Genomic DNA, 57,671 nt, shown 5'->3' with positions numbered 1-57,671 from the left:
TGGCGTCGTAAGACGGGTGTAAAGTCAAACTTAGAGCGTCGCCATAACACCTTGGACGGTAAATAAGATTGCATCGCCTCTCGCATGAGATAACGCGTATGGCCGTTGTGCAGCTTCAGGTCGTCAGGAACGGCTAGACAAAATTCGACTAATCGCTGATCGAAAAAAGGAAACAAAGGTTGCAGACCATGTCGGCTCGCCACTACATCATATAGTTCAAAGCTTTCGCAGAGAAGGCCGTTTTGTATGCTCTGAACATGGCGCTCGAGAGCCGTTTTGCCTATAGGTTCTTTTGCCGGCAGATTCCCTGCAAATTTCTCTTTCACCAAACGCCCTGGATCGGTCAGCTTGCCTTTACCGAGGCTCAAAAGTGTACGTCTGAGCCGGTAAGTGCCTGGCAGAGTTGAAAACCGCAAAAAGAAACGTGCGAAATCCAACAGTTGAGACGTACCAAACAGGCCCGACCATGCTGGCATTTGTTTCCAAAGTTCGAGCCACTTTTTCTGCCGTCCGAGCTCGATCAACTTATCGAACCCGTAGGATATAACCTCGTCGCCGCCATGCCCATCGAGGTAGTGCATCGCGCCAGATTTCGATATGTGCGGCAAAAGTGAGTCCAGGACAGCTATACCCGGAGCATTGAAAGGCCGCCCCATTGCGGCAATTATCGATTGCATTGCCTTAATGGGCGAGACCTCATCAAGTGGAACTTTGAGCACATCCAAACCGAGGTGATTTCCCACGGCCTCGATGTAAATCTCTTCATCTCCGGAAGCCTTTTCCTTGAAAATGCCTGCGACCGCGCAAAAATTTTTCGCGCTTTGACGGGCGGCAACAGCCGTTATCGCCGATGAGTCGAGGCCTCCGCTTAGCAGGGTGGCCAGTTTTCCTTTTGTCCGTAGTCGTGATTCGACGGCATCTTCAAAGCGCCGTCTAAACTCCGAAGGCCAGTCTGGATCGGGCGCCAGTTCAGCCGGTCGAAGCTTAAAGTAGGAAACTTCTGTTAGTTCCTCTTTATTCTTGACAAGAAGGTGTCCAGGTTGAACGCGATAGAGACCACGAATTTCGGCCTCGCCCCCCTTTGAACCATTACCTGTAACCGCACTGATTGTGTGCGATATGCGTACATCCGAAATATTTAGGCGAGGCGACCTTATCGCTAAGTTTATGAGTCCACGGGCCTCCGTCGAAAACGACAAAACGCCTTCTTCAACCCGAAAAAAGAGCGGTCTTATGCCGAACGGATCTCGGCACGCAAGGATCGTACCTGTAGCTTTGTTGAGGGCGACAAAAGCAAAGTCACCCCTCAGGTGCCTCGGCGCTTCGTCAGTCCAATACTCAATCGCAAGGTATAATAGCCTGCAGTCGCTGTGCACTTCACCTTCAGGACAAAGCTGCGCCGTTAGTTCAGCTCTGTTATCGAGGCGCGCGTCCGCAATTATCAACCATTCGTCTGTGTTCCAAATCTCAGGCGCTTGCGTATCTTCCGGTAACTTGGCCGTATAAGCAATTCCGAAAGTCGCTTCGTTATAGCTCTCGACCGCTTCGCCATCACGAGACCGATGACGCATCTCAGACAATAGATGGCGCACCGTCTGAACAGATTGAGCGCCTGGATTTCCAAATGAAGCCGCAAGACCTGTCATTTTGAGGCATTTTGCATTGCGGTCAAAAACAAGAATTCCGCCGCTTCACCGTTTTCGTCGCCCACGACTATCTCGTCCCCACTGTAAACAAAAGCGTGCGCGAGGAATGACCGCCCCTCGGGTTTCACACCGACCCGCATCTGCGCGTGATAGCCTTTCGACCTCAGTACGAACATGGCCGTCAAAGCTCGTGATAGACAATTAGCACCCGGCACGGCTTTCGAGGATATATAGGTGTGGTATCCAATCCATCGGCATGTGCTCAACGGCGCGATTGCACCGTCGCAAGAAAGGGACAGTGTCTTTATGTCTTCGTATTTTCGGATTACAACTTGAACCCTAAAAAAGGCGTTCAAGGCAAAATATTTAGGATAACTGAAAGTGCCAGATCGCATCGGGATTAGCAAACCTTGGCGAAACCTTCTTTAAGAAGTTCCTCGACAATAGCCAGGACATCTGAACTGGCCAGGGCGACCTCTACGTCGAAGTCCGTAACAATCCGCTCAACGATATCCTTGATCGAGGAGCCACTTTGTAATCCCTGCCAGACCAATGAAGCAGTGGTGTTTAAATAATAGTAGTTGCCTTTATCCAAATCAATAAGGGCTAAGCCATCTTCAATATTGGAGACCGCCGTATTACCGACGAGCTGGACTTTGGTGAGTTCGGTTAAGCTCATTGTAAGCAGTCAGCCCCTCCTGAGGAGGGGCTGATACACACCACTAGGAAAGCGTGATCTGGCTGAGCGGCGTGGACGCCGAGAAGGCAGCGTCAAGGCGGCCGCCGGTACGAGCGGCTTGCGTCACCGTTTGGAAGTCACCGACCTTCGTGATACGCGGCGACACATATTCCGCTTTAGCGGGAGTGTTGAGATTCTGGTTCATATTAGCTCCAAATCAGAGAGTGAGGTACACACACTGCACGTAACGGTGTTTAGGATATCACCTGAGGTACTAAATTGTCTATAAGCACTTTCCATGCCAGAAAAATCGCATTTCGCCTGATAGGGGATTATTTTGACTCTCGATACGCTCAAGCGCATTCTCAGTAGTGACTTGACGGGCGCCGAGGCCGCCCCTGCCCCCGGGAGCTTGGAACCGTTAGAGGTGTTGCGTGCCCTCGAACTGGCGCAACGCAACAAATTAACCTCACTCTTTTGTCGGTCAGCAAGCCAGAACAAAGAATTTTCATATGATTTGAAAGACGTATTTGAGTCTGAAAAGAATCGGGCGGTCCAAATTAACTCTACACATTTAATATCTATTGCAAAATATGCTTCGATATTTAAAAGAAGCGGAATTGAATATATATTTTATAAAGGGCCGCTTTCTCAGTTTAAGTTGCATAATACTTATTTTTTAAGGGGAACAGCCGATATCGATATATATGTGGCACCAAAATCGTACGGGGCCGTATCCAAGCTCCTTGTCGATAACGGCCTCACCCTGCCGGCGGAGTTGAAGCGCTTTTGGTGGTGGGGTGTGCTTGGCGAGCAACATTTTGTTGTGAACGAGGGTATCGGCAGTTTCGATCTGCACAATCAACTGCAACAGCCTGGGGCGCCGTCGCCGCGTAGGCCTGAGCGCTTTATCGAACATGCCGAATCTATGAAACTGGGCGATTCAGAGGTACGGGTGCCAAGTCTGGTGCACATGCTTCTGATATCTGCGATGAACCTTGTCAAAGGTATGCAACATAAAGAGCCCACCGGCTGTCACGCTTATGATCTGTTGATCGGGCTTTCGGCGCTTTCGGAGACGCAGAAGGGTGAGCTTTGGAAAGAAGCGGTGTCGCAGGGGGTGGAGCCTACGCTTACTCTTGCGATCTTTGCGGCTCATCAGGCCTTTGGATTGCCTGAGCCTGTATCAAAGCGCTTCGAAAGGCTGAGAGCTTCAAAGATCGCGTTCGATCGTATGGTTCTTGAACCGGCGCATAGTGAATTGTCGGAGGTTAGACGCAGGCATATCCTCGAACTTCTCGTGTCGAATCAGGCTTCCTTTGCCTATGAGAGTGCCAGATGGCTCAGTAGCGAAGCCATCAGGCTCCTGAGGTTTTGAAATTGATTTAGCTGGACCTAGTTGGGTGTCCTTGCCCTCTTGAATATGTATTTGCGGATATAGCCATGCAAACCGTAAGCGTCATTATAGCGGCCTATAATGCAGAAAAGACCATCGCCGCGGCTGTCACCTCAGCCCTTCGAGATGACGCGGTTAGTGAGGTCTTTGTCGTAGATGATGCATCGACTGATCGAACCATCGAAATTCTCCGCTCAATGGACACTGACAGCGGTCGACTAAAGATTATCGGACTAAGTTCGAACGCGGGGCCGTCAAACGCTAGAAATGTTGCACTTTCTGAAGCAACCGGCGATTGGATTGCCGTCCTCGATGCGGATGACTATTTCTTACCAGGGCGCTTAACAGCGCTTCTAAGCGAGGCTGAGGATGCCGATCTGCTCGCTGATGATCTTATTCTGGAGGGCATATCCGCTAAGGGGGCGACGAGTGAGCGCTTAATCGGCATTGGACCCAACGACAGACTGGCTATTTCCCTTGAGGATTTTGTGAGGGCCAACTTACCGTCGAAAAATCAGAACAGAAGAGAGTTAGGGTATCTCAAACCATTAATGCGTACTGATTTTTTGAAGACGCACAATCTCGCCTATGACGTCGCGGTCCGATTAGGTGAGGACTATTTGCTTTACACCAAGGCGCTCGTTTATGGGGCGAAGTTCCATCTCGTCGAAGCTAAAGGCTATGTTTACGTGGGAACCCCTGACTCTTTAAGCCGCAAGCACGGTGAGGCTGAGCTTTCTGCGCTCAGAGACGCTGATATGGATTTGCTAAATCAGCTACCGCTAAATCAATCACAAGCCGAAGTAATAAAAAGACACTTCAATCACATCGATGCCAAATTACATTGGCTTATATTTATAAGAAATTTGAAATCTAAAAACATTATGCAAATACATAAATGCTTTTTAAGGTCGAGATACGTCTCAATCTTCGTTTTGAAGAGCGTGTTTTTGGAAGGCTACAAGCGAATTTTTAGGCAATGATATGAACGCGAAACCCACGTTTGTGTCTCAAAGTATCATTCGGCTGTGACTCAGGATTTCGCGCCCCTCCGTTACGCCAAGCCGTCTCAGTAGCGCATCTGCCTCGGATACGGCCTCATCCACAGGGTAGCTGCCCCCTGGTGGTTTGAGGTGTGTCATTGGAACGGCATCAATAACTCCCATTCGCCAGTTGTTCAATTTCGCCAAATGAGACCAGTAAACATCTATTCCCCAGCACCACCTTGAGGGAGGAAAGGGAATGATTTTTCCGAACGCGCGACGATTTATAAGCGTTAATGGGCCTATTTCCACAAATCTTGTTTCGCGAACGAGACTGGAGGATTGGCGTTGTGTAACAAAGAGGCTGGCGTGCGAGATAAAGCTGTGCGCTGGCTGGGAAAATGTAAGCGAAGCATCCTCGCTGAACTGAATCAATAAATCTAAAGCTTTCGATGAAACATCGATATCATCGTCAGTTATTACGAGCCAATCATATTGGCTTAATGGTTTGGATGCTGATGCTATGGCCCGTTCGACGTTTTCAAATTTCCCTGTCCCAGCATGCATTTCAACAACTGAGACATCGACATGATGTGCCTTTGAAACGAGCTTTCGAAGGACCCCCTTCATGTCCTCCTCTCTCCCGGGGACAGAGACTCCGACAACAAGAACCTTTCGTGTCGAAACTCTTTCATGCCGCAAGGCAGATGCCGCGATGCGGACTGACAAATGAAGGTTGCAAAGGGCATCTTTAAGCCGAGACCGCCTTGGGTTGAGGTTGTATCGAACAGCAGATCCCGCCGCCAAATCAGCAAAAAAAGATTTTGTCATATAGTAATTATGAACCGAGTTCTTGCCTTTTGTAAACTCATGATGAATGAAGTTGAAAATGGATAAGGAAGATAGCCAGCTTTCAGTTCCCAAGTAGCTTTAAATGGCAGGCCGCTTTTGCCTTCAAAGGGTTAAGCGTCCTCACTTTTTGACACGACTTGAGAGGATGTATTTAAAAAATTCTATATTAGTCAGAACCATGCGCCTGGTATCGTTAAACACCAGCAGCAGTCCAAGGGAGATTGAATAGGATAGGAATATTCCGCTTCCGATTACCCAGATATTTTCGGACTCGCTCATGTAATTATTGAAAAGATGCAGTAAAAACGATGACAATAGTGCGGATGTAATGTGTGGAAAAAGACACCTCGTCACGTCAATGAATTGCACCGGGCCGCTTCTACAAGCAAAAAGCCAATAGAGAGGGGTAATTATGATTTGGCAAATAACACCTGATATTGCGACACCTAATATCCCGTAGTAAAGGCCTATTATAAGCGATGCAATTGAGGCTGAAGCGCTAAATAAGCTCCAACGCGCGTAGTCTTTTGACCGACCCTGTGTTGTCAATAGCCATCCGGCCGAGGAGTTAATGAGAATGGGTATAGTCGAAAAGGACAAAGCGGCAAACACCGGTACGGTTTCGCTCCACTTTGCGCCTAAGAAGGTTGTAACAAATCTCTCAGAAGCGACAACAACCCAGACTACGCCGGGCATAACCGCAAAGGTGATGGAGCTGATCGTCCGCAGAAAAGTCAGTTTGTAGCGATCTGCGTCGCTATGAAGCCGATATAAGATGGGTACGACAACACCGCTTATCGGCCAAATTAACTGTTGAAGGGGAGCGTTCAGCAGCCTCGCAGAACGGTCATAAATCCCAAGCAGATGGTCACCGAACGCTTTTCCCATGACAACACCCGAAAGGTTGCCTGATAAAAAACCTATAAAGTTACCGGTGGCAAAGCCGAGGCCGTGTCTTAACATGGCTCCTGTCTCCGGCACCAGTGATGGGGATGACGGACGCCACTTGACCACTGTCCATACCCCGGCCGCTCCAATTAGGGTGCCTGTCGCCATACCGGCGTAGAGAGCCCAGTAGGACCTGAAAACTAAGGCAAACGAAATCGAAACGACGACGGTTCCTATGGCGCTAATGATGTTAATTGTAGACTGCGCTCGGAACTCCATTTTTCGCTGCATAATCGCGCCGTGCTGGTTCCCGAGACTGCTTACGAAAATCAATAGTGACATTGCTGCGGTCAACACCGCCGCGCGCTCATCTTTATAAAACCATCCCACAACCGGACTTAAGATGATGAGCGCAACCGCCAATCCTGCACCAATGCCTGAGTTAATCCAGAAAAACGAATTCACTTGGTTATGGTTGATTTCCTTTTTCTGAATTGTTGATTGGCTTAGGCCAAGATCGTGAAACATTAACGCGAAAAGGTAGATCGGATTTATTTTTGCAACTAAACCAAAATCAGACGGTGATAAAATGCGCGCTAAGGCCACAACAGAAATAAACTGAGTGATTATACGCGTGGCTTGTGCTGCAGCTGAATATACGAAACCAGATGCCGCGTGCCCTCTTAAGTCTGATTTATCAGGCTCAAAAAAATCATCGTATGATTTTTCACTTAATTTCAATATGACACCAAATTAGATTTTAAATGTATGAATAGAAGTTCCGCTACGCCTATAAGGTAATGCGCTCAGCTTGTTCTGTTGGCATCAAATGCGTAGGTCTTTTCTTTGAGTTTAGGGGCTGCAGCCTGGGCAACGGAAAATGGGCTTCGGTTCGTTCTAGGGTATATGCGCGCCAGAAACCGAGCGACCATGCAAAGTGCATTGCCATCGCAATGACGCCGGCGGCCAATATCTTTTGGTCTTTATGCTTCAAGGCGAGCGGTATGGCCATCAAGTTGCAGGTGACGGCCCATGAAACCGCGGGAATCATGAGGATGGTCGAGTTTAACGCAAAGCCTAGCAGCGCGAGAAGACAAAGTGGCACTATCGAGATTGGGGCGAGTTGCCGCAATTTTAAAGGTGTGTTGTGAGATTTAACGGTTAGTGCCCGCCCCCGACCATACCGAAAATACTGGATAAATAGCGCACGAAGTGTTGTTCTCGGGAAGTATTTTATCGGGAGACTGCCTGCGAGCCAGATCTTGTGCCCAGCTTTGGTCAGTCTGTAGTCAAGCTCAGCATCTTCGTTGTACGCAAATGATTCGTTGTAGCCGCCAATGTCACAGAATGTCTTCAAATCGAAGAGTGCGTGGTGGCCATGGTCGACCCACCTGTTTGCACCTAAATGCCGGTGAGCCGACCCCCCGGTACCCAGTTTGGAATTTTGAACGGCTGCCACGACTTTCTGGAATGAGGTTTGTCCGGTGGTTTGCAAAGGCACCACGATACTATCGGCGTCGGTTACAATTATTTGTTGCGAAAGTCGGTCAAGGAAGCGATCGGGGTATCCGGAATGGGCGTCGATCCGCAGGAGATACTTGAAGTCAGCCCCATAAGTCCGCACGGCAAGATTAATAGCTGCAGCTTGAATGCGTTTAGGATTGTGTATCAGACGCAGACGCGCATAGTCTTGACACAGCCCTTTGACGATCTCGCAAGAACGGTCACTGCTGCCGCCATCTGCAACCACAACCAAGAAGCGGTTCGGTCGTGGCTCAGACATCAGCTGCCGGATTACGGATTCAATGTGGGTCTCTTCATTTAGGCAGGGGATCACGATAAGGACGTCATCGATCATCATGGTCATGTGTCCTTGCGTCTGCAGTGAAAATAAATCTCAGCGAATCAGCATCGTGGAAAATAGCGGAGTTTGGAACCTGTTTAACCTGTTCCTGATGTTTGACAAACCCTTCTGCCGTAAGGGTCTGTAAAAAGTCGGTGAGATCTTCAACAGGCGATTCTACCACCTTGCCAGCGTTGTATTCACGCAGCCACCGGCCAGTTTCCACCTGGGCCAAGGCGATCGGAACACGCTTTGCCGCCAAGCTATCATAAAGACGGTTTGGCAGTAGCCAGGACGAATTTTTCCCCTCTTCGTAATAGTCGATGGCCCACACAAAATGACACGCGCCAAAGAGGGCTGGAATGTCAGAGGCAACGTAAGGGCCGCTATAGGTAATGTTCGGATTTTTCTCTAAAGTGTTTTCAAAATCAGGGATTTGCGTGTGAGAAACACGCCCGGCAATATGTACACGAACGTTGCCAACCTTTGTTATCTCATCCAGCATCTTCAAGCTCTTGCGACACCGAATGATTCCAAACCAGCCGATTATCCAGGGAGGCGAATCCGGCACTGGGTTATCGAACTGACTGGGGGTGAAATCGGAAGGTAGAAGCTTGTTCTCTAATAGTATTACAGCGCCATCGTATCGCTGTATGGGGGAAAAATATTCGCGAACGAAAGCCCCCGAACTGGTGATTAAGCCCGCCGTTTCTCTTATGAGTCGGCGTTCAAGCCACCTTAGGAGCCTCGAGGCCGGGTTGCCTGCCAGCATTTTTGCATGAATGTCGAGGCACTCGTAAAAGACCGGTCGTTTTAGCCCCGCGACCCTCAGGGCGACAATCGCTACAGCCAGCGCTTCGAGGTTGCGACAGATGATAAGATCGGCTTCGTCTAAATGGCGGCGGTGCTCGCGCATTCGAATGATCGCCTTGCCCGTTTCCACGCTGCGTTGAAAAAATCTGCCGTCAAAGGTCCGGCCAAAAATAATCGGCTCTTCGACTATTTTTGGGGATGACGAAAACCTCGAAAATCCTATGATTTGGACACGTGCCCCGAAATGGCGTAGATGACGCGCGCGCTTGAGAACGGCTGCATCTTCGACGTTGTGGGCAAAATAAAGAACATTCATGACGGTTTTCTTGCGCCAACGGGCGGACGATTTTTCACTAATAAATATCTTTTACTATTCTTAATTTCTCATTAATGATAGTAAAATTCATCAGTTCAAAGTTATAGGAATTGTAGACAGATGTCTGCCCAAAAAAAAATAGTCGTAGTGGTCAGGCAGAGGATAGTTTCCAAATCAAATGGGAGTTCTAGATACCTGATCAGCATTCTAGAATATCTTAAGTCTTGCGGCCACGAACTGGAAATTGTTTGGCCTTTAGAAGCAACGTTTGGTCGATGGCCGTTCCTTTTTTTATCGGGAGACGTTACTCAGTTTTCAAAATTGCGGTGGCGTGCCGGGTTCCGTGTCGGAAATTTTGTCTTTAGTAAAAACCCAAAAATCTATCTCTTGGCGCTTATAGCGCTGATAGACAGACTGCTTCTGAAAAGTGGTTTGATAAAGAGGTCGATTACAAAAAAGGCGCCAAGTTCACTCACCGCACCCGTCGGTGATGCCGACAGGCGGTTCGTAGAAAGCGTCGCGCGATCGGCAGACGGCGTTTTGTTTGATTACGCTTTTTCCATGCGCCTCGCCGGTACCTGGCTTAACTCTAAGCCGTCGCTTGTGCTCATGCACGATCTGTTTTCGAAGAGAGACAGCGAGTTTACCCAACAGGGCCTGGCAGATAACTATGGGGCCATCTCAAGAGATGAGGAGATGTCGTTGCTTTCGCAGGCCGGCGGCATTGTAGCCATTCAAGAAGATGAAGCCCAAGAGGTGCGACGTGCCCTGCCAAACGCATACATCGGTATAGCACCGGTGGCGATGGAGGTCGCAGGCGCGGCGCAACCTGGCAATGACGATCTGTTGCTATTCGTTGGCAGCAATGCAGAACCAAACCTTATCGGAATAAGATGGTTCCTGGAGAATGTTTGGCCTTTGTTGAAAGAACAGAGGCCGACTGTGAGGCTCGAAATTGCCGGTAGTTGTTGTCACGAACTGATGACACAGCCCGGGGTAAGCCTGTTGGGGGTCGTCCCGGACCTTAAGCCGATATATGCGCGTGCCGGGGTTGTGATCTCGCCGCTAACGGTGGGATCTGGGTTAAAGGTAAAGCTCATCGAGGGTTTGGCAGCGGGGAAGGCGATGGTCGTCACCCCTACCACCTTGCAGGGGGTTCCCGCACTTTCGGGTCTGGTGTCCGTCGCCGAAGACCCGGCGAATTTTGCAAACGAGACCTCGCGATTGCTCGCTGAAACAGAGCTTAGATCTGCTATAGGGGTGCACGCACTCAAGTATATGCGTACGCATTTTTCACCGGATAGGGCATATGATTGGATCGGGCGCTACTTTTCTGGGTAGTCTCTTAACCATTTTCTCTTTTTATGGTGCCTGAAATAGATATCGAAAAGAACTTTTTACAATGAACGTGTGGCAGGTCCGAAGATACGTCAAAGGGCTTATATTGACCGCGATGTGCCGGTTGAGAGGCGTCATTATTAAGGATCGGGTCGTTTGCCTCGGTAGGATGCCAAGTGTTGGCGGTAAAGGGCGTATAGAGATAGGCTCTAGGGTCTCGTTCAGGGGTATCAGGGCACAATCACGACTGTCAGCTGGTCAAGGCGGCAACTTAAGTATCGGCGACTTTTGCTTCATTAACAGCGGAGCCGTTATCGAGGCGAGTGTTTCAATAAAACTTGGTGCGTACTGTTTAATCGGCGAGCGCGTCAGCATTGTGGACAACAGTCACCATGAAGTCGCGCCCGGAGAAGGTATCAGACGCGCACCCATAACTATTGCAAAAAATGTTTGGATTGGCGCTGATGTTCTGATCATGCCCGGCGTAACCATAGGCGAGCACAGTGTCGTAGCCGCCAGGTCAGTCGTGACTAAAGATGTGCCGTCGCGTAGCGTTGTAGCCGGGATACCAGCGCGACTCATCCGCCAATTTGAGTGCCCTGATGACTACCGCAGACTTTGAGTTTTGATTTTCTAGCTTTGCGTGGGTTTCTCGAACCGCCGTTTGAACGGATTGGCGAAAACGCCTTCCCAAGGGTTGATCACATTGCCTGAACTTGCAAGTGGGTCTCTCGACAGAGATGCAATGAGAAACACGGTATAGAAGTTCATTGGCGTGAAGCTAAAGCTCTCTACAGAAGATAAGATAATGAAATGTAAGATCAGGGTGACCCAGATGCCATTGATGATGCTTGGGTTTCTAAATGTTCCCCAGAAGGCCTTCCATATGAGATAAGCCAGGGTCAGGCCGAAGATAGCTGACCCGATCAGACCGAAGTGGACCATAATTTCGAGATACGTATTGTGAAAATTAAAGCCGCGCTTGCCGGCTATTCCGTGCGCTTCCCATATAAATTCGGCAGGTGGATTGCCTTCAACCCAAAATGCACTTTGGCCCACTCCTAGCCAGAAGTGCTGCTTGATCTGTTCATGTGCAACCTCCCAGATCTCCGTCCGTCCGGTCAGGCTTGGATCTTTGTGAAGTGCTGCCAGAACAAGGCTCACGACCTGATCTTTAACAAAAAATCCAACGAGCCCAATGCATATGACGGCGTAGATGACGTAAATATTCGTCGCCAGCCTGATCCTTGGAGGCAGGACGCGGTACACATTTATGTACATAAGGAACATGCAGCAGAGGGTAGTCGCCAAAAAGTTACCCGCGGCTAGAGAGCGGATAAGGCCGAATGTGCCCACGCCGACACCCCAGGCTGCAAAGGCCATAACCCACGGTCTCTTTAAATTGATTGAGGCATATAACAGCCCCAAACTGGTCATCGTGGTTAGGCTTGAAATACTGCCGTAGTTATTCTTTGAGCCAGCGATGCCTACAAACACGTATTCACCGTGCTCCCAGGGTACATAGATCCCGAAAAGATGGGAGAGGGTCGAGTGAATGATAAGTGCGGTCGCCATACCAAAGAGTGTGTCGTATGGTCGTGGCGAGCTCGCAATTATAAGCCCTACCAGTCCGGTTAAGACAATCTGTATGCCGTAATAGATGGTTTCGCGAGGAAACTGTGACCATAGAACAGATAACAGACCGTAGGCGAGAAGACCCACAATCGGCAAGGCATAGCTGTTCTTTAAAAGAGATCGGCGCTCAACGAAAATGTAGAGTAAAATAAACGCAATAAGGGCGGCGACCCCAACAGTCATAAGATGTAAAGTCGCTAATAAAACACCCAGAAGAACCAGGGCAATTATATACTGATCTGACGGCCAGGGGATCAAAAACGCTTTTGGCCGTTTCGATCTTAATGTCTGAAAGTGCCTACTTAGCATTGGGCTCTGACCAGTATTGCTTCAAATCCTTGAAATAATGGATGGTGTCGCCGTAGCTGTGATAACTTGCCGATTTAGCGTCAACCTGATTTAGGCACACGCCTAACAAGTTCGATCCAGAGTCTTCGATTATTTCTTTTGCAACGAGAACGGCGTCTTTAGGCGTTTTGTTCCACCGGACGACCATCACTACGGCATCAGCCAGTTGGCCAATCACCCGGATGTCAGAAAGAGCTAGAACCGGTGCGGTGTCGATGATGATGTAATCGTAGGCTGGCTTGAGCTTTTCGAGGGCTCTTTCAAACAGGCTGTTTGTGAACACTTCAGCCGATATCTGTCGCTTATGGGGAACGAGGATCATGTCGGCGCCGCTGGCCTTATCGACGATGATGCTATCAGAAAGTCGTGCCTTCTGTGTGAGGACGTCCTGTAGACCATACTGGGGGTTCACGCCTACATTTTTGGTAAGCGAGAGGCGACGCATATCCGCGTCAATCAATAGAACATTGGCGCCGTTCATTGCCATGGCGCGGGCCAGAGACAAACTGAGAAGTGTTTTGCCCTCTTGTGGTAAGGCGGACGTCATAGCGATGACCTTCACGGGCGACGTACGGCCTGCCAAACGAATTTGTGTTCGCAGGCTCCGGATGCTCTCAGTAAAAAGAGAGTAGGGCTGATCAAGGACGTGGGTCAGCACCGAGGCTTTAGATTTTCCCTTTTCCAGCGAAATCAGGGGAACTGAAGTCAGATTCTTGAGACCTAGTTCTTCCGTTATCTCCCGGCCTGAACGGTAGGTTTGGTCGAGGACTTCCGAGACGGCGACATATCCGCCTGAGATCAATAGTCCAAGCACAAGCGCAAGCGCCAAATTCAGCTTCAAACTCGGCCCCGAGGGGCTGCGCGGTTCAACTGCGTCGGCTATTACTCTAACTTCAGGTTGGTCGATACCAAACTGTGCTGATATCTCCCGAGAGCGGTTCAGGAAGCTCTCATAGATCGTTTTTGAGGCCTCTGCCTTGCGCATCAATTCCGACAATTGAACGGCAGCCGCATTATTAACGTTTACCTGTCCTGAGGCACTAGAGCGACTGCGCGATAACGAATTATATCTCTCTTCGGCGACGCGCACCTGCGCATTGAGGTTCGCAAGGACCCGGTTGCGTTCGGTGTTTATCTGGGCATCATATTCATTGAGCTGCGTTTGAGCTCGGATGACACTCGGGTGTCTCGGGCCATAACTTGCCTGGAGCCTGGCAAGCTCCGCGGATGTCTCTGCCCGTTTTGAGCGCAAAGCCTTAATAACATCACTTTCAACCTGGAAGCCTTCCACGAGATCTTGGTCAGCCCGGATCCGAGCGAGCGCCCCATCGCGCCTCGCTCTGGCTTCACTCAGGTCTGCACTCGCCGTGGCGAGTTGCTGGCTAAGCGTCGAAACCTGTTGCTCGGCGAGTGAGACACCCTCGATGCTCATCAGGTTGTTTTTAATTTTATACTCTTGCAACGCGCGGTCATCGGCTTGCGCCTGATCGCGGAGTTTGGAAAGGCGGCCGTCTAAAAATCCTACAGCCTTTTGGCTTGCGTCCACCTTGTCCTGGATTTGCTTTTGTACGTAGGTCTCCGCATAAGATTGGGCGATCAATCGCGAGAGCTTCGGGTCCGTGGTTGTGGCCTCAATTCGCAGAATGTAGGACTGTCCGACGCGCGAGACCACAACGGCAGACTCAAGGAGATCCTCAAGAGAAACCTTCTGCGCTTTCAAACTAGGAAACGCATTCAGGTTTATTGATTTTGCGACACGTCTTGCCATATCGGGCGACTGAAGCACGGCAACTTCCGTTGCGATGGCAGAGGCTTCCAGAGGCACCCGAGATAACACCTCTGAGGATGACTTGTTTAAAACGGCAACTTGCCGTGCATCGAGTTGTAAGGAGGTTCCGGCCGTGTAAATTTTAGGCTGGAGGTAGGTGAGCCCATATGCTGCGATCAGTAGCAATGCAATTACAGCCACAAAAATAGGCCCGCGACGGCGGATGATTCCGACAATCTTGGAGGGGTCGATTCCAGCGTTTACGCCGTTTCCTTGTGGATACATTTGTGCGCGTCCATCAGGTGTCATATCTGACCTTCCGCCTATTTTTTAGAGCGAAGCTTCAAGAGTCTACGGTTAAAAGAGTCGAGTAAAAATTCGCGTGTGGAATGAGAAAGAAGTCACCTGACACACTCGCTAGGCGTCTTCTCATTTATCACTAGTCAGACAGCCGCCAAAATCAACTCCGAATTTACCAAGAAAATAAAGGTTTTGCGGAGTCTGGACACGTCGATGGCCCTTTTGAAAGGGCGTTAACCATATAAGTAGTTGCAATGCAGATTAAAATGCAAACCCTGCCCAGAAGGTGTCTTTGATTTCCAAAGACAGCCTTTTTTTTGTCGCCTCGTCAGCTTCGGTTAGGGGGATCGCCACCTGAAGGAGACTATCTGTGTCAAGTGCATCCGGAGTGAGCTGGCGCAGACGTTCTGACGAAATACCTACCTGTCCCCGCGGAAAGGGCGACAAAGACGCGCTGCTGCGGCCAAAACGTCTTTGCAACCCTTCAAGAACGAAGCCCGCGAAGATAATGGCACACGAGGGCCTTTGGCAAAGCGTCGAAAGGGCGCTCAAAGGCCGTATGCGCTTTACGTCTTCCACGAGCCTAACCGCCGCCCGATATCGGCGAAGTGCATTATCGCGGGGTAGAAGAAGTGCCCGAATGTCGGGGCGCTGGGTTTCATATTTTTGAAGGAAACGTGAATTCGCCGCGATCAATGCATCTGCATCATGAGAATTAAGCCTGAAGGACAGCGAAGATGGGTGGCGTCGATAGAAATATAAAGGAAGCGACGAGACTAGAAGTCTACCTCCGTTGGCGAGTAGATTTGCCAAGAAATCGAAATCTTCGCCTATGCGCACGGTTGTGTCATAAACTACGCCGGACTTCTTTAAAAAATCCATCCGTATGACCGGTTTTACATAGCCTAACGCGGATCCAAATCCAGCATCGGTTGGCGTTACCAAGACGGGCAACGAAACCTCAGTAAGCGGCGCATTAAGCAGATCCCCAATAAAGGGCCAAGCCAGCCTTCCATCTTCGTTTTCCGTGAACGCCAGCAGCTGATCAGCTACGATCTCAACCTTTTTGGTTGTGGCAATTGCCACGAGGCGTGCGAGCCTGTCAGGGTGAATGATGTCATCTGCGTCCATTACCGAAACCCAATCGCCCCGCGCGGCTGAAATGGCAAGGTTGCGTGCGGCGGCTGGTCCGGTCCCGGGTCCGTTTAGCAATTTGAGCCTGGGTTCTTCCCGTGAATAAGCCTCGAGCCATTCGCGGCTGCCGTCCGACGACCCATCATCGACGACAATCAGCTCAACATCCACGCCTCTTTGGCTAAGACAGCTTTGAACGGCATCTTGAAGGAAGCCTCCCGGATTGAGGCAGGCCATAACTATGCTAACTGATATCGACGACATCGTTATTTAGCCTGATAAACCCTGACGTAATCGACCTCCATTCGGGTGGGGAAGGCTTGGGGGTCTATCCCTTGGGCATTCCCCCATGCGCCGCCAACGGCGACGTTGATCAGAAGATAAAAACGATGATCAAAGGGCCAGCTATCGTAAGAGCCGTTCTTCGGCTTTTGCGCCGTGTATACTAACCTGTCATCAACAAAAAATGAGATGGTGTCCGCGCGCCAATCCATCTGGTAGTTATGAAATTGACCGCAGACGTCAGCTGCATACGTCGCCCCGGAAAGCTTGGGGCCACCGTGTTCGGTGTCGTAGGTGTGGAGTGTCGAATGGACTTTGTTTGGCTCGTGACCGACATGTTCCATGATATCGATCTCGCCGTCCTTTGGCCAGCTTCCTCCGTCACTCAGAAGCCAGAATGCCGGCCACACACCCCGGCCGCAAGGTAACTTCGCACGTATATCGAAATAGCCGTATTTCCAGGACGCATGGCCCTCTGTGATTAAACGGGCAGAACTATATTCCTGTCCCGCCCAGTCACCCTCGTTTGATAGGGCTTCCTTACGTACCTCGACGATCAGGTTGCCGTTCTCAAGGCGCGTGTTCTCTGTACGACCGCGCGCGTAATACTGGCGCTCATTGTGCCACCAAAGGGCCTTGTTGGCCCGAGTGTCAAATTGCCATTTTTTTGAGTTCGGAAGACCTTGACCGTCAAATTCGTCACTCCAGACCAGCTTATACCCGTCGGGTACGCGGGTACTTGCAGGCTGACCTGAGGCGCCTGTGCAGCCTACCAGTCCGAGGGTCAGGGTAAGTCCAAGAAACAGGACTTCTGTCTTTAAGTGGCGGTTTTTCATATAAAATTCCAAAAATTGACAATCAAGAAATGAGCGAAATTGCGGTAATTTTTTATTATCCATTCCGCTTTATTCAATATTAAGCAGGTTTTGTTACCTTGTTTGCGAAAAACGGAGCATAGAAGATGCCACGATCGCAGCTTAATACCATTAAATACTTCATCATTGTAACCGCGATTTTGGCAACTGGCTCCTACGGATTATGGCTGACCGGCCACGACCGCATTCTGGTCGACGCCACTCAGTCAGTCATTGCGTTCGTAACCACTTACTTGCTGTGCTCAATCCTGCTTCTCGCGCTCAACGGCATTAGAAAGTCTGATGTTGCGCTCATCACCTATACCCTGACAATGATGGCGCTAAATGGGCAGATTCTGTTAGCGCAAAATGGCCTTTTGGATTACCCCTATTTTGCGACGGCAGGTTCTTCCTTCATAGGCATGCTGGCGGCAATTGCTCCGATCTATATCTCAAACGTCAGGCAAGCGGCCCAGCACCGGCGTGCAGCCGATCGTGTTTCGCGTAACAGTCTCTCGGGACTTAAGCTCGCAACAGAGATGGCTTTATCAAACCCGCCTCGCCCGTATGGAATAGACGCGCAGGACGCACGTTCGCGAATCAGCCAGAGCTGACGATGCCCATGTGGGTTTAAATGATCCCTGAGCTTGGGACTTGCAAAAGCTGCCGCGTGACGGCTCAGCGCTTAGAAGCAGTCAAATCCTTGTAGATTTGTCCCGTCTGTAAAGTGACGCGCTCAATATCAAAATACTCGATGCCCTTTAATGAAGCCTCGCGCTGTGCTGCTAAAAGGTCTGGATCGGACAGCAGCGCCAGAAGAGCGGTGGCCAAGGCGTCCGGGTCAGCGGGAGGAACGAGGTGCCCCGCATTGCCCACACTCAACATTTCTGGGATGCCATCCACATCGCTGGCTACGATCGCACACCCTTGTTCGCGGGCTTCGGGTATCACAAGTGGGCAAGGATCCTGAAGGGAGGTCAGCACAAAGATGTCCGCAGCAGCCAGATAGGGTCGCGTTTTTCTGATCATTCCCAGAAAATGGATGCGGCTTGCGTGTTCAAACTCTGCCGCGATCGCCTTATACTGATCCGCGTGCGGCCCGTCGCCTAGAATGTAAAGGTGCGCGTCCGGTTGCGTCTTCGAAACGGCGTCAAAGGCCTTTAGTAGGTATCTAATACCCTTGCGATCATGAAGTCCGCAAATCGTCATGATTGCGGGATGGTTTAGGGTCACGCCTTCTACGGGTTCGTCTTTGCGTCGGGCGACGTTTCGGGTCCCGTTTAGCACGCTCACAACTTTTTTGGCGTCAACGCCACGGCCGATCATGTTTTGAGCGACCGCTTTGCTTACGCCGATGACCCGATCACCTAATCCCATCAGGATTGCGTGGCCATCGAAGGCATTGTGAACCGTTGTCACAAGAGGGACGCCAGAGGCTAACGAGGCAGCCTTTCCAGTCAAAGCCCCTGTCATCATGTGGGCGTGTAAAATGTCCGGCTTAAGTTTCCTGGTCAGCCGTACAAGGTCGAGGGTAGAGCGCGCAAGATTTAAAGGAGACTTGACGCTCTGGCGAACGCGGTGGTGCGTCACGCCGTTATCTGCGAGGAGCGTTTCGTAATCGCCACCCTGGCTCGCGTAATGGACTTCATACCCTTGAGCGCTCTGTGCACAGGCGAGGTCGACGGCAGCATGAACATTGCCATTTGCAAATATGACGTGGTTCGATACATGCAAAACGCGCATTTTAGGAACGCCCTTTTAAAAACCAGACGCTGCGCGCAAAGGCGGGCGAGGGATAGATGGAGTATTGAGAACCAACTCGTCGAGGGCAGCTCTGAGCTTTGTAGAGAAGCGTGCCTTGTCGAATTGGGCTGCGTGTGCACGCAGTCTTTCAGGAACGTACTCCTTGTACGTGCGCTCCATTTCAAGAACGGCGCTTGTCAAGCTTTCCGGGGATTGTTCATTAAACAAAAGCCCGGTCTGCCCGTGGATTACCGTTTCACACGCTCCGCCGCGTCCAAAAGCGATCACGGGTCTGCCGCAGGCCATGGCCTCTAAGGGGACAATACCAAAATCCTCAACGCCCGGGAACACAAGCGCACGACACTTAGACAGATGTTCTGCCATAACGTGATCGGGTTGAGACCCCAGAAAACGGACAGTCGGTCCTGCCATCTTCTGAAGCTTATCGGTTATGCCCGAGCCGATAACAATGAGAGGAAGCTTCAGCCGCGTGAATACCTCGACGGCCAGTTCGATACGCTTATATGGCGTAATCTGACCCGCACAAAGGTAGAAGTCTTCGGGGGTCTCATTGATGGAGAACCTCGAAAGGTCGACTGGGGGGTGCACAATCGTCGATTCTCTGCGGTAAAAACGCCATATCCGTTTGGCGACATAGGCAGAGTTCGCTAAGAAGTGATCAACTCTCGCAGAGGTCGTTACATCCCAACTCCGAAGCCACGGGCCCGTCAGGCGCATGAAGAACCGCGAAATTGGGCCCGCAGCGTTATAGTACTCGTACGATAGATCCCAAAGATATCGCATTGGCGAGTGACAGTAACAAATATGGAGCGCGTCGGGTCTTGGTATGATCCCTTTGGCGGGGCCCGCCTCCGATGAAATAATGAGGTCGTAGGCGGTGAGATCAAATGACTCAAGGGCTGCGGGCATCAAGGGCAGCAGTTTTTGGTAGGTTTTGGCGCCGCCGAGATTTTGAAGAAAAGACGTGAATATCCGCCTTTTTTGCAAGGTTGGAGAGAGTTTATCGAAATCAGCCACTAAACAATAGATGTCAGCATCTGGATACAACTCTGCCAAGGTCTCAAGCACTCGCTCGCCCCCTCGCATGCCGACCAACCAGTAATGTACGAGTGCAACTCTCATTATAAGTTCCGTGTCCGAACGGGTTCGGACGTCACCCCACCCAAGGTTTGAAAAAAAGCTGCGACGCGATCCGTTTGGTCACTTCTTTCAGAGAATCGTTTCACGATTCTTCCGACTCCGCAGGAGTTTAGGATGATTGCGACTGCAATCAACTCTCCCGCTAAAATTAGAACTGAGAAGCCCACGGTTTGCGCCCAAAAGGCCACACTGTCAGGCTGATATCGTGCGCTAGTAAGACCCGCGTTGGAACAGGACGGCGGGGATCGTCATGAAAAGGATCTGATAGTATAATTTTACAGTTCGCCGCTGCGAGTAAAGGCGGTCAAGAGCGACGCGGCGACGATAGGTAACGTCATTGCGGCCCATGACCTGCCATAAGCCCGTTATGCCCGGAAGAACAGACATGTAGAATTCAAAGGACTTTCCGTACTTGCACACCTCTGATCTAACAATCGGGCGCGGCCCGACTAGGCTCATGTCACCGCGAAGGACGTTCAGTAGTTGTGGCAGTTCATCAATGCTCGACTTGCGAAGAAAGCGTCCAAGCGCGGTGATACGCGGATCATTGCGCAGTTTGTGGTCGGCTTGCCATTCGGCGTGCGCCTCCCGGTCTTCGCGTAACAGCTTAGCCAGGATCTCATCCGAGTTGACGTGCATGCTTCTAAATTTCAGGCAACGGAATTCGCGCCCGTTCAGGCCGATGCGGCGCTGGCCGTAGAGCGACGGGCCGCCATCCTGAAATTTCACGAGTAGAGCGACTACGAGAAGGGCAGGCAGGAGAAACGCCAGCGCAACTGAGCTAATGAGGATATCGCTAACGCGAATAGCGATATCTGACCAGTTCTTATGCGACCGCAGTCTGGCATTGCGTACGACGACCGGGTCGCTTGGCATGGAAACATCTGAAAATGCTACGGCTACCGGCGTTTCGTACTTCATTGCCTGAGTCCAATTCTGAAACAAAAAGTCTTGTCTGACCGTAAAGTCGCAAAATAGATGCCACGCATGGTAATTCTGAACCGCGGCGGAATCGCTTAAAAATTAATAATTAACTAAGCTAGGGAACTGTTCAATGCGACACGCCAAATAGGAGAAACCCTAATGGGCACAGCATCTTAAGACAGGATTAGCCGACCAACTTCCAAAACCTTGGCGCGATCAGGAATTTGGTTAACATTTTTCGTGTTGCACTGCGAATAAAAAATTGAGTCTTTTCGAGACATCGCGTGTGATTTGCGCGTTCCTTATGGCACCCAAAGGAAAAGGCGCCTGGCCCGCAGACGCCTTGGTCCTAAATCAAACCACAGTCCCTCGTGACTAGTGGGCGAATAGCCTGACCACCATAATCCAAGCCGCGGCACTGGTTGCCAACATAAGACCCATGCCTATAAAAAATGTAACGGGGTCGCGCTCGACTTTCGGCTCAGATGAATTGTTCCATTCGCTCACAAGGCGGTTTTGGAGGTCATGGACGGGTGAGTGCCTGGATGACACGTCCGAGAGGTCTGCAATCCGCAACGTCGGTCCCGTGTCGGCTCCACTGTGGGACACCTCGTCGGCCTTAGGTTCGAGTTTTAGGGCCTTCTGTCCCATAACGCACTCCAATCGGTTTTTTACAACCCTTAAGCACGAAACCTTAAAATGTAGTTCTCGGATTTGGTTTATTTATAGGGTAAATAAATCCTTGATTGAATGTTATGCTCAGGCGTCTGACTGGATGGAGATATCAGTGTTAACATCATCTCAAAAAACTATATCAGAAACAGAGAGTTAGGTCGTCCAGATAGGGAGCCCTTTCTGAAACGGTCCGTCTGTTTGGCATGGCCACACGCATTGACCGCGCTCTTTAGCCAATCGCTCATTCGCATCGTAGTGCATTGAGGCGTCTCTTACAGCCATCTTATCTGCAGACGCTTTTCATATCGCCTTAAACCGAGGGGGGAGGGGCCGCCGATTGGATCGTGCGGCTCGAACCAGGTGCCGATGCAGAGACATCGAAACGGCTACGTTTGACCCGCCGCCCTTTTTCCCGCGCACGTCGCCTGACCTCTTCCACCATCATTGGGGCGACGCTCATAAAGACGCCAAAGCCTCCAACCAAAAAATCCAGAAGGTTGCCGTCACGGCTGAAATAGGGCTGAACTATTTCTATTAGCCCGGCAAGACATAAGCACAGGGTTGCGATGTCTCGTCTGCGCATCCATGGGACGGAGAGTTGAGCGAGGCAACTTAACGCAAACATTGCCAGCGCATGGGCTTCGAGGTCGGTTAAGCCTATAAACCGCTCCAGACCCGGATAAGGACTGAAAACCAGAAAAGCGATGGTTGCCAGAAGGAGAATAACGGCCACGCGTGTTATCAATACAATAGTCCTTGGCGAACTCATCACGAACTCCGTTAATGCGGACGGCGAGGGGAAAACACAGAAAATTGGAAAACTGACGCCAACGCGGCGTTAGCGCTGGGCGGCCGAAGAAAATGCTGCAGAGCACAAAAATTAAGGTATGGGATAGGTGATGTCAAAGGGAAGATCGGGTAATCGCTAAAAAAGTACCTGCCTTACAGAATATGCACTGCGCCGTGTTGACTTTTAACAGGCATTAGTTTTGCAAGGACGGGGGCGTGGGCGGGGAGGCTTTCTTGTCCACTACACATCTTCTTATGCATTTTCTGTCTTAATGAATGGCATGGCGCCTGGGGCGCCTTCCATCACAACCATCTAACGAGACCTCAGTGTTCGCTTCACTCGTTGCCCTTGCCTTACTGGCTGTCGCGTTCTTCCGCCCGGGCAACATGGTGTTGTATCTGGGCTTTGCGTTTATGAGTTTCGGCACCCTGGCCATTATCCCACCGAGTTTTGTCGGGGGGACAACGATACTCGCTTCTGCCATCACGTTCCTCGCGCTGGCGGGGCAGCAATCTCTGAAGCCAATGGGCACGCAGTGGATGCTCTCGGGGATTACCCGTTTAGGCGATCTCGGGCTCTTGTTCCTTTTCACAATATGGGCTGTTCTTGGTGCCTTTTTTCTCCCACGTGCCTTCCAGGGGGAGATACTCGTCTATCCCATGAGAGCGCTTGGGCTTGTGTCCTACGCAGCGCCCCTGCAGCCTACGTCTTCGAATATCAATCAGGCACTTAATCTGGTTATCGACTGTGGCGTCGCCGCTGCAGTTTATGCGATGTCGAGACGCCCGGGTTTCACAGATTCTATGAAGAGAGCGCTCCTGATCGGTGGTGTCTTCGTCGTGATAACGGGTTTAGCTGATTTCCTGACGGCTTCTGTTGGGCTTGGGGGGCTGCTCGATCCCTTTCGCACGGCATCCTATGTGCTGATGGCAGACTCTGAAGTGGCCGGTGCGCGACGTCTTATTGGCCTGATGGCGGAGGCTTCCGGATTTGGATCTGTCGCCGTTTCACTGGGCGCTCTATTGTTCTTCACGCGCTATAGCTACGATGTCAAAACTCGCTTTAGATACGTCTATCCGATAAGTCTGGTCTGTCTCGTCATGGCACTCATGTCGACATCCTCGACCGCATACGCGGCACTGGCCGTTTTCTTTGCCCTGCACCTTTTGGACATTCTTTGGCGCATGATGTTTGGCCTGAAAAAGTTCTCAGGCCCCCTGTTTTACGAGATCATCCTGTCGTTCATGGCCTTACTTTTGCTCGTTTCAGTAGTTGCTGCCTGGGCTGAAGCACAGGCTACAATAATGTCCATGCTCGACTCGATCATTTTTAACAAGAAACAAAGTTCCTCCTATTTAGAGAGAAGCGCTTGGACTAACCAGGCATTTCAGGCTTTCTGGGAGTCTAACGGTGTGGGTATTGGCGTCGGCGGTGCACGTACGTCGAACTTTTTTGTCAACATACTCGCAAGCACCGGCGTTCTAGGCGTTTTGCTGTTTGGTCTATTTATCGCGCGTGTGTTTTTCGCTCGCATTCCCCGCGAATGTCCGGAGGAATTCGAACTGGTGCACGGGTTTAAACTCACCTTGTTTGTAGCCGCTACGGTCGCTGCCTTAGCGGGGACAACGCCCGATTATGGCACGCTCGTTGCCTGCATTTTCGGTGTGTGCGTTGGCCTGGCAACGCATAAACTCAAAGGGGACACTGAGGCGCCCCCTCTGTAGCACATGTGCTAAAACATGCTTCAGACGTTACGCAATTCTGGCCATCACCTCTTAAAAAAACAAGCTCTCTATGTCGAACGAAGCGCTAAAAATTTCCATTTGTATCTGTACTCATAACAGAGCATCCGATGTTGAGGACTGCCTGTCTGCCCTCATGTCCCAATGGAACGATCAATGCATAGAAGTGATTATAGTGGATAGCGCTTCTCGCCCGGAGCATGCGAAACGGCTGGTCACCTTAACCCAAAAATGGCCAAAACTCGTCTATATTCGATCCGAAATCGCGGGGCTTTCCGTCGCTCGAAACATTGGCATTCAAGCCGCAAAGGGCGAGTGGATCGCGTTCCTGGATGACGATGCCGTACCGTTCCCGGATTATATAGACAGAGCCATCGAGAGCGTTACCTCCATGGAGCCTGATGTCGCATTTTTCGGCGGGAGACTTAAACCGCGTTGGCCAACGGCTGAGCCCCCTCGCATTGGCAAGATGTGGATGAATTTTTTATCTCTCATCGATGACCCCACGCCTATCAGGCTGACGGAGTCGGGCATGATTTTTGGAGCAAATTTGTTTTACCGTCGAAGGGTGCTTACACATCGGCCGGCGGCCTTTGACCCCTCGCTCGGGCGAGTTGGGAATTGTCTTCTCAGCGGAGAGGAGATTAATCTCCATGCCAGTCTGCTTAAGGAAGGCTACCAGTGCCGCTACGTCGGCACCGTGGCCGCAGAGCACAAGGTGTCGGAACAGAGGCTCACGCTCGAATGGATCAAACAGCGTGCCTACTGGGACGGCATTACACTTATAGCCATTGCAAAGCTCAGCGGGGAGCCGCCCGCCAGAGCGACCTCCCTCGGTCGCCAACTGGCGAAGGTCGCTCTATTGTGGCCATTGATGATTTTCGAAGACACGACGGGCGAGAGAACCGCAAATTTTTACCGTTCTCTAGGCGTAATCAGAGCGCGAACCCTCGGAATTCCTCAGACGTGAATTTTTCCGCGCTTAGGGTGTGCAGATAGAATTTGAACCAAACACTCTTTTTGTTGTTCATTCCAACGGACCGCGCCTTCCAGAGATTTTGCGCTTTTTTCCCGTCTCAGGTGAGCATCCCTATAGAGCGCAATAACGGCGGTTGCAAAGGCGTGAGGATCTCCGTCTTTCACGATGCTTACACCTTGCAGACAATCGCGGGGTAAGCCCATCACTCCAAATTCAGTGCTAACGATCGGAAGCGCCATGCCGAGTGAGTCAATAAGCTTGATTTTTACCCCCGTCCCCTGAACGATAGGGTTGAGACTGAGTGGCGCTTGCGCAAACGCATCTCTGATGTCATCCACAAACCCGAGCTTTGTTATGGATTGCGCGTCTTCGATGTCTCGGCAAATTGAGCCGCCCACGAATAGCTTGAATTCCGGAACTTCTTTCAAAATGAGTGGCAATACGTCGTCTATAAAATAACGAATAGACTGACGATTGGCTTCAAATGATGAGCCTAGAAACGTCGCACCGGCACACTGATCCAGTCCCATGATGGGTTTGATTTCGGTTATGTGGCTCAGAATATGGATATCAGGTGCCCCTGTCTCAGGAAGCATTTGAGCAAACAGTTCTGCCTCTTGCGCCTGGATTGCGACAATCGTATCTGCCCGCAACAGACCCCGGACCTCCTCTTTCTCATCTATGTAGTGCCGGATACTGTCATGTGTATCAATAATCTTGTGAACAGAGGAACCGAAAGCCTCTATCGCTTTTGAAAATAGGACATAAGTCACTATGACACAGTCAAAGTTTGATTTTTGCGCGTAGTTTTGGAGCTGATTTAAGAAAGGCTTATAGAAAGCCTCGTCGACGCTTGAAAGCTCGTAAGGCTGATCGATTGGACCTTTAGGGAAAAGCTTGCGGGAGACCTTCCCCAACGCTCGATTGAGATAATAGAGCGCGTTTGAAACCCCTCCCCTCGACAAGGCGGTGTAGCGGTCAGGCCCAAAAAAGGCCTCGTGGGCCGAAGCGTCATAATCACCCATTTGTCGGGAAGGTAGGAAGAAAAAATGGATGTCGTGCCCCGCCTCTTTCAATGCATTATAGAGCGTATGCTGTCTGGCTCTGTTACCACCTGAAGTTGGAAACACAGGAACCGGCGATACAAGCGCTATCTTCACTAGGGGCCTCTTTTTAGCGAATAAGGATAGCCATGAGATAAACTGAATGCGTTAAGATTCACGCTAGGAGGGTATATTTTTTCCTCCGGTACCCGCTGACTCTCCGACACGAACGCTGCGCCGCCCTTTCTTTTTTGTTGCGGTGCGAAAGGGGTGGCATGTATGACTATCACCACTTTAGGCGACTGGCGGGCGACAATCGCAGAACAGCCTCTATTATCTGGATGGACGTACCTCGCTCTTACTCTGAAGGTCGTTTTGGTGTGGCCGGTTTGGTCTCCTCCGGCATTGCGGTCGCTAATGAAAGATCGGACAAGGCAGAGCCCATGGGCACACTTATTGCACGGTGTTGGTTCTAGCTTTGGACTAGCCTCGCGGACCGGGCCGGTCGAACTGGGCTGGTCGAACCTCTCACCCCCTCGTTTTCATCCTCAGATGGAAAACGAAGACAGCGTTTTGATAGACACGGTTTTTTTGGAATATCCATTAGTCGCAATGAGCCGGTTTCGGCGCTCTGCTTTCATATCTACCTACGATTAGAGTTTAAAGAATGTCTGACGCAATCGCCGGAAAGCCCTCAAACGCAAAAGCCTTCTCGGGCTTTTTTTGGATGATGACGCTGGGCATCATTGCTCGGGTTGCCGGCTTTCTGACGCAGATGATTCTGTCTCGGATCCTAAGTCAAAATGATTTTGGTGAAATTGGCCTTGCATATACCGTAATTACGGTCGCGACCATGGCCTCAAATTTTGGGGTTGATGATGTTCTTGTCCAGCGCGGAAAGCAACTGGGGCTGTGGGCCAGTACAGGCCTTATTATATCCTTCGTACTCGGGCTTATCGGTGCTGTTGCTATTATTGTGGCGGCCCCGATTGCGGCTACTTATTACCATATACCTCGAATTAGTGACATTCTTCTGATTGCGTCGGTCACGTTGCCTATTACCGCACTTGCGACCCCGGCATTGGCGAAGCTGCGGCAGGACCTTCGGTTCCGATCGGTAAGTGCTATCACCGGCGTAGAAATACTTGTCACCTCATGCGCGACCATCCTTCTGGCGAAGCTTGGGTTTGGGGCTCTCAGTTTCGTTCTGCCAGTGCCATTCACTATTGCGGGGCGAGTGATAGCGTACTGGGTACTGGCTCCGGTTCCGCTCACGCGTTTTCGGTTTCGTCTCGTGCCACGTATTTTCGGTCGATCATTGGCGGTTTGGGCCCATCGGGTTGTCGTAACCCTTATCAGCCAGGCCGACTATGTTTTGCTGGGTTTAATGACCACAACTGAAAAGGTCGGCTATTACTATTTTGCCTTCCGTTTGGCCAATCAGCCACTGATGATTATGGCGAACAGCCTCCAGAGCATTTTATTTCCGCTCCTTACTCAACACCAGCGCGACGAGAAGCGGCAGTTGAGGATATTGCTGCGGGTTCTGTCCGCGGTGAACTTCGTGGTCATGCCCGTCTGCTTTTTGCAAGCCACGGCCGCGCCATGGTTGGTCCCACTCTTTTTTGGAGATAAGTGGGCTCCCGCGGTCATCCTCGTTGAAATTCTAACATTGGGTCTTTGCGTTGAAGCGGCAGCCTGGCAGGCGGGAGCGCTTTTGAGCGCACGTGGCAACTTTGTCGCAACTTTTAAATACACCTTTCTTCTCTCGTTAATGTTCGTGCCCTTCATCGTTTTGGGATATCATCTCGCTGGGGTCACAGGTGTTGCCTATGGCGTGGCCGCCTATTATCTGATTTCCTCGGCGGCGTTCACATATCTCGCTTTAAGAAAGGATTCTGTCACCTTAAAAAGTGTCGCCTATCTATATGGCATTCCGGCGTCTATCTCGTTTGTGACGGCGGCCGTGGGTCGCGTGGTTGGTAACTATGTAGTCGATCAGGCTGGCTATTTTGCCGCAATAGCCGCTGCAGGTCTGGTAGGCCTGCCTGTTTATCTTCTGTTGTGGCGAAGCTTTGGGCGAGATAGTTTCGACATGATTTTTGAGAAGGTCACAGGGCGGCTCGGAAAATTTTTTAGGAAATAAAGCCATCCGCCTTAAGGCTTATCCGTCCCTCGAACCTGGCGTGTTGCCGAGCCACAGGTTGCGTTCAGAAACGCTCTTTCGTATCAATTGGGGAAAATATCGATTCGGAAATTCGCATTAGGGAGACATAAGGTCAGTGGGAGCGGCTACAGCCAGGCTCGATTTTTCTGCACCCGATCCGGTCACCGGCCCGGCTGTAGATCGCTTGACCTACGCCGTTGGTGATATCCACGGACGATTTGATCTCTTCAAGAGAGTGATTTTCGACATAAAAATGGATGCACATGCCCTTGGTCAAAAGCCGAGAATTGTGCTTCTTGGGGATTACATTGATCGTGGTCCTCAATCCGCAAAGGTTCTGGAAGCCGTTTGGCTTCTCGGTCAGCAATCATGGTGTGACCTCGTTCCCCTCCTCGGCAATCACGAAGACATTTTCGTAAAATTTCTCAAGGATGCTTCGGTTGGGCCTCAATGGTTCAGATACGGTGGATTCGAGACAATTAAGTCGTTTGGCATTCCTCTGGCGAGGCTGCCCGAAACACCGGATGAGTGGGAGCTCGTCCGCTTGCGATTGAATGAGGCCCTGTCACCACGCCAGTACAGCGTTTTAAAGCAAGCGAAGCTCTGTTTCGATGCTGGAGACTATGTATTTGTTCATGCTGGCATTGACCCCGATCTTTCGCGGGCTGATCACACCTCTGATACCTATCTCTGGATCCGCGAACCGTTTTTGAAGGTGAAGAGGGCCTGCACCCAGGCCGTCGTTCATGGGCACACCCCGTCGGAAGATGTGGTGAATGAAATGTGGCGGATTGGACTGGATACGGGGGCCTATGCGACGGGCATTCTAAGTGCTGTGCGCCTGCTGGGCCGCTCACGCCGCGTTATGCAGGTGAATGTAAAGGATCTATCACCGCCGCCGTCTGCGGCGGCAGGGTCAAGTCAGTCCGCTTGAGAGAACGTGATTTTTTTGCACCTTAATTCGCTTTAGCGATCGTTTTGCCCCGTGTTGGCGCGCAAAGTGCACAAAGCTAAATATCCCTGAAACTCTTTCATGGTAGTGTACCGCTTAGGATTTCCGCCTAGGGTGGCCCCATGGGTCCTAATAGGCATCGCCTAAATGATTGCTATGAAGGAAGCGTTTTAGATCTATGTCTGCAAAGGTGATCAGCGGCTGGTTTAAAGGCGTCTTCTCGCGTAACAAACGCGACCTGTCCCTCGAAGACCCCGAGACATCTCGCGGTTCAAGCTATATCGACAAACTCACCTATGCGATTGGTGACGTGCACGGATGTAACAGTCTGTTGCGCGAGCTGATTGAGCTCATACGTAACGATTCTCGAGGTTACCCTGGTCAGCCGAGAGTGGTTCTCCTTGGGGACTATATCGACCGAGGCCCAGCTTCTCGCGAAGTTATCGACACCGTTATTGGCCTGCAAGGGGCTAACTGGTGTGAAACGATCGCGCTGCGGGGAAATCATGAACAGGTTCTCAAGCAGTTTCTTTTAGATAGTGCGAAGGGCCCAGACTGGGTTATGTGGGGCGGAGCTGAGACCCTGGCCTCTTACGGCATAGCCGCACCGACCCGGCAAAATACAGAGGGTTGGCTAGAGGCCCGGCGCGAGCTCGCGAGAACCTTTCCGTCAGAGCATCTCCACTTTTTAAATGAGACCCGTCTTTTATATAAGGCCGGTGACTATTTGTTTGTTCATGGTGGCGTGAAGCCGGGTGTGCCGTGGGATCAGCAAACTGCCGAAACGCTTCTGTGGATCAGGGATGAGTTTCTTGACGCAGAAAGACCCTGCGAACTCGTGGTGGTTCATGGCCACACTGCCAGTGAGACGGTCAAACAAACCCCGTGGCGTATAGGCGTCGATACTGGCGCCTTTGCGACGGGGCGTCTGACCTGTGTGAGGCTTTTTGAGAACGAGCGCCGGTTTATGCATGTCAAGAAAGGTGCCAGCGTAACCGTTACACCGTCTGAGCTGAACGGGCCGAAGGTTTCCGCCGTTTGACGCCTGGCAAATGCCCTTGGAGTGGTGTGTCAAATTCGCTCGGCGTCGAACACGGCCTGTTCCCTTATGCGTTCCCAGTCTAGGGCGTGCGCTGGCGCTGATCCAGTCTCACAAGATCTTTCCCGGCGACCGCAAATTCGGCACGCTAATTGCTCACCAGCTTAGTAACAGGGTATAGATAACAATAATGTCCGGTCTTTGGCTTGGGTAAGGTTATGACTGATCAAAAACCACGACGTGTGAGAGTGAGAAAACGTAAAGGCGCGCCTGTAAAATCCGCAGGCGCACTGTCACGTCGCGTCATGCTTACCGGCGTTGCCGGCGCTGCCATTCTTGGCGCCGGATTATATGCCAAACAAGTTCTTACAGCCGAGCCAAATCGTCTGTCTCTCGATAACTATCGAATGACCTTCAACGAAGAGTTCAACGGTAACGATTTTTCCATTGAGCTATTCATGAAGCGCTGGTACCCCCACACGCCTTGGTGGGGGGATTTCGGTGACGCCGCCTTTACTGATCCTACGGCGGGCTTCCCGTTTACCGTTGAGCATGGAAGCCTTCGCATCGAAGCCCGAAAGGATGAAGCGGGCAAATGGCGCTCTGGTCTTATCTCGAGCATTGATCGTGAAGGGAAGGGCTTTGCTCAGCTTTACGGTTATTTCGAGATGCGGGCAAAAATGCCTCCGGGTCCGGGCGTTTGGCCCGCCTTCTGGCTCAATAGCTCCATGTCGCGCGACAATCTTGACCCTGCCGTTGAGATAGACGTTGTTGAGTATTACGGGCAGTTTCCCAAAGACATCCACAGCACTGTCATCATATGGCCGAAGGGCGAACGGAAAAATCGAGCGGTTGCCAATATCCATCGTGTCCCGGATATGCGCCTTTCGGAAGGGTTCCATAGCTACGGTGTCAGCGTAGAGCCCGACTGGATAATCATGTATTTCGACGGTGAGGAAACATGGCGGACGCCTACACCTCCCGAGCACAAGTACCCATTAATGGTTCTTTGTAACCTCGCACTGGGCAGCGGATGGCCGATCGATAAGACCATAAACCCGTCTTATATGTACGTAGACTATATTCGCGTCTATGAAAAAATCGCATAATTTATTGAGAATATTATGAAAATTTCAATCGGAATCGCCACAGCTGGCAGGCCTGCGCTCGTCGGTCGGGTCGTTAGATACTTAGAAAAGCAAACCCTTTTACCGTCTACGGTCTATGTGTGTCCGGCAAAATCCTCGGATTTTGATCCCACAAGCGTGGAGGGTCTGGCTTTCCCGGTCGTCACGGTTCGCGGCGCCATAGGGTTGCCCGCGCAACGTAATCTCATCCTCGATGCGGGTCGAACCGATGATGTCATTTTGTTCATTGACGACGATTTCTTGCCTGAGTCTGACTTTCTTTTTGAACTCAACCGCCTATTCGAAGACGACCCGACAATGGTGTTAGCGACCGGTCATGTCGTGGCCGATGGGGCCACCGGCCCTGGGTTGTCGTTTGAAGACGCCGATGCGATTATCTCACAACTGCCCCTAAAACCATCGGAACGCCTTGAAAGTGTTTACAACGCCTATGGCTGCAATATGGCGGTGCGTGTTCGAACGGCCCGCGGGCATGATGTACGTTTCGACGAGGTCTTGCCCCTTTACGCGTGGTGGGAGGATGTCGACTTTTCAAGGCGTTTGGCTCCGTTCGGTAAGATCATTAAGAGCAATCGGCTTCGGGGCGTTCACATGGGCTCGAAATCCGGCAGAACGCCAGGGGTAAGGCTTGGCTACTCTCAGGTGGCCAATATCGCTTACCTCGTTCAAAAGGGCTCCGTGTCCTTCCCTGTCGGTGCGGTGAGAATTGGCCGTAATGTGTTTGCAAATGCGCTGCGCCAGTTTGCACCTGAGCCTTGGGTGGATCGAAAGGGCCGTTTTGTTGGCAATCTCAAAGGCCTCTCAGACTGGATGAGGGGCCGGGTAGACCCGCAGCGGATTTTACGTCTCTGAGGTCATCTTCGTGCCTGATTCGATAGGCAGGGGTGGCAAATCTGTAACAACTTTTCAAGGAACGCGCTGTTCGAACAACGTTTTCCGTTTTTGTGTAAACGAAATCTAAAATCTGGTATGTCTTTTGCTTGCAGACTCCCTCAGTAAGGGAATGCCCCTTGCGAGGCTGAAACCAGCGATGCTCAGCCAGAATTGTGCCGGTTTGAGGCACGCGTTGGCTCAAATGGAGTAAGTGGATCAAAATGTTTGGTATAAAGCTTATCGCTCATATGAGAGCTGTCGTTGCAGCCAGCGTGGCTGTTGCTGCTTTTATCGCGTCGCCGCTGGCGCACGCTCAGACAGGTGCGGCGCCCGCGTCCCCTGTTGTCGCCGTATCGGCGCAGGACTACCAATATGCGCTCGGCGCCGGTGACAAGGTGCGGGTCATTGTTTTCGGTGAACCTGACCTCAGCGGCGAGTTTACGGTCTCCGGGGAAGGTAAGGTTTCATTGCCGCTAATTGGCGAGATTGATGCGCGTGGTAAAACGGCTTCGGTCCTGCAAACGGGTATTGCTGATGCTTTGAAGCAAGGCTACCTCAATAATCCCCGCGTTGCGGTTGAAGTCTTGACCTTCCGTCCTTTCTATATCTTCGGCGAAGTCAACAAGCCCGGCGAATATCCGTATGTGAACGGCATGACCGTTGACCGTGCAGTGGCCACCGCGTCTGGTTACACCTACCGTGCGGATAGAAAAAAAGTGCACATAAAGCGTGCTAATGAACAGGCCGAAACCGCGGTGCCATTGAATGCGCCAGTGGTTGTCCAGCCGGGCGATACTATCCGGATAGGCGAACGTTATTTTTAAGTTTGTGACGTAGAGTGCCTCTCAGTCGGAGAGGGCCCAAAATTGGCTAATTAACGAGGAATAAAATGAAGAAAGCGGTGTTTCTGACGGCCGTTAGTGGTCTTGCCCTGATCGCGTCAGGCTCAATGGCCCAAACCATTGACAACAATTTCGCGCGCGATCGCGGGACGTCGGTGACCGAGCGCGCGCGTGCGGAGTATGCACCGCTTGGACTTCGCCTCGGGGCGTTTATGGCCAACACGACGGTGGAAACATCGGTCGGTTACACGGACAATCTCTATTATAATAACGCGCGCAAAGAGAGCGATGCGTCGCTGGGAGTGCGCCCCCAGGTCGACGTCAGCTCCACCTGGAGCCGTCACGCCGTGTCGTTCGGCGCTGGAAGTGATATCGTAAGCTACTCTGGCAACGGCGATGAAAATACGACGAGCTGGAACGCGTATCTTCGTGGGCGCGTGGATGTATCTTCCGCCGCCACGATTGCGGCGAGTTTTTCACACAACCGAAACTATGAGTCCCGTTCGAGCTTCCAGGCTAGCCTCACCTCCCTTGAGCCGGTCCCCTACGATATCGACGCGGCCTCGATTACCACAACCATCGTCGGTAACCGCTTGCGCTTCATGGGGACCTTGTCGTCCACGACCGAAGACTACAAAAACGTGGCCCGCATAGGTGGAGGCATCATTGATAACTCTGCGCGTGACGCGAAGGTAAATGTCGTCGCCGGTCGCGTGGATTACGCTGTGAGCCCGAGTGTCTCGGTGTTCGTCAACGCGGAGTCAAACGAGCGAAATTACGACTCAAACCCCTCATACAACAACAAAGGCACGATCCTCACCCTGGGGAGCAGCTTCGAAATCACGGGACTTTCACGTGGGGAGCTACAGGTTGGTCGTCAAAAGCAGGATTATAAGGCCGCGACAGCCGGCGATCAGTCGACCACCTATATCAACGGTAAGGTCGAATGGTTCCCGACGCAGTTGACGAGTGTCACGGGTAAGATCGAACGTAACGTCACCGACACGCCTAATATCTCCGGTCCGAACGTCTCGGCCGTCTACACAGCCACCAGCATCGGCGTTGATCACGAACTTCTGCGCAATGTCTTGCTTCTCGCCGAATACCAGCATACCGCTTACGATTTTTCCGGCATCAATCGTTCGGATAAGGGTGACCGCCTTACGCTTGGTGGTCGCTACTATATGAGCCGACGCATCAGCCTAGATGCCGCTTACCGCTACGAAAACTATAAGTCTTCGGGCACCCAAGCTTTCCGCGATTTTACCAATAACTGGATCAGACTGGGCCTGACCTGGCGCTATTGATGCCAGAGATAAAACCGGTCTCAAATTAAAGAAAATACGATGGCAACCGATAAAAGATTCAAGGTCGAAGACGCTATTAATTTAGAGTCTCTGATATCCGATTTCCGCAAGTACTCCAGGATTTTTTTCCTGGTTTTCGCGGTGGTGTTCCCGGCCGTGTTCGCCTTGAATTATTTTCGGGCGCCCATTTACACCTCGACCTCTCGCGTGATGATCACGAATGAGAACGAGCAGGCCTTGCCTGGCATTGCCAAAAATGACTCGCCTATCGATACAGCTACGATCGACTCAGAAGTCGAAATGCTGAATTCGATCGGGGTTGCTGAGCGTGTGGTACGCGAGCTCAACCTTGAGAAGGACCCGGAGTTCAATGGGACCGCCAGTCAAGGTTTTGGGATTGGATCGATTAAGGCCTGGGTCCGCGGCCTGACGCATCCTGTGCAGGCTAACGCCAAAGGCGAGATCGAGCCTGTAACCCGTATCGCCAATATCCTGCTGGGCAACGTCGATATTAATCGGGTTGGCACAACCCGCGTCATTAGTATCACTTACAAAAACGGCTCCAAGGTCAAGGCCGCCAATATCGCCAATTCCTGGACAACCGCTTATCTCCAAGCCAAAATCGACGCTAAAGAAGCCGTTAACCAGCAAGCAAACGGTTGGCTTAACCCGAAAATCGAAGAACTAAGGAAGCAGGTCGAGACGGCCGATCGTGCCGTTCAGGAGTATAAGATCCGGAACAACCTCTTAAGTGCGACCGGTTCTACCATGGCTGAGCAGGAGATCTCTGATCTCAATCGTCAGCTGGCCACCGTCCGCGTCGATCAGGCTGAGAGCGCGGCGAGACTTTCCACGGCGCGTCGCCAGCTGGCTAACGGGTCTAATGGGGACGATGTCGGTGAATCCCTAAACTCATCGGTCGTTGGCAGCCTGCGCACGCAAGCCGCACAGATCTCGGCTAAACTGGCTGAGCTTCAAACCCGCTACGGCCCTGCCCACCCTGAGGTCGTACGTGCGAAAAATCAGCTGGCCGACGTGAACGGTCAAATTCAGTCTGAGATCTCACGGATTATCTCAAACCTGGAAGCACAGGATCAGATACAGCGTCAACGCGCGGCTTCTCTGATCGGCTCCGTAGGTGCGGCTCGAGGCCAACTGGCGAGTAACTCCAAGGCGATGGTTAAGCTCAATGAGCTTGAACTGAACGCGCAGGCCGTTCGCCAGATCTATGAGTCCTACCTTGATCGTTTGAAGCAAACGGCCTCGCAGAGCGGTCTGCAAACCACTAACGCGACAATTGTCGCGGAAGCCAAACCGGCTGAAGCGCCGTCCTCGCCGAAACTCGCAATTGCCCTCCTGCTTGGCTTTAGCTGTGCTTCGATTGCGTCTGGCGGAGCGGTGATGGTGCGTCGTTCAATGGACTCAGGACTTGTAACGAGCCAGGACGTAGAAAAGTCCCTGGGTATCAATCACCTCGCGTCTATTCCCGACCTTGCCTCTACCGTAGCCAATGGCAAGTTGTCGCCGAGCATCAAGCCACACCAGCACCTCGTTCAACGTCCCTTGTCAGCATTTGCAGAAGGCTTCCGTAATTTGCGCGCCTCCATGCTTTATGCCAACGACAAGCAGCCGAAGATTGTCGCAATAACCTCTGCCCTGCCCGCAGAAGGCAAGACAACGACGACGGTGTGTCTGGCGGCGGCTTTCGTTATGGCCGGGAACAAGGTTATTGTCGTTGACTGCGATTTGCGCAGGCGTTCGGTTTCTGCCTTGTTCGGCAAGAGCTTTGACAAGGGGCTTGTCGAAGTCATGACCGACAAGGTCACTCTTGAAGAGGCCACCCAAAAAGACGAACTGACGGGTGTGGCTTATCTGCCCGTTTCGGATCAACCGGTTACAACCCTAGACATCTTTGGCTCTGACGGGTTTGACAAGCTGCTCGATCAGCTGAAACAGACCTATGACGTTGTTCTTCTGGACACCGCCCCCATTCTACCCGTGGCCGATACGCGTATCCTCGCCCGTAAGGCTGACTTCGTCGCACTCCTCGTGCGGTGGCGCCAGACCCCTCGTCGTGCGGTGCAGGCGGCCCTCGAAATTATAGAGGCGGCGGACGTCAAGGTGTCCGGTGCCGCACTGGTCCAGGTGAATATCAAAGAGCAGAGCAAGTACGGATACGGAGACTCTGGGTACTATTACAAAGAATATAAAAATTATTATCTAGATGCATCCTAAGCCAAAAGGGCGCCCCAACCGGGCTAATGCAGTTCACTTAAGGGCCGATACAGTTCTCTGGTCGTATTTTCTGGGCAGAGTTTTGACGACACGGGGGCATGATCGCCCCCGTTTTGTTGAGAGTAACAAATCGCCGAGTCTGTTTCGCAGCCTGACGAGATGTGCTGGGATTTTTCCGGGCGCTTCGATCGCCATCCATCCCCATTCCTGACGCAGATAATGCAATGTGGCGGTAAAGCTGAGCTGAGTTGGCGGAACTTCGGCTTCGACGGCGATTTCGGCCATTTCCAATCGGACCAGATTGTAGGCCAGCAATGCCCCCCAGACCTCTTGGCAGACGGTTTCGGGGGTTCCGCTACGCAGGGTAAGTTCACTGCCAAGAAGCTCCTGCTTGAGTTCGCGATAGCTGGTTTCGATGCGCCAGCGTTCCTCGTACTGATGGACGATGTCCTTGGCCGGATAGGCCTTGGTATCCATCAGGGATGTCAGCAGGATGCGCTTTTTGCCATGTCGCGTGGTCGTCTCGATCGCCCTGGCCTCCCATGAGGCGGGTAATCCCGGTTCAGCCTGGCGGGCCTGCGGTGACACCTTCATACGCACCCGATAGTCACCCGGGGTTTGATCGAGGCGCTCCCACACGCAGTTTGCTTTGGCCGGGATCAACCAATGGCGCTGCGTGCCTTGCGTCTGCAACCGCAGCAAAAGACTAGCACTAAAGAATCCCTTGTCGAAGACTGTCAGAGAATGGTCCGGCACCTGGTCAACAAGGGATTTAGCGTAGAGCATCTCGTTTGTATCGTAGGCGCCAAACACCGCGTCGCGCACCAGATGTGTAGCAAGGGCCGTCAACGTCAGCAGGCGTAACTGCGGATAAATGGCAACAACGCCCGACGTGTAGCTTTGAGCGCCAAAATGTGCACGGTTCTCCTCGCTGTCGGACGTCCGCAACGTGCTTCCATCCACGGCGTAACGCGTAAGTCCGCGCCAGGCTCGACCGTTTTGATGCCGCTCGTCCCAGCAGGCGGCGCATATGGCAAAGAGCTGCGCCAAAGGGGCTTGACCCAAGCGTTGCCGGGCCTGGGTCAGGGCACTCTTGGCAATATCGGGATTCACCTCGTCGGGCAAAGCAAGGCTAAGATGGGCAGCCACATCCGCAATCGACTGATGGCGATAAAGAGCGAGCGCTATCACCAGCCACACCACCTGCTCCGCAGGAAGTTTACGGCGCCGTACACTCGCCTTGCCTGTCGCCGCTAAGGCCTGCGAGATCCACCCCACATCGACCGAGCGGGAAAGAGCCGTTAAATCAACATGATGTCCAATGCGAGCGCGCATGAAAGTAAAGCCAGAATGATGAACGAATCACCATCCTGGCTCATATATTTTACTGAATGATTCTTAAGTGAACCGCATTACCCCAACCGGGCGCCCTTTTTTTGATTATCATGCCCAAGCGCCTTTTAGGCCGGCTGCATCAGACCAAGATATGACGACAAAAGATCCTTAGCTACCACTTCACGGTTAAAGGCATTCATACGACGTTTGCCCCTCAAGACGCAGTCCTCACTCGTGCCGGTATCGAAAGCCATCTTGACCATGGCCTCGGCAATTTCGCTGACCGACAGCGGGTCAACGAGGAGCGCCGCATCTCCTGCGATTTCGCGCATAGGATTTATGCCAGACGTTATCACCGGTGTATTAAAACCAAAACCTTCAATGATCGGCAGGCAAAAGCCTTCAAGAATGCTCGGGGCAATGACCGCAATTGCGTTAGAATAAAGTTCGGCCAGGTCTTCATCCGAGACCCGCTCCAAGAACTCAATCGGTTGATCTTCCGTTATACCCCAGCGTTCATGACCTTTGCCGACACCAAAAATTTTAAGCTGGAAGTTTTCACTCAGAGCGGGGGTCGTCAAAAAGGCCTCAATCACGCGGTCGGTGTTTCTGTGATTGGCGGCTGGGCTTCCCCGGTGAAGGAAATACTGCGGTGTGGGCCTCGTCGCATGGTCTAATCGCTTTACGGCGAGAAAGGCATCAACCGTATTGTAAATGCGACGCGAGGAGAGATTGATATCCGCGAGCGCATCTTTTGTTGTGTCACTGACGCTGATAAGCAAACGCGCGCTCTTTGTGGCAAACTTAAAGGCGCTTTCATAATAGGCGTGGATCAGCGATGCCTTAAAGTCGCGATCAGCCGCCCTGTTCAGAAAAGTCAAGTCATGTACCGTGACAACACGTCGTTTGGACGGGACCAAGACCGCACTCGTACTGTAAGGGAAATGCACGAGCGCGTAGGGCTTCAAAGAGGCGAGAAGGGGAATGACGATTTGTTCCCAGACCGGAAAGATAACTCGGGGTAACTTTATATAGTTGATGTTGGGGTAAGACTTGAGCGCCGAGACATCAACATTCTGAGGGACGGCGACGTCGAAGCTTAGGTCCGTATCGGACGTTCCGATTGCATGGCAGAGCTCAAATACAAAGCGCCCGAAACCCGATTTTTTACCGAGAAGGTAACCGTCAATAAGGATTTGCGGGGTGCCCATGTATTTGTCTCGTCTCTGGCGGCCATTCTGAACGCCTCAAGGACAAGCGCAAAACCTGCGCGGTCCATTAATCGTTTTTTAACCATAACAAATTCTTCACCAGATGGAAAGGCGTATGCTGCACGTGCTAAATGAGTGGCAATAATTGCGTTCACTGATGACGAGCGGGGCATACTTAACCTTAGGCGCGAACGGGGCTCGGGCACGTTCGCCTCCGAGGCGAATGTTTTGGGCGAGGTTAGCCCCGACGGGGTGGGCGCCGGGGCTATTGACCACCTCAAGCCGGTGTGCGTGGCGATTTAAGCCCCGGCGTTTGTTTGAGGTACCAACGTTATGTTGCGCTGCGGCGTAAAGGCGCCATGATGGCGAGGGGGCATAAATATAAAAAAAACATAAGTGCGAGCGCGGGATTGGCACCGATGCCGTCGACCGGGCCTGACGTTTAATCGCGGCACGCGCCGGTCTGGCGGCATAACGCAGTTTTTTCCCTTGGCGGGGTAACCATATTTGATTATGGTATCTCTGTGACTACTCCGGGGGGAACATATGCGCACGAATTTCTGTCTCGTTATCATCTTGGCGGCCGGACTGAGCGCATGTGCAGGGTCACAGCATCCTCTAGCCTACGGATTGCCGGATTCTGTTGAGAGCGACGGAAAGCTCTTTGAGCTCACCTATAGACGGCAAGGTCATGCCGCATGCCTCTACTACCAGGAAGTTCGCTACCTTCGCGGGGACCAGCCTCCGAGATCATCAAGCAGCCGCGCGGTGGGACAACGGCAAAAGATCTGCGCTGAAAACTTCGATCATGCGTTCGATATTTTCAATGAACAGACAGCCCGGGGCAATTCTCGGACCCGTTAGCGGGCGCATTTCATCGGTTCAAAAAAATCTGCATTGGAACGGAGCGCTCCGTCCTTTCCCTTATGACGTCCTTAGGCCGACAATCGATGTTTGCCGACAAGGTTTTAGGCCATCAGATGAACCCTAGGTTGGGCGAGCTGAAGTTTTTGAGGTTCGGGAAGATAATGGAGAGATCTGAGGCGGATACGCCAAACCAGGTGCCGAGCGTGGCCGCATATTGATCTACCGACGTCGTAGGGATGAAGGCTGCCCCCGTCATATAGGGATTTGAGAAGCCCGTTATGTCCATACCTACGGTCGGATAGACGCCGTACATGTCCGCGCCCTTCACGGCACCTCCCATGATCAATTGCGGGCCTGCCCACGCATGATCGGTCCCGTCGCCGTTAGTGCTGTAGGTACGGGAAAAGTCTGACGCTGTGAAAGCTGTGACGTTCGAACGCATATCTATCCCGCCGATATTGGCCAGGGTACTGTCAAAATAGCCGAGCGCCTGAGACACCTTTGCCAGATTGTTCGACTGGTCGCGGTTCTGATTGTCATGGCTGTCCCAGCCTCCCAGCGAGACCATGAAAACCTGGCGCTTTAAGCCAAACGCCGGGGCCGCGGCTATCATTCGCGCAACAGTCCTCAATTGCAGGGCCAGGCTGTTCGTCTCCGTCAAACCCGTGGCCGGGTTCGTATAGGCAGGAGGGGAGGGCACGGCCGTAACAACGGCTCGCCCGAACACCTCGTTTACAACGCTTGAAGCCCCGACGCTGCGGTTCACCACCGCACCATAATCATTCGCAAGTGTTGAGGCGGTTACGGTATCAGAAATGATGTCTTTTAGTGCCGCAGGCGCTTGCGTTGATCCAAAAAGTGTCGAACCGAGCGTGCCAGAAACGGTGACCGCGGGTGCGGAATTGGTAGAGAGCGGATATTGAACCACGTTCTGGCCCGACAGGAAGACGGCGGTACCGGTGGCTGTGATGGCTGTGAAGATCGTATTCTGCCCATTCATGCTCATGAGCAGATCCCCCATCCGCCCGCCCCACCCGGTTCGCGCACCTTCTGTCGCGCCCGCTTGCCAGGTCGACTGCTGGTCGTTATGGGAGAACAGACTGGCGGGAAGAGGCACGCTCCTCGCATTGTACTGAGCCTTAGTCGTTGGCTGAATAAGGGTGCCAACATTGGCGAGAACAGCCAGCCGGCCCTGATCGAAAAGCGTTTTGGTCTCCGGCATGAGCGGATGTAGACCAAATGTTCTCGTCGTCGCATTTGTGTTTTGAGGGATCGGTTGCGCCGTCTTTAGCGCAATTGGCAAGACGCCACCCCAGTGTTCGGGCTTGCCCAGCGCGGATGTTCGGCCCGTCACGGAATTCACCTGGCCAATCGGTGTCGGCGCCGTACCCACGGGCATCAGAGCGATGGGGTCTGTGCCCTGATTGCGCGCGGAAAAATAACGCCCCCAGGAGTCCGCGTCCGTAGGCAGGACCATGTTATTGGCGTCATTTCCGCCGAACAGGAAGATGCAGACGAGTGCCTTATAGTCCGTGGCGCTCTGGCCGGCGGCAGAGCCAGCGGCAGCCAGTTGGAGTCCAAAGGAAGTGGCGGTGGCCAGTCCGCCAAGGCCCATGCCCAAACGAAGAAAGGCGCGGCGATCAAGTTGAGAGGTCATCGAAGTATCCTTGAACGGTGCTATCAACGCTGGGCGATGTATTCAGGGGATGCCACGCTCAAGAGGGTGGCGAGTTTAACGCGATTGAGTTTAGCGGCATCCACCTGAGCCGTTGTGCCCGTCGCGGGGATGGTGACGCTGTTAACGGCTGCCACGATTTTGCTTTTCAGACCATCTGACATGCGGCCGCCGTATAAGAGTAGGTTCATGCGATCCGTAAGGGCGGTGGCATCGGTGGCTAGCGCGACTTCTTTTGTATAGTTTGACTTTACATCACCGCTATTGAAGCCGGTGTTGATCGCACTCATCATGAAGTTTATGTACGCCGCCGTTGAAACTTCATCTGTGATCTGCATTTCAGGCGCGACCTTATTACGACTGCCAATGCTTGTGTTCGGCGGGACATAACCCGGCCTAAAGAAGTTGAAAACTGAGGGGGATGTGAACGGGGATTGATTGAGAGAGGTTTGTGATGAAGTTGAGCCAATCGCCCAGTTTCCGCTCGTGGACGTGGCTTCAAACGATCTTAGGAAATGCGTTAGGCGAATTACGGGTTCCCGCAGTTTCCCGTAGTCCTGATCGGCCGAAGCCGTCCTTGCCTCGGTGTCAAGGAGGATCGCCCGTATGACTGCACTCATATCGCCGCGAACACCCGATCCATTGTTGTTAAATACTGCTGCTACACGCCCCACGTAGGCTGGCGATGGATTGGACGTCACAAGACGCTGAATGAGCTGTTTTGAAATGAACGGGCCAACGTTTGGATGGTTAAACAGGGTGTCGATGGCCGTGGCGACATCCCCATCGACATTCACGGTGGTCGAAGCGGGGATGGTCGTACCGAGGAACGTCTTTTGAGAGGTTGAATGAAACGCAGGGTAGGCGATCATCGCTCGGGTATAGGAGGATGCATCGCGATTACCACCAAAGAATGTCGTGTTGGTTGGTGTCGGGTGATACCAGGAAAGACCCGTAAACACCTTTGCCAAACCCTGGATATCGGCGGTTGAATAGGTGGGTGTCGTCTTCCCAAACAGATCCGTTTTGACACTACCATCCGCGTTAAGCTCGTAAAGACCGATGGTAAATAGCTGCATCACTTCGCGTGCGTAGTTCTCGTCCGGATTACGACCCGTCGTCGTATTCTCTTTCTGGTTTGCAAGGTAGGTTAGATATTGGCCCATAGCAGGATGATAGGTGACATCCTGAAGAAGCGTTTTGAAGTTGCCAAAGGCATCCCTGCCCAGCATGTCGTAGAACGACGCGTTGGTTCGAACGTCAATATTGCCCGCCGCTAATGAGGTGACGAAGATCTCAGACAATGCGAACTTCACACGCTGCCTTAGCTGATCTGGTGCCGTAACGGCCTGACCGTAAAAGGTCTCATAAAAATGAGTGGCGTTCAGCGAAGCATTGGGATTGCTCGTCTTTAAAGTAACCAGACGGGCATCCATATAGTCGAGGTGGCTGCTTCCAACGGGCAGCGCCAGCTGAGCATTTATCCAATCCGAATAGCCACTAGAGGTCACTGCGGCAATATCAGCATCATTAGGCCCAAAAGTCGCCTGCGCTAGAAACCGGCTGGCTTCTGATGTCGTTGGCTTTGCAGGCGGAGCAGGCGCTGTCGACCCAGATCCCCCAGAACCACCTCCGCCGCCTCCGCCGCCGCCTCCACAGGCGGACAAAAGGGCGAATGCGCAGACCCACACCATACGCGAAAGCCTGCGGTTGAGGCTTGGGGTATTTTTGACCATAGGTGTCTAACTTTTCGAGATGGGCCACAAACCAAGGTGCTTTGCGGAGCAAGCGGTTCGACCACGGGCTAGAATCGAATAAGGCGTCCAGAGGCTTCCCCCCAGCCGTCAGCGTCACCTTATTGTCTTCTTGTTAAAAAATTATATCGCGGTTCTCTATCCACGTTTGATTCTTATATTGACCCCCTTCATTGGTTTCGTCAGACACCCGCGTTCGGCGACCAACTCCGAGGAACCAAAGATTTGTCAAAAGACACTTATTCTGAGTTCAACGTCCGGAGTCGTGAATGTCGCTAAAAAATGTAGCCTTCTCAGTTATGACGCGAACCGTCGGATCTCAGACCTATAAGCGCGGATTGAGCTACCGGCTTCTGGGGCACGTCATTACAACGAAGGTACAAGGTGACTGGCTTCTGGCGCGTGTGCGAGGCTCCGGGCAGAGCACCTATCAGGTTGAAGTCAACCTGCGTGGATTTAGGGCGCAGCCCCCCGTCTTTAACTCAGAATGCACGTGCCCGGTCCACTATACCTGCAAACACGCTGTGGCCGCCGTCGTTGAGTTCTTCCTGACAAAAGAGGGCGAGGCCCTCATCGACGCGGACGTCGAGGAGGCACGCCGTATCGAGGCGGAATCCCTTCCCTTTGCTGCCAAGCAGTGGATTGAAAAACTCGCGAGCCTCGATTCCCCCGATACTTATCCGGAGAATGTCAACCAGCGGGTCGTCTATCTCCTGGCGGCACACGGCGGCAATGTCAGGACACCGGAACTGAGGGTCTCCATTAAGTCCGCGCGTTTGAACAAGTTCGGCGCGTTTTCAACTCGGCTCGAGCGGGCCAATTTTGACCGCGCGGCCAACTGGCGCCGACCCGCCTACATACTGGAATCCGACGTCAGGCTTTATGAGACGCTTAATCAGGCCACCCACAGCCATACCTATGCCTACTCAACGCTTTCGTTAAAGGTGCCCGACCTTGCCGTTTTGCTGCGGCTCGTGGAGACAGGTCGGCTTTTCTGGGAGACGCCAGGCCCGGCCCTTGCGATAGGCGAACCACGCACGGGAAGCATCGACTGGGAGCTTAGTGCCTCCGATAAGCACCTGCACCCGAGGCTTCATGTCGATCAGGCGCTGGCGTTTGATGCGGAGCCGCCGATCTATGTTGATATCGAAAATGCACTGGTTGGGCGCATCGATTTGCCGCTTAATCCGGCGCAGGCAAGGGCCTTTCTCAGCGCGCCGCCGCTCAAACCCGAACATGCGGCGCTTGTTACCGAAGCGCTTCACAAGGTGCTGCCTCAGGCCCTGACATTGGTACCGCAACCGCCTTTAGAGCCGGTTGAAACCGATGCCCCGCCTAAAGCGAGGTTTCATTTCACAACGACCAAACTGAAATCAAGGGGATGGAGCCCCATTCCGTGGGCTGACAATATCCCGCTTCTGGAAATTTCATTTCAGTATGGAGAGATCATCAGGGCCTGGCGAAGCCTGAAGTTTGATCCCGCCAACACCCTTGAGATTGTAAAGGACGGGCGGTTTTTTCGTGCGAAGCGCTATCGGGAATTAGAAACGGCCCTGATAGAGGCCGTGGAAGCCACCGGTGTGGACCTCGCACCTGACCTCTATCCAGAGCTCAACGCAAGCTTTGATGCCCATTATGGCTTCATCACAGCGGATGACTGGCTGCGTTTTCTGGATTTCGATCTGCCGAAACTCAAAAAGCTCGATATCGATATCCGCTTCGATGAGGATTTTCCGTACCAGCTTGCGACGTCGCGTGGTGACCTCTCCATTGGTCTTACCGAGGGATCGGGCATTGACTGGCTTGAGCTTCACGCGGGCATCGACGTCGACGGAGAAAAGGTTGATCTGGCACCCCTGCTTGCCGACCTCATCAAAAATCCCGCCTTCCGCATCGAAGACCTGAAGGCCCTCTCAGAGGGTAATGAGCCCATCTATTTCAAAAATGCGGCGGGTCGTTACTTCAGTGTGGCTGTCAGCCGGTTGTTGCCCCTTATCCTGTCGTTACACGAGCTGCGTCTGGGCGCCTTCGAACTGGCAAAAGACGGGAAACTCAGACTGGCAAAGGCCGCAAGCCTTTTTCTCGATCTGGGATCAGATAGGGCGCCCGCTCAAAGCGTCGTTCAAGCCGCGAAAGCCTCCTATCGTGCCCTGTCTGAGCCTTCGACACTTAGAGCCTTAAGCCTGCCGGACACGTTTAAGGCCAGCTTGCGACCGTACCAGGAAACGGGGGTTGCTTGGTTAAATGCCCTGCGTGAAGCAGGACTTGGGGGCATCCTTGCCGATGATATGGGCCTAGGGAAGACCATCCAGGTCCTGGCCTTTTTGACCCGTGAAAAGGCAAAAGGCCGGCTCACGCGGCCGGCCCTCATCATCATGCCGACGAGCCTTGTGGCCAACTGGACGGCAGAGGCGGCACGCTTTGCCCCTGACCTGTCCATTACGGTTTTACACGGCAAGGCCCGCCAGGAACTGCTTGATCAGGCCTCTCAAAGCGATGTCGTCATAACCACCTATCCCCTTGTCGTCCGAGACCACGAATGGCTGACAACGAGGCTGTGGTATGCGGTCATCCTGGACGAAGCTCAGGCGATTAAGAATGCGAATGCAGCCACCACGCGTCATATCAGAGCACTTGAGGCGCCTCATCGTTTTTGTCTCAGCGGCACCCCGATGGAGAACCATCTGGGTGAACTCTGGTCGTTAATGGATTTCGTTAATCCGGCTTTTCTCGGTGACGCCTCGCGCTTTACGCGGGAGTTTCGCACGCCCATAGAAAAAGGGCGAAACGACGAAGTGAAAAGGCTCCTCGTTCGCCGTGTCCGGCCGTTTCTTTTGCGGCGAACAAAGCTTGATGTCGCCAAAGAGTTGCCACCCAAATCAGAAATCGTGGAGCGGATCGTGCTTACGGGCAAACAGCGCGACCTCTATGACACCGTGCGCCTCAGCCTTCACAAGCAGGTGCGGAAAGCTATTTCTGAACGCGGCCTCGCGAAGAGCCATATCATTGTGCTCGATGCTTTGCTGAAACTCCGCCAGGTCTGCTGTGATCCCTCTTTGCTGAAAGTGGCGGGAAGCGAAGATGCGCCATCGGCAAAGCTTGAGCGCCTGATGGATATGGTAATGGAGCTCGTCGAAGAGGGGCGCCGTATTATCATCTTCTCGCAGTTTACGAGCATGCTCGACCTGATTGCAGCGCGCCTTTCAAAAGCCAGTCTGAAATTCGGTATGCTTACCGGCAAGACTCAAGATCGAAAGAGAGAGGTTGACGCATTCCAGTCAGGTGACAGTCCTATCTTTCTCATCAGCCTTAAGGCCGGTGGTACCGGTCTTAATCTCACGGCTGCCGATACGGTCATCCTCTATGATCCGTGGTGGAACCCGGCGGTTGAGGCTCAGGCGATCGATCGGGCCTACCGGATCGGTCAGGACAAGCCCGTCTTCGTCTACAGACTTTGTGCGGAAGGCACGATTGAAGACAAGATGGATGATATGAAGGCCCGTAAGCGCGCGCTTTCTAACGCGCTGTTTGATGAAGCCGCCGACGTTGTTGAACTCCTATCAGACGACGATATCGAGACCTTGTTTGCCTGAGGCGACCGCCTGAGCAATGAACAGTACCTTTGATCCTGTGCCCGAGGGGGCAGGGCGATTATATGCGGTCGTGCCCTTACGCCCGTATCTCTACCTTCTTCTCGCAGATGGCTTTCACAACCCCTTTTAGGGTTTCGATCCGATCTTTAAGCCAGGTGAGCTCGGCAAGGTCAATTTGGTATTCGGCCGAATACCGGGCCTCGACATAGGCGCGCTGTAACTTCGCAAAGCAGCGCCGGGCAAACCTGTCATTCTCCGGCCAGACAGTTCGAAGGGTTTGATCGAGACCTTCGGCTTGTGACCGGAGGAAGGTCAATCGATGAGACTTTGGGCTGTAAAGCGTGAGCGTTAGAAGCATACAGTGGTACAATGCCTCTGCCGTCTGGTGCAGATTAAACGCGGCATGATTCCACTGTGCATCTGCAATGCTGTAGCCAGCTAACGTAAGATTGTAAGACGCCCGATCCATCCATTGCGAAAAGTAACCCTGAGCCTCAGTCTGGGCCAACTCTGGTTTCAGCGGGATGGTCTTTGCCAGCGGATGGCCCTCGGCCTCGTAGAGCATAACGCCGTCTTTGACGATGTCGGAGAAGAAGGGACGACCGCGGGCGAGCTGATCGTTCACGTCGGCAAGGCTGTGAACGATAAAGCTCACGGGCGTCTTAAGCTCATGAGTGAGCGTGTATTCGCGGGTAAAGCGGTCATCCGCCTCACTCCAGTATTCCTGAAGATCGGTAAATTCCTGGGTGTTGACGACCACCAAAAGATCGTAGTCCGAGCGATAGCCTGACAAATGATCCTCGACCCAGTCCCCCCGCGCATAGGATCCGAAAAGGATGAGCTTGAGGATGCGGCCGCTTTTGCGCTTTTCAGACAGTTTGGTCTGAGTGGCGCCCTCAAAGCTGTCGAAAAGCACCTTCACCACGTGCTCAAGCTCGCGGCGTTTGGAATCTGGCAGGTGATCGAGGGCGTCGGGCAGCATGGTTCGTTCCAGAAGTGTTCTCTATCTATATGTGTCCCGGACTCCGGCTGCAATGGTCTTGAAGTCACATGCGTGTGGTCTTTATCAAACGCACGTAAAGGTGTAGTATGGTCCAATGACCTCACTATTCACCGTATCCATAAGTTGTGCCAACCTGGAAGAGGCCGAGCGCGTGGCGCGCCGGCTGGTTGAAGACCGCCTGGCGGCCTGTGTTCAGGTGCACCCAATCCGCTCCTTCTATATCTGGCAGGAGAAGCTCGAGGAGGCCGATGAAGTCCTGCTCGTCGCCAAGACGCTCGAAAGCAAGCTCGACGCGCTGGAAGCCTCGGTCAAGGCGCTCCATAGTTACGAGGTGCCGGAAATCGTCGCTACATGCATCGAGTTTGTAAACGCAGAATATGCTGAATGGTTTCGCAGCGTCCTCCCCGAAGACGACATATACGAAGAGTAGGCTTACTCGCCCTTCATTCAGCGTAAAGGCGCAAGTCGTCTTACTTCCAGGTCAGCATATTCCGCTATAAGTGGCGCCATCTGACGAAACCCAACGCTGCCTTTTCCGGGCCACTTGCGCTTTGATGCGCCGGTCCAGGACACCACCGGAAGATCATTGATCGTAAAGGCCACTGACGCCGCGGATTTTCGGATCCTGATACGGTAAGGCGGTCTTGCATCTTCGACATCGGGAAGGGGGTCTGCCCCTTGGGCGAGAAGTTCAAAACCGGGCGCATAGCGAAGGTTTGCCAGGTGAAAGGCACGCTCCTCTTCCCATCGGCGCCTGTAATACGAGATTTGAAGGGCCTCAATATCGCTCTTTGTGTACTGGTCGTAGATGCCCGCCCGCGGCTTGAGGGTTGGTGATAAAACATGCTCGCCGTTGAGGCCTTGTGCGGCAAAAAAGAGGATGCACAGCCCAGGCTCCCTGAGCGGCCAGAAGTTCCAGCTGATCTCAACATGGTCAGGGAAGACCTCTGGGCACCAATAAACGAAGTTCGATGCCTGCCCCTCGGCCGCGTCCCTGAGCGCGCTCAATTGCATCCGATTGTTGGGAAAGGCGACCTTTGCGTCCCCCTCCATCTTAAAGCGGGCGACATCAGCCTCAGAGCGCAGAGGATTTTGATAAATCACATCTTCCGCCTCAGCGGCAAACAGGCCTGAGGGCAGGGCGCAGGCCGAAAGGCTCGTGGCAAGCCACTGGCGTCGCGAAAGGGTCATGATGGGTCCTGTGCTCAGTTCAGACTTTGAACGGGCGGATCAGATTATTCCGCCGCCGATGGCCGGCCGGGATTTACGAACCCTGGCCTTCTGCCCGCGGTAACCGCTCGCGCGGAACGTCATCATCGGATCAATCGCGCCGCCCTTACGAAGACGTGCCATGGCGAGCGCCGGGCGCACGTCGGTCTCATAGGCCATGCGCAGGCAATGATGCGCCATCATGACGTCATTGCTGCTCTGATACTCTCTGAGCGCCTTGCGGTCGACAATCAGCGCTTTGACATAGGCGCCGGCGATGGCACGGGCCGAATTCAGGAGGCTTTCGATGGGGTCTGTCACATTGTGCGACTGGTCCATCATATAGGCCGGATTAAACTGACCCCTGGCGCGCGTCTCGGCATAGACGAGCTCATTGAAAATCAAAAAGAGCTGGAAGGGGTTTAGGGAGCCTGCGTCGAGGTCGTCGTCGCCATACTTGGAATCATTGAAGTGAAACCCGCCCAGCTTCCCAAACTGTGCAAGCCGCGCAACGATCAGTTCGATGTTTACGCTCGGTGCGTGGTGGCCGAGATCAACCAGGCACTGGGCCTTGGGCCCAAGTTGCTGGGCGCACAGGATAGACGTCCCCCAATCCTGAATGACCGTCGCGTAGAAGGCCGGCTCATAGAGCTTATGCTCGATAAACAGACGCCAGTCGTGCGGCAGGGCCGCATAGATCGACTTCATGCTCTCAAGATAGCGATCAAGCGTGTCGGCAAATTCATTTTGACCGGCAAAATTTGATCCATCGCCAATCCACACGGTAAGACCCTTAGCACCGAGGCGATCGCCTATCTCGATGCACTCGAGATTATGTTCAATCGCCTGTGCCCGCGTCGCCGGGTCGGAGTGGGTAAGAGAGCCGTACTTATAAGAAAGGCGCTGTCCGGGCTGATCCTGAAAGGTATTGGAATTGACGGCGTCAAAGCCCATGCCGTGTGCGTGCGCGTAATCGCGAACCTCATCGATATCGTTGGCCTTGTCCCACGGAAAATGCAACGAAATGCGAGGTGTGAGGCCACTCACCTGATGAACGGCGGCACAGTCTTCAATCTTTTCCAGAATATGGGTCGGTTCACCTGGCATAGGAAAACGCGCAAAGCGCGTCCCCCCGGAGACCATGCCCCAGCTTGGTATCCCGACCTCAAGCGTCATCAGCCGGTCGACAATATGCTCGATATCTATGCCGACACGCGCAAGCCTCACCCCAAGCGCATCATAATCGGCCTGGTGCGCGGCCATAAGCTTCGCGTTTTCCTGGTCGATGATGTCCTGCGGTATGGCAGACATAGTCTTTTTGACGGCGACATAACCCATTCGGGGTGTCCATTCCTTCAGCACGGGGACCTCCAGTTAGAGTTACCTTCAGGGCAAAGTCAACTCAACAGGCCGTGGCGCCGGAGACGGCGCGCCTGTGACAAAGCCACAACGATCGGATCATCCGCGCCCGCTGAAAGCGTCCGCCCTTGTTTTTAGTGTGCGAGACCACACTTTTCCTTTATGTTTTCAGTCTAACGGAAAATGCGGCCGGTATCAATCTTTGCCGCTTATTTTCGATCAATAATGATCGGCATCGGTTCGGTTTGGGCACGGTTTGCTTTTATCGAACCGCTTAGGTGATGCGGCCGACGGTGGGAGTGGATGTGGAGCGGACTCTGAAAGACGTGCCTCGAGGCGCAAACGACGGGGAAGCCACACCTTCGCCTCAGCGCACCCATGAGGATCGCACGCCTTCATCCCTGAGGACGCAGGCGAGCCCGGACGGGGTCTGCGTTGTCCTTGATGTCGGCAAGACAAACGCCAAGGTCAGTGTAATCGATCAGGAGGGGCAAATCCTCAGCCGCTCTGCGTTGGGCATCCCCCATCTGCATACGCGCCTTTACGCGGCGTTCGATGTCGATGCACTGTTCATGTGGTTTCTGAGTGAACTAAGGCGCTTATCACAGACCTATCATATCCGAAGCATCATGCCGGTCGCTCACGGTGCGGCCTGCGCTTTTCTGAGTGCGGAAGAAGCGCTTCTGCAACCCATTCAGGATTATGAGGCCTCGATCCCTCTGCCTTATGAACGCGCATATGAGCGTGTGCGACCGGCCTTTGAAGAGACGCTGTCGCCTCTTTTGCCCAATGGCCTAAACCTTGGCGCCCAAATCTTCTGGCATGCACGCCGTGACCCTAAGTTTTTCGAGCGGGTGCGCCACATCCTGACCTATGCCCAGTACTGGACCTGGCGCCTATCGGGTGTCCTCTGTTCGGAGGTGACATCGCTCGGATGTCACACGGATCTGTGGAATCCCGCCAAAGGCACCTTTTCCAGTCTCGCAGTCTCAGAAGGATGGGCGGAGCGTTTTGCCCCTCTGCGCTCGGCGTGGGAGAAGGCGGGACCCTTGCGGCCAGAAATTGCTGAGGCGGCCGGCCTTCCTGCAGACTGCCAGGTCCATGTGGGGCTTCATGACTCTAACGCCGCCCTGGCGCTCGTCATTGCCCGTCACCAGCATGACGAGACGGCGGTTTTGCCCGTCATTCTGACGACTGGCACCTGGTACGTCGCCATGGCCCCGGGCATTACGCCGGCCGCCGTGTCAGAGAGCTTACGCCCTGACCGCGATTGCCTGGTGAACATTGATGTCTATGGCCGGGCGGTGCCCTGCGCCCGCTTTATGGGGGGGCGGGCGCTTGAACTTATAACCAATGGTCACGTCGACGTCCCCGTCACGCTTGAGACCGTGGCAGAGGTTATCCGATCCGGGGCCATGGCATTGCCGAGTTTCGTTGACGCCGGTGGTCCCTTCCCAGGGCGGCGCGGCGAAATCGTAGGTCTTGAAACAGACACGCCCCAAACACGCGCGGCCCTTGGCCTCATCTACGTCGCCCTCATTGCGGCCACCTCACTTGATATGATCGCGCCGTCTGATCGCCCGCTTCTGATCGAAGGGCCGGCTGCCCACAACGAGGCGTTTTGTGCGCTTCTTGCCGCTATGCGCGACGGACCTGTGCTCGTCTGCGAAACCTCATCAGGTGTGACGCGAGGGGCCGGTGCCATGGCGTTTTTCACCGAGCACCAACCTCCAGTCCCCTCTTACCGCCCTGTGGAGCCGCAACGCGTCAGCGAGATCAGAGCCTATCGCGAGGCCTGGCTAAAGGCGATGGAAAACGACTGATTTTGTCGCACGGGCATACCCAAAAAAGGTGCTTCCCAGTATGTGGAATGCACCCTATAAGAATCAATCATGTTCGATCATGATGCGCGAAGGGCGTGAACCCGTGGCACGTATCAGGATTATCGCGCAGGCACACAGGGCGGATTTATATGCACCTCCAGGACCGTTGGAAGCTCATCATCGACGAACTTAATCCCGACCGTGTCACCTCGGTCGATGAGCTTACGGCACGTCTTGAGGTTTCGCCGGCCACCATTCGGCGCGATCTGAATGAGCTGCATGAACTCGGTCATTTGTTGCGTGTTCGCGGTGGGGCGATGCGCATTGAGGGCAAGCACTTTACCAATAAGGCCGAACCCAAAACGCCTGAGTTTCAGGCGGCAAGCCTGACGGGGCAATCAAGCTTTCTGGCCTCGACCATCGTCAATGCGCCGGTTAAGCGCGCTATTGCACGCGCGGCGCTCGATTTCTTAAAGCCTGGCATCTCGATGATTATCGATGGCGGCTCAACCACGTATACGATGGCCAATATGATGGCCAATGAGCCCTACCATGTGCTCACGACCTCCATCCCCATTCTGCAGTGTCTGCTTGATCGCTCCAAAGTGAAGGTCACCCTGCCTGGTGGTGAGCTTTTCCGCGAACAGCGCATCATTCTGAACCCCTATGAAGACGGCATGCTGCAGAATTTCTCAGCTGCCAAGATGTTCATCGGTTGTCAGGCCCTGACGCGTAACGGCCTCATGCAGTCTGACACGCTGCTCGTGCAGTCTGAGCGCCGCCTGATGGAGCGCACGGATCAGGTGATTGTGCTCGCCGACTCCTCCAAATTTGATGCACCAGCATCATTGTCCGTATGCCCCCTAACCGCTATTGATGTGGTGATTACCGATGAGGGAATCTCTGACACGGCCCGCGAATGGCTTGAGCACGCAGGCATCGAAGTGCGCCTAGCACAGGTTACGACTGAGGATCGCAAAGCGTCAGAGGTCGTTTAGTCCTTCGCTGTCGAAGCCGGATTTGCAATTCTAAGCTCTGTCCCTCTACCTGAACCGAGCGCGTTGAAACCTAGCACTTCGTGATTTCTTACGCCGCCTGGACTCCTAAGTTCGGCAGAATATCGCCTTAGCGGACGGCCGGGGCGATGGCGATCCATAAAATCATCAGAACGCGGATAATATAAACCACCTGCCTTTGGCTGCGTCTATGAGGGCGCCCTGACACCGATGAGTGCCAGGGCCTCTATGCTCTTAGTTCGGGTTGAGGATACTGTTGCGAGCCTTGGTTACGGCAGAGAGGGGCTGAAGGTTGCGAGTTGCCTCCAGAGGGGGGATTGTAAAGGTAGCGGTGGCCTCTAATGCGCTGTAGCCCACCGCCGTTGCCACGAAGCTCACGCTTTTACCCACGCAGCCCGTTGCTTCGGTGTATTTAAAGTCAACATCGAACGAGGTGGCCCCAGCGGGTGGTGTGGTCTGAATGCGGCTCTGTTCGAAACAATTCGAGGCTTCTGCACTCGTCAGAGCAACTTCGAATGATTGCCCCTGGCGTACAGCCTGGAAAGGCAGGGCCTTAAACCGGACAGTGGAGCGCTGACGGGGAGAGATTTCGTTCAGAGTGAAGCCCTGAGGCTTAATTCAGTGGGATTTCCAGTGAGAGCGTTTCTCCGCCTTCGCTCGTGCTTTCGGTATAGAGCTGAGCGCTCACCACCAGGCTTTGGGGCGCATCAGTTGCGGCTGGTGCGGCGGGCCTGGTATTCAATTGCGGCCTCGTCGGCACTCTTGGGATCTGCGCGAGATTTGTCGTTGACTTCAGGGTGAGGTTTGCCGGGGTGGGGGTGCTGATGATGATCGGCAGACGACTACTGCCGTCGGCAAAGTTTGGTGCGAAGGCAGCGACAGAGCCGTTAGTCAGCGATGGGAACTGAGCCAGGTTTGTTGGAGACAGGCTGTAGCGAACCTTTAAGGCGTTACTCCTTGGGTCGCCGTTGGTCTTGAATACGGTATAGTCGCTTGAAGCCGGATCAATCGGTTCGACGGTCTTTACGGCAATTTCAACGCGCTCACCCGGTTGAGCCGGGCCGGTGTTGGCGCCTACGCGATAGATTGAGGCGATCCGTACAGGGTTGTTTTGAAACTCGAAGGGTACCGGTGTTTCAGGCGTCTGATTGCTATAGGGCGTGCTTAATCCCAAACGATGCCGGTGGATGTGGCTTGTCCCCAGTCGGATCGCTACCGGTAGGGTCAGACGCACCTGATTGCTTCCATTCGCGATCACGCGCAAGTAGGGCCGTGTATTAACGTAGAATGCCGGAAAGACCGCGTCTGAAGCGATCTGACGGTGATTTATCGTCGGGCCGGCATCGTCATAGACGGAAAACGGTAGCTCGCACCCACTCGCCACGTCGCTCGATAAGGTCACAATGAGCGTCAGACTCGACTTCCCAACAACCCCGCCTGTGGTTTGTGCCCGATCGACAGGACTTCCGGGTATCGCCGGGTATGGCTTTGACGGTGCCGATGGATTCTCAATCTCGATGCGCGTGACCGCCGGAAGAAGAGGCGTGCCGGGCACCGAACGTTCTGCAAATCGCGTGGATGGACATTGAGCAAGGGCCTCGCCGGTCAGGCAAAGGAATGCAGCGGTAGGTAGCAGGTATTCTGGCTTGAAAAACGGCATGGGTGAATTCCTCAAAGTAGAAGGTCAGGCATGGCTTCGCCATTCATGCCGAAGCATGCCTTACGGGGTTGGTAATCCGGTGTTAGAGGCGGGCGGATGAACCCTGAGTTCAGGGTAAGATCAGCGCCTTCAGGATCTCACCTTGATCATGGGGAAGATTGGGCCAGGTTAAGGGGGCATCGGCTTGTCTTGCCCGGCCAAACAAACGGGAGTGCGACAGGTTTTCGGTAATCGCCTCAAGGTCAGACCCCGGCGCGATGGTTGTTCCCCAAAGCTTGATCAGCCGCTCCACATCGACCTGACGGCTCCAGCTGCGGCTCTCAATGGCGCGGGCCGGCGATGGGGTGACGAGGACCAGCACGGCGTCACGGCGGTTATTGGTCACGCGACGGTTAAAGCCCGAACCTATAAGAGGCGCATCACCGATCACGGGTGTCTTCGTAACCGAACTGTCTCTCACACTCTCTGACAGACCTGAAAGGATCAGGGTCGTGCCGAAGCGAACCTCCACGGTTGTGGAGACCGTCTGGCGCCAGGTATTGAGCGCCTCGTTGAAGTTTCCGGCCGGCTCACCCGACAAGAAGGAGCGGGTGACCTCAATGCGAAGGCGCGTGCGATCGTTCGTTATCTCAACCGGCGTGACCTTAACCTGCGTGCCAATATCTATGTTTTCAAGCTGGGAGAAGTTCACGCCCTTAACCGCGACCTTGGTTGAGCGGCCCACGAAAAAGTCTGAAGGCTCACCTCGATAGGCGGTGAGCATGGGGCGGGCGACCACCTGGTAGTACTGGCCAAACCGGTTGAAAAGATTGAGATTATAGGTGAGTTGCGGCAGGGTGATCGTGTCCGTAATCGTCCGGGTCACTCCGGTATCACTACCGGCATGGTTCTGCTGGTCTTGCCGGCCATACTGCAACTGCAGACCATCGAGAAGATTTACGCCAACGGAATCCCTCTGCGCATTCTGAGAGAGGATGATGGCCACATCTACGGAAACCTGATCAGGTGCAGCGGCCGAACGCTCCTCAGTAACGGGGGCTTCGGGCTGGGTCGCATCGGACGGGCTCGTGCGTTCAAGCTCGGTCATCCGGACCAGAACGCGCTGACCCTCCTCGGGTGCGGTCCTGGCGAGCTGTTGCTGATAAACCCGTGCGGCCTCGCTCTTTCCATTGGCGCTGTTAGACAACGCCGCCATGCGTAAGGCCGCCTCAGTAAGAGCCTTATCAGATGATAAAGTCAGAGCCTGCTGCGCACTCAGCGCGGCCAGGGCGGGATCTCCGCCCATGTAGGCGCTCATGGAAAGACCTAAGAGGGCGCGGGCATCATCTGGTCTCTGGATGACGGCTTTCGCATAATAGCCCTGCGCCTTTTGAAACTGACCACGGTCAAATGCGGCCTTGCCGGCGAGTGCTGCGGCCCAGAATGCATCCTGGCCACTGCGAAGCGCGAGATCGTAGCCTGCCATCGCAAGATCAAGCTGTTCGGGATCGCCGTTCGCCTTGGATTGGTAGGTCATGCCCAGAAGGGTCTGTCTCGCGGGATCTGATGGCGACTTCGCCGCCGCATCGCCAAAGCCTTTGCGGGCCAGTTCGACATCCCCTCGCAGCAATGCCTCAGCGGCGACGGATGTCGATGCCTGAGGTGTTTCAGAGCCGACCTTCTGCGGAACACTGGCGCAGGCCGTTAAGCCCAGCAGGGCCAGCGTTAGAAGAGACGCATTTACATAAAGGTTGCGAGTCATGTTCTAGATCTCCAATGACCAGAAAGCGCGAATGCCTGGCAAGGACAGGCCGAGGTAGCGATCGTTAGCGTCGTGAGTGAAAGTCCAGGCGTCAAAAAACGGGTCGTCAGCGAACGCCTGGCGGATGAGTGGCTGATCCGGCATCAGACAGGGGCCATAGCGTGAATAATGAGGCTGGCGAATCTGGCGACGGATCAGTGCCTTTTCCTCCGTCGACTTTTGCGCAAAGTCAGCGGGGCAGGTCAGTGGTGCCAGGGGCACCGACGTCAATGACCCATAGAGGCTGTTGAAGTCTCTGGCCCTATCCGTCCCGTTCACCCCCTTGTCTGTTCCGCCGGCAGTCGTAAGCAGACGGCCGAAATCAACGGGCGCAATCGCCTTAACAGAGCGCGCAGAACCAGGGCTTTTAGATATGTAAAGACCGTTCTGTCTTGCATGCGCATCAATCGGTTGACCGTTGATAATCAGGAGCAGAATCTCTGTTTCGGCGAAGGTGGCCAGGCGCACGATGCCGCTCTGTCTTGCGTTTAGAAACGCTTTAACCTGGGAGGCGCCTCCTGACATGACGGTCCCGCTGGCAGGCGTTTGCGAGCCTAAGAAAAGCGCGCCAAGGCTTAAGATTGTTCGGCGCGTCCAGATTGCTCGCACTGCTGTTCTCCCCGTCATCCCCCGTCTGAGCCGCTTTTGGCTTCAGGCGTGAACAGGAAGAAGTAAGGCGCAAGTGCCTTGC

The 57,671-nt window shown here is 53.2% G+C and carries 45 protein-coding genes (1 of these 45 cut by a window edge); 19 read left to right on the top strand and 26 right to left on the bottom strand.

Going from position 1 to position 57,671, the window contains the following annotated elements; all coding sequences use genetic code 11:
• From AACH73_RS10530 to AACH73_RS10520, 3 genes are all read right to left on the bottom strand, one after another.
• On the bottom strand, positions 1–1,646 hold the 5' portion of the coding sequence (locus AACH73_RS10530; protein WP_338734878.1) for an asparagine synthase-related protein. The gene continues 202 nt to the left of window position 1, outside the view; 1,646 of the gene's 1,848 nt are visible here — the first part of the coding sequence; its start codon is at positions 1,644–1,646; the stop codon falls past the left edge of the window.
• A 400-nt stretch (positions 1,647–2,046) separates the two neighbouring features.
• Positions 2,047–2,325: a PqqD family protein gene (locus AACH73_RS10525; protein WP_338734877.1), complete on the bottom strand. Its 279-nt coding sequence runs from the start codon at positions 2,323–2,325 to the stop codon at positions 2,047–2,049.
• 43 nt (positions 2,326–2,368) lie between these two features.
• On the bottom strand, positions 2,369–2,530 hold the full coding sequence (locus AACH73_RS10520) for a lasso RiPP family leader peptide-containing protein (RefSeq protein ID WP_338734876.1): 162 nt from the start codon (positions 2,528–2,530) through the stop codon (positions 2,369–2,371).
• 132 nt (positions 2,531–2,662) lie between these two features.
• On the opposite strand from AACH73_RS10520, the gene AACH73_RS10515 reads away from it, so the two are divergent.
• The gene (locus AACH73_RS10515; RefSeq protein ID WP_338734875.1) at positions 2,663–3,703 is read left to right on the top strand and encodes a nucleotidyltransferase family protein; all 1,041 of its coding nucleotides are present in this window, start codon (positions 2,663–2,665) and stop codon (positions 3,701–3,703) included.
• 65 nt (positions 3,704–3,768) lie between these two features.
• Positions 3,769–4,704 carry a glycosyltransferase family 2 protein gene (locus AACH73_RS10510; RefSeq protein WP_338734873.1) on the top strand — a complete coding sequence of 312 codons (936 nt, stop codon included), beginning with the start codon at positions 3,769–3,771 and terminating at the stop codon, positions 4,702–4,704.
• Between the two features lie 27 nt (positions 4,705–4,731).
• Here AACH73_RS10510 and AACH73_RS10505 read toward each other — a convergent pair whose 3' ends face one another.
• From AACH73_RS10505 to AACH73_RS10490, 4 genes are all read right to left on the bottom strand, one after another.
• Positions 4,732–5,334, bottom strand: a complete 603-nt coding sequence (locus AACH73_RS10505; protein WP_338734872.1) for a hypothetical protein — start codon at positions 5,332–5,334, stop codon at positions 4,732–4,734.
• A 342-nt stretch (positions 5,335–5,676) separates the two neighbouring features.
• Positions 5,677–7,185: a lipopolysaccharide biosynthesis protein gene (locus AACH73_RS10500; protein WP_338734870.1), complete on the bottom strand. Its 1,509-nt coding sequence runs from the start codon at positions 7,183–7,185 to the stop codon at positions 5,677–5,679.
• Positions 7,186–7,234: 49 nt separating this feature from the next.
• On the bottom strand, positions 7,235–8,305 hold the full coding sequence (locus AACH73_RS10495) for a glycosyltransferase family 2 protein (RefSeq protein WP_338734869.1): 1,071 nt from the start codon (positions 8,303–8,305) through the stop codon (positions 7,235–7,237).
• A complete protein-coding gene (locus AACH73_RS10490) occupies positions 8,292–9,416 on the bottom strand; it encodes a glycosyltransferase (protein WP_338734868.1) in 1,125 nt (374 codons plus the stop codon). Before AACH73_RS10490 ends, AACH73_RS10495 begins: the two co-directional genes overlap by 14 nt.
• A gap of 120 nt (positions 9,417–9,536) precedes the next feature.
• On the opposite strand from AACH73_RS10490, the gene AACH73_RS10485 reads away from it, so the two are divergent.
• On the top strand, positions 9,537–10,757 hold the full coding sequence (locus tag AACH73_RS10485) for a glycosyltransferase family 4 protein (protein WP_338734867.1): 1,221 nt from the start codon (positions 9,537–9,539) through the stop codon (positions 10,755–10,757).
• A gap of 61 nt (positions 10,758–10,818) precedes the next feature.
• On the top strand, positions 10,819–11,376 hold the full coding sequence (locus tag AACH73_RS10480; protein WP_338734866.1) for an acyltransferase: 558 nt from the start codon (positions 10,819–10,821) through the stop codon (positions 11,374–11,376).
• 11 nt (positions 11,377–11,387) lie between these two features.
• On the opposite strand, the gene AACH73_RS10475 is transcribed toward AACH73_RS10480, so the two are convergent.
• The 4 genes from AACH73_RS10475 to AACH73_RS10460 all read right to left on the bottom strand — a co-directional run bounded on the left by AACH73_RS10475 (position 11,388) and on the right by AACH73_RS10460 (position 17,120).
• Entirely contained in the window at positions 11,388–12,647 is a 1,260-nt protein-coding gene (locus tag AACH73_RS10475; protein ID WP_338734865.1) for an O-antigen ligase family protein, read from the bottom strand.
• A gap of 40 nt (positions 12,648–12,687) precedes the next feature.
• Positions 12,688–14,814, bottom strand: coding sequence for a polysaccharide biosynthesis tyrosine autokinase (locus AACH73_RS10470; protein ID WP_338734864.1), 2,127 nt, complete (start codon positions 14,812–14,814; stop codon positions 12,688–12,690).
• Positions 14,815–15,066: 252 nt separating this feature from the next.
• Positions 15,067–16,176, bottom strand: coding sequence for a glycosyltransferase (locus AACH73_RS10465; RefSeq protein WP_338734863.1), 1,110 nt, complete (start codon positions 16,174–16,176; stop codon positions 15,067–15,069).
• A gap of 29 nt (positions 16,177–16,205) precedes the next feature.
• Complete coding sequence (locus AACH73_RS10460; protein ID WP_338734862.1) at positions 16,206–17,120, bottom strand: glycoside hydrolase family 16 protein; 915 nt, start codon at positions 17,118–17,120, stop codon at positions 16,206–16,208.
• Between the two features lie 62 nt (positions 17,121–17,182).
• Here AACH73_RS10460 and AACH73_RS10455 point away from each other — a divergent pair, with 62 nt between their 5' ends.
• Complete coding sequence (locus tag AACH73_RS10455) at positions 17,183–17,689, top strand: hypothetical protein (protein WP_338734860.1); 507 nt, start codon at positions 17,183–17,185, stop codon at positions 17,687–17,689.
• A gap of 64 nt (positions 17,690–17,753) precedes the next feature.
• Here AACH73_RS10455 and AACH73_RS10450 read toward each other — a convergent pair whose 3' ends face one another.
• The 4 genes from AACH73_RS10450 to AACH73_RS10435 form a co-directional block, all read right to left on the bottom strand.
• Entirely contained in the window at positions 17,754–18,818 is a 1,065-nt protein-coding gene (locus tag AACH73_RS10450; protein ID WP_338734859.1) for a glycosyltransferase family 4 protein, read from the bottom strand.
• A gap of 15 nt (positions 18,819–18,833) precedes the next feature.
• On the bottom strand, positions 18,834–19,907 hold the full coding sequence (locus tag AACH73_RS10445) for a glycosyltransferase (protein ID WP_338734858.1): 1,074 nt from the start codon (positions 19,905–19,907) through the stop codon (positions 18,834–18,836).
• A 282-nt stretch (positions 19,908–20,189) separates the two neighbouring features.
• Positions 20,190–20,900 (bottom strand): sugar transferase, encoded by a 711-nt coding sequence (locus tag AACH73_RS10440; protein WP_338734857.1) that lies wholly within the window; start codon positions 20,898–20,900, stop codon positions 20,190–20,192.
• Between the two features lie 988 nt (positions 20,901–21,888).
• The gene (locus tag AACH73_RS10435; protein WP_338734856.1) at positions 21,889–22,347 is read right to left on the bottom strand and encodes a vanz family protein; all 459 of its coding nucleotides are present in this window, start codon (positions 22,345–22,347) and stop codon (positions 21,889–21,891) included.
• Between the two features lie 347 nt (positions 22,348–22,694).
• Here AACH73_RS10435 and AACH73_RS10430 point away from each other — a divergent pair, with 347 nt between their 5' ends.
• Together AACH73_RS10430 and AACH73_RS10425 are read left to right on the top strand one after the other, a co-directional pair.
• Positions 22,695–24,092, top strand: a complete 1,398-nt coding sequence (locus AACH73_RS10430) for a hypothetical protein (RefSeq protein WP_338734855.1) — start codon at positions 22,695–22,697, stop codon at positions 24,090–24,092.
• A gap of 70 nt (positions 24,093–24,162) precedes the next feature.
• Positions 24,163–25,080, top strand: coding sequence for a glycosyltransferase family 2 protein (locus AACH73_RS10425; protein ID WP_338734854.1), 918 nt, complete (start codon positions 24,163–24,165; stop codon positions 25,078–25,080).
• On the opposite strand, the gene AACH73_RS10420 is transcribed toward AACH73_RS10425, so the two are convergent.
• On the bottom strand, positions 25,071–26,249 hold the full coding sequence (locus AACH73_RS10420; protein ID WP_338734853.1) for a glycosyltransferase family 4 protein: 1,179 nt from the start codon (positions 26,247–26,249) through the stop codon (positions 25,071–25,073). The two genes, AACH73_RS10425 and AACH73_RS10420, sit on opposite strands and share 10 nt — an antisense overlap.
• Before the next feature lie 550 nt (positions 26,250–26,799).
• Here AACH73_RS10420 and AACH73_RS10415 point away from each other — a divergent pair.
• The 8 genes from AACH73_RS10415 (at position 26,800) to AACH73_RS10380 (ending at position 36,695) form a co-directional block, all read left to right on the top strand.
• On the top strand, positions 26,800–28,278 hold the full coding sequence (locus AACH73_RS10415; protein WP_338734852.1) for an oligosaccharide flippase family protein: 1,479 nt from the start codon (positions 26,800–26,802) through the stop codon (positions 28,276–28,278).
• A gap of 205 nt (positions 28,279–28,483) precedes the next feature.
• Positions 28,484–29,233 carry a metallophosphoesterase family protein gene (locus AACH73_RS10410; protein ID WP_338734851.1) on the top strand — a complete coding sequence of 250 codons (750 nt, stop codon included), beginning with the start codon at positions 28,484–28,486 and terminating at the stop codon, positions 29,231–29,233.
• A gap of 196 nt (positions 29,234–29,429) precedes the next feature.
• Entirely contained in the window at positions 29,430–30,293 is an 864-nt protein-coding gene (locus AACH73_RS10405; protein ID WP_338734850.1) for a metallophosphoesterase family protein, read from the top strand.
• A 215-nt stretch (positions 30,294–30,508) separates the two neighbouring features.
• Complete coding sequence (locus tag AACH73_RS10400) at positions 30,509–31,399, top strand: glycoside hydrolase family 16 protein (RefSeq protein ID WP_338734849.1); 891 nt, start codon at positions 30,509–30,511, stop codon at positions 31,397–31,399.
• Between the two features lie 15 nt (positions 31,400–31,414).
• Positions 31,415–32,290 carry a glycosyl transferase gene (locus AACH73_RS10395; protein ID WP_338734848.1) on the top strand — a complete coding sequence of 292 codons (876 nt, stop codon included), beginning with the start codon at positions 31,415–31,417 and terminating at the stop codon, positions 32,288–32,290.
• A 269-nt stretch (positions 32,291–32,559) separates the two neighbouring features.
• Positions 32,560–33,135, top strand: coding sequence for a polysaccharide biosynthesis/export family protein (locus AACH73_RS10390; RefSeq protein WP_338734847.1), 576 nt, complete (start codon positions 32,560–32,562; stop codon positions 33,133–33,135).
• Positions 33,136–33,200: 65 nt separating this feature from the next.
• A complete protein-coding gene (locus AACH73_RS10385) occupies positions 33,201–34,460 on the top strand; it encodes an outer membrane beta-barrel protein (RefSeq protein ID WP_338734846.1) in 1,260 nt (419 codons plus the stop codon).
• Positions 34,461–34,499: 39 nt separating this feature from the next.
• Complete coding sequence (locus AACH73_RS10380; protein WP_338734845.1) at positions 34,500–36,695, top strand: polysaccharide biosynthesis tyrosine autokinase; 2,196 nt, start codon at positions 34,500–34,502, stop codon at positions 36,693–36,695.
• Between the two features lie 33 nt (positions 36,696–36,728).
• Here AACH73_RS10380 and AACH73_RS10375 read toward each other — a convergent pair whose 3' ends face one another.
• The 4 genes from AACH73_RS10375 to AACH73_RS10360 form a co-directional block, all read right to left on the bottom strand.
• Positions 36,729–38,030 carry an IS4 family transposase gene (locus AACH73_RS10375; RefSeq protein ID WP_338734844.1) on the bottom strand — a complete coding sequence of 434 codons (1,302 nt, stop codon included), beginning with the start codon at positions 38,028–38,030 and terminating at the stop codon, positions 36,729–36,731.
• A 125-nt stretch (positions 38,031–38,155) separates the two neighbouring features.
• On the bottom strand, positions 38,156–39,241 hold the full coding sequence (locus AACH73_RS10370) for a glycosyltransferase family 1 protein (protein ID WP_338734843.1): 1,086 nt from the start codon (positions 39,239–39,241) through the stop codon (positions 38,156–38,158).
• Positions 39,242–40,217: 976 nt separating this feature from the next.
• Complete coding sequence (locus AACH73_RS10365) at positions 40,218–41,765, bottom strand: DUF1501 domain-containing protein (protein ID WP_338734842.1); 1,548 nt, start codon at positions 41,763–41,765, stop codon at positions 40,218–40,220.
• Positions 41,766–41,788: 23 nt separating this feature from the next.
• Entirely contained in the window at positions 41,789–43,519 is a 1,731-nt protein-coding gene (locus AACH73_RS10360) for a DUF1800 domain-containing protein (RefSeq protein ID WP_338734841.1), read from the bottom strand.
• Positions 43,520–43,806: 287 nt separating this feature from the next.
• Between AACH73_RS10360 and AACH73_RS10355 the strand changes: the two genes are divergently transcribed.
• Positions 43,807–47,130: a DEAD/DEAH box helicase gene (locus tag AACH73_RS10355; RefSeq protein WP_338734840.1), complete on the top strand. Its 3,324-nt coding sequence runs from the start codon at positions 43,807–43,809 to the stop codon at positions 47,128–47,130.
• A 76-nt stretch (positions 47,131–47,206) separates the two neighbouring features.
• Here the strand turns inward: AACH73_RS10355 and AACH73_RS10350 are convergent, their stop codons facing one another.
• Positions 47,207–48,112: a HEPN domain-containing protein gene (locus tag AACH73_RS10350; RefSeq protein WP_338734839.1), complete on the bottom strand. Its 906-nt coding sequence runs from the start codon at positions 48,110–48,112 to the stop codon at positions 47,207–47,209.
• Positions 48,113–48,227: 115 nt separating this feature from the next.
• On the opposite strand from AACH73_RS10350, the gene cutA reads away from it, so the two are divergent.
• Positions 48,228–48,563, top strand: coding sequence for a divalent-cation tolerance protein CutA (gene cutA / locus AACH73_RS10345; RefSeq protein ID WP_338734838.1), 336 nt, complete (start codon positions 48,228–48,230; stop codon positions 48,561–48,563).
• A 17-nt stretch (positions 48,564–48,580) separates the two neighbouring features.
• On the opposite strand, the gene AACH73_RS10340 is transcribed toward cutA, so the two are convergent.
• Both AACH73_RS10340 and rhaI read right to left on the bottom strand, forming a co-directional pair.
• Complete coding sequence (locus AACH73_RS10340) at positions 48,581–49,324, bottom strand: DUF1961 family protein (RefSeq protein ID WP_338734837.1); 744 nt, start codon at positions 49,322–49,324, stop codon at positions 48,581–48,583.
• A gap of 39 nt (positions 49,325–49,363) precedes the next feature.
• Positions 49,364–50,653, bottom strand: coding sequence for an L-rhamnose catabolism isomerase (gene rhaI, locus AACH73_RS10335; protein WP_338734836.1), 1,290 nt, complete (start codon positions 50,651–50,653; stop codon positions 49,364–49,366).
• Positions 50,654–51,006: 353 nt separating this feature from the next.
• On the opposite strand from rhaI, the gene AACH73_RS10330 reads away from it, so the two are divergent.
• The gene (locus AACH73_RS10330; RefSeq protein WP_338734835.1) at positions 51,007–52,524 is read left to right on the top strand and encodes an FGGY family carbohydrate kinase; all 1,518 of its coding nucleotides are present in this window, start codon (positions 51,007–51,009) and stop codon (positions 52,522–52,524) included.
• Between the two features lie 149 nt (positions 52,525–52,673).
• Positions 52,674–53,522, top strand: a complete 849-nt coding sequence (locus AACH73_RS10325) for a DeoR/GlpR family DNA-binding transcription regulator (RefSeq protein WP_338734834.1) — start codon at positions 52,674–52,676, stop codon at positions 53,520–53,522.
• Positions 53,523–54,153: 631 nt separating this feature from the next.
• Here AACH73_RS10325 and AACH73_RS10320 read toward each other — a convergent pair.
• The 3 genes from AACH73_RS10320 to AACH73_RS10310 form a co-directional block, all read right to left on the bottom strand.
• Positions 54,154–55,200, bottom strand: a complete 1,047-nt coding sequence (locus tag AACH73_RS10320) for a hypothetical protein (protein WP_338734833.1) — start codon at positions 55,198–55,200, stop codon at positions 54,154–54,156.
• A 109-nt stretch (positions 55,201–55,309) separates the two neighbouring features.
• The gene (locus AACH73_RS10315) at positions 55,310–56,941 is read right to left on the bottom strand and encodes a secretion protein (RefSeq protein WP_338734832.1); all 1,632 of its coding nucleotides are present in this window, start codon (positions 56,939–56,941) and stop codon (positions 55,310–55,312) included.
• 3 nt (positions 56,942–56,944) lie between these two features.
• Positions 56,945–57,448, bottom strand: a complete 504-nt coding sequence (locus AACH73_RS10310; RefSeq protein WP_338734831.1) for a hypothetical protein — start codon at positions 57,446–57,448, stop codon at positions 56,945–56,947.
• Between the last annotated feature and the right edge of the window lie 223 nt (positions 57,449–57,671).

Origin of the sequence: Asticcacaulis sp. DW145, assembly GCF_037101385.1 — a bacterium.
Taxonomy (GTDB): domain Bacteria; phylum Pseudomonadota; class Alphaproteobacteria; order Caulobacterales; family Caulobacteraceae; genus Asticcacaulis; species Asticcacaulis currens.
Note: the sequence above shows the minus strand (reverse complement) of the source record. Positions and strands in the feature narration are given on the sequence as shown.

Bases quoted from the DNA above. Each gene is read 5' to 3' on its own strand.
- AACH73_RS10320 (WP_338734833.1), bottom strand. From the start codon at position 55,200: ATGCCGTTTTTCAAGCCAGAATACCTGCTACCTACCGCTGCATTCCTT.
- AACH73_RS10440 (WP_338734857.1), bottom strand. From the start codon at position 20,900: ATGAAGTACGAAACGCCGGTAGCCGTAGCATTTTCAGATGTTTCCATG.
- AACH73_RS10385 (WP_338734846.1), top strand. From the start codon at position 33,201: ATGAAGAAAGCGGTGTTTCTGACGGCCGTTAGTGGTCTTGCCCTGATC.
- AACH73_RS10525 (WP_338734877.1), bottom strand. From the start codon at position 2,325: ATGAGCTTAACCGAACTCACCAAAGTCCAGCTCGTCGGTAATACGGCG.
- AACH73_RS10315 (WP_338734832.1), bottom strand. From the start codon at position 56,941: ATGACTCGCAACCTTTATGTAAATGCGTCTCTTCTAACGCTGGCCCTG.
- AACH73_RS10450 (WP_338734859.1), bottom strand. From the start codon at position 18,818: ATGCGCGTTTTGCATGTATCGAACCACGTCATATTTGCAAATGGCAAT.
- AACH73_RS10415 (WP_338734852.1), top strand. From the start codon at position 26,800: ATGTCTGACGCAATCGCCGGAAAGCCCTCAAACGCAAAAGCCTTCTCG.
- AACH73_RS10340 (WP_338734837.1), bottom strand. From the start codon at position 49,324: ATGACCCTTTCGCGACGCCAGTGGCTTGCCACGAGCCTTTCGGCCTGC.
- AACH73_RS10465 (WP_338734863.1), bottom strand. From the start codon at position 16,176: ATGGCCTGCCTCAATCCGGGAGGCTTCCTTCAAGATGCCGTTCAAAGC.
- AACH73_RS10325 (WP_338734834.1), top strand. From the start codon at position 52,674: ATGCACCTCCAGGACCGTTGGAAGCTCATCATCGACGAACTTAATCCC.
- AACH73_RS10425 (WP_338734854.1), top strand. From the start codon at position 24,163: ATGTCGAACGAAGCGCTAAAAATTTCCATTTGTATCTGTACTCATAAC.
- AACH73_RS10435 (WP_338734856.1), bottom strand. From the start codon at position 22,347: ATGAGTTCGCCAAGGACTATTGTATTGATAACACGCGTGGCCGTTATT.
- cutA (WP_338734838.1), top strand. From the start codon at position 48,228: ATGACCTCACTATTCACCGTATCCATAAGTTGTGCCAACCTGGAAGAG.
- AACH73_RS10520 (WP_338734876.1), bottom strand. From the start codon at position 2,530: ATGAACCAGAATCTCAACACTCCCGCTAAAGCGGAATATGTGTCGCCG.
- AACH73_RS10470 (WP_338734864.1), bottom strand. From the start codon at position 14,814: ATGACACCTGATGGACGCGCACAAATGTATCCACAAGGAAACGGCGTA.
- AACH73_RS10355 (WP_338734840.1), top strand. From the start codon at position 43,807: ATGTCGCTAAAAAATGTAGCCTTCTCAGTTATGACGCGAACCGTCGGA.
- AACH73_RS10405 (WP_338734850.1), top strand. From the start codon at position 29,430: ATGTCTGCAAAGGTGATCAGCGGCTGGTTTAAAGGCGTCTTCTCGCGT.
- AACH73_RS10360 (WP_338734841.1), bottom strand. From the start codon at position 43,519: ATGGTCAAAAATACCCCAAGCCTCAACCGCAGGCTTTCGCGTATGGTG.
- AACH73_RS10480 (WP_338734866.1), top strand. From the start codon at position 10,819: ATGAACGTGTGGCAGGTCCGAAGATACGTCAAAGGGCTTATATTGACC.
- AACH73_RS10380 (WP_338734845.1), top strand. From the start codon at position 34,500: ATGGCAACCGATAAAAGATTCAAGGTCGAAGACGCTATTAATTTAGAG.
- AACH73_RS10460 (WP_338734862.1), bottom strand. From the start codon at position 17,120: ATGGATAATAAAAAATTACCGCAATTTCGCTCATTTCTTGATTGTCAA.
- AACH73_RS10375 (WP_338734844.1), bottom strand. From the start codon at position 38,030: ATGCGCGCTCGCATTGGACATCATGTTGATTTAACGGCTCTTTCCCGC.
- AACH73_RS10495 (WP_338734869.1), bottom strand. From the start codon at position 8,305: ATGATGATCGATGACGTCCTTATCGTGATCCCCTGCCTAAATGAAGAG.
- AACH73_RS10350 (WP_338734839.1), bottom strand. From the start codon at position 48,112: ATGCTGCCCGACGCCCTCGATCACCTGCCAGATTCCAAACGCCGCGAG.
- rhaI (WP_338734836.1), bottom strand. From the start codon at position 50,653: ATGTCTGCCATACCGCAGGACATCATCGACCAGGAAAACGCGAAGCTT.
- AACH73_RS10505 (WP_338734872.1), bottom strand. From the start codon at position 5,334: ATGAAGGGGGTCCTTCGAAAGCTCGTTTCAAAGGCACATCATGTCGAT.
- AACH73_RS10485 (WP_338734867.1), top strand. From the start codon at position 9,537: ATGTCTGCCCAAAAAAAAATAGTCGTAGTGGTCAGGCAGAGGATAGTT.
- AACH73_RS10395 (WP_338734848.1), top strand. From the start codon at position 31,415: ATGAAAATTTCAATCGGAATCGCCACAGCTGGCAGGCCTGCGCTCGTC.
- AACH73_RS10455 (WP_338734860.1), top strand. From the start codon at position 17,183: ATGCCACGATCGCAGCTTAATACCATTAAATACTTCATCATTGTAACC.
- AACH73_RS10490 (WP_338734868.1), bottom strand. From the start codon at position 9,416: ATGAATGTTCTTTATTTTGCCCACAACGTCGAAGATGCAGCCGTTCTC.
- AACH73_RS10390 (WP_338734847.1), top strand. From the start codon at position 32,560: ATGAGAGCTGTCGTTGCAGCCAGCGTGGCTGTTGCTGCTTTTATCGCG.
- AACH73_RS10365 (WP_338734842.1), bottom strand. From the start codon at position 41,765: ATGACCTCTCAACTTGATCGCCGCGCCTTTCTTCGTTTGGGCATGGGC.
- AACH73_RS10370 (WP_338734843.1), bottom strand. From the start codon at position 39,241: ATGGGCACCCCGCAAATCCTTATTGACGGTTACCTTCTCGGTAAAAAA.
- AACH73_RS10400 (WP_338734849.1), top strand. From the start codon at position 30,509: ATGACTGATCAAAAACCACGACGTGTGAGAGTGAGAAAACGTAAAGGC.
- AACH73_RS10510 (WP_338734873.1), top strand. From the start codon at position 3,769: ATGCAAACCGTAAGCGTCATTATAGCGGCCTATAATGCAGAAAAGACC.